Source organism: Oculatella sp. LEGE 06141 (assembly GCF_015207605.1).
Lineage (GTDB): Bacteria > Cyanobacteriota > Cyanobacteriia > Elainellales > Elainellaceae > Oculatella.
This window is the reverse complement of sequence record NZ_JADEWO010000010.1, coordinates 57672-115342: the sequence shown is the minus strand read 5'-3', so window position 1 is coordinate 115342 and position 57671 is coordinate 57672. Positions and strand designations below refer to the sequence as shown.

The window sequence follows — 57671 nt, the reverse complement described above, 5'->3', positions numbered from 1 at the left end:
CGCTTTTGGCGAGCCGATCGCGCCCGATCGCATCGCGCTGGTGGATTGGGGTTAGGGTTGGCAATTGCTCAGGCGATCGCACAACAGCACAACGGTGAAATCACAGTTAACAGTCGGGTGGGCGAGGGAAGCTGCTTCCGAGTGCGGTTGCCCCTGGCGAATGGCTAAGCCGCAATTTTTAAACTCCACGCCCTTAACCTTATGACAGCAACCCTGGTCGAATGGCTGAAACCCATCTGGCTCCCAATCTCCTGTTTGCCATCAACCCTATCTCACCGTTGGTCATCCCGTTGGTTATCGATGTTACTGCTTCAGTTTTAGTAGCAAACTCACATATCTCTACCAACAAACCGGGGTATAGTAAGAAGGCTTGTTGACGTCGCCTGATACTATTTCTATGGAACTGTCCTGCAAGGTCGAATATGCCTTAGTTGCTCTACTGGAACTTTCAACCTATTTTGAGCGGGGAGAACCGCTGCAAATCAAGCAGATTGCTGCTAACCAGGGCATTCCCGACCGATATCTAGAACAAGTCTTTGCATCTTTGCGCCATGCTGGTATTGTTCGCAGTCAGCGGGGGAATCGGGGCGGCTATCTGTTAGCACGAGAACCCTGGCAAATCACCTTGCTAGACGTGTTCAACTGTCTAGAAGTGGGTAGCGACTCAAAGCAGGGACGACAACCCGAAGGAGTCGATCGCGGAATAGTACGCGAGGTGTGGAAAGAAGCACAGCAAAAAGCAAGGACAGTGCTTCAGCAGCATACGATTCAAGATTTGCGACAACAACGAGAGGCACGTCAACGGTTAAGCAGTATGTATTACATCTAACGACATCTAGAGACAAGCGTGCCGTTAGATAGCACAGCACACTGTCGGGGAATACTACTGGTACATGTCTTCTGGTAAATGTCTTCAAGCCATGGCTTGACCACGATGGAGTTTGGGAGCCTGACGGACCGTCGTCTACAGCAATTCCCCTATCCATTGAAGGCGGATACCGTAAAACATCGATGAAGTTTAAATATCCAATAAAGTCCGGAGCAGTGGTCGATCGGCTAGAAGAGATAATATCAGGATGAAGTAACGTCGCAACAGTGCCACTTTCATCCGTTCTTCTTCGATCTTCCAACCGATTTATGTAGTTTTTTATCGCTCAAACGGACGTTTGAGTTTTGTAGAAACTTTACATCTATCTGTAGGAAGACAGGTTATATAAGTTATATAAGCTACATAAGTTCAGTGGTCAACACAGTGTGCTAACGCAGTCTGTGCCAACAATCTACCAATCCATCTATCTCTGGTGCCTAACTCGTAGCAGCCTCGCTTCACAAACTTCTGTTGTCAATTTTATGAATACAGCACACACCGCATCAAAACTGAATTGGCTGGTTTCGTTTCCACGGACGATTAAACAAACCTTTGATGAATGGGTTCGCAATGAGATTGTTGATGATGACCCCTATGATCAAATGCTGCAAGACCTGTCTGATCAAAATTTAGAAGGTTCAAGCGCCTATCGAGACAGTTCGCAGGCAGCATAGGTCGTTCCTCAATCGACTTTGCAGCAACACAGACTCAATCCTATAAAACAGACGCTTAAGTTGAACTAAAGGTTCCCTTCATAATTGAAGACTTTGCTGAATTGCAAGTTGAAATGGTTAAGATGCATGTTGGGTCTGGCTTTCAACTGCTAAGGCAAAGTCTGGAGCCACTCCCACGCGCTTCTAGCCGTGGGAGTCAGGACTCAGGCAGGAACGGTACACCTAAAGACTGTCTGATATTCCTCACTCCTATGGGGGCATCGAGATGGTTAGGGAATGGATATCCTATCCATTGCTAGGGCGTGTTTTAAATCCCGGAAGTCCCAACTCTATAGACTTTTGAACGATTCTAAGTCCCCCATGGGGGACTTAGGGGGCAAAAAGCACAATGTAACCGAGCAATCAGGAGTTTTAAATCACGCCCTAGGATTACAGGTACTAAGATCCATACAGGTATCAGAGTTTATACAGGGCTTTGACCATAAAACGGCAGGGCATTTGTCCAGTTGGGGCGGGTACCCTTTTGCCAGTCGTGCAGCGCCAGTGCCAGCAGTGCGGTAACAGACTCACCCAGGCTGCCTGAGACTTGAATAAGACGAATGGGTTTATCCCAATTTGCAAGGGTCTGTTGCCACTTCTCGTGGTTTAGAACGCTATCTGGAAACCGTTCGCTCAATTTCTGGTGATCAACAGAGTAGATGGCCGTATAAAGTTCTCCCCGTTGGGCAGGCATCTGCACAGCGATGTCGATGGCGTTGGAGTGGTCAGTTTGCGCTGTCCGGAGGGCGGCTTCTAGCGCAATGGTTTCGACTGTCCACGAGGGGTGGTGCGGTTGCAGAGACGCTGACCAGGCGATCGCAGCCAGCGTAGAAATGGCATAGAGGGGAATATTTAACTGCTGGGCTAAGGTGCGGGCGGTAACGACTCCTAAACGAGTGCCCGTGAATCCCCCTGGCCCTTTAGCCACCGCAATCCAGGCTAGATCTGTCCAGCGGTAAGGCTGGATGAATTCATTGAGATACAAATGTAGATCGGTTGAGAGCGATCGCCCCAAGTCCCAAACTTGATGACGGTCTTCTCCCTGTAAGTTGCTGAGTGCCAGCCCCAACTCTGGACTGGCGGTATGGAGAGCGAGGGCGAACTGGGAAGCGCCTGAAGGAGAGGGATGGCTCAAGAATTGCTGCTGACTTCAAGATTGGGCAAGAGGCGATCGCCGTGTTGCTGGCGACTTTCCCGCATGGCGTTAACAAACTGCTCGAACAAATAGTCGGCATCGTGGGGGCCAGGACTGGCTTCTGGGTGGTACTGCACCGAGAAAATGGGCAACGTTTTGTGGCGCAACCCGGCAATGGTGCGATCGTTAAGGTTGAGATGGGTGATTTCTACCTCTGTTTTGGCGAGAGAGTCAGCATCGATGGCAAAGCCGTGGTTTTGGCTGGTAATTTCAACCCGCTGCTTCAGTCCGGCGGGTTGGTTCAAGCCGCGATGCCCAAATTTAAGCTTAAACGTATCGGCACCCAGGGATAACCCCAAAATTTGATGCCCCATGCAAATGCCAAAAATGGGTCTTTGACTCGCCAACAGCGCTTTAGTGGTTTCAATGCCGTCGAGTACGGTTGCTGGGTCGCCGGGGCCGTTCGATAGAAAAATGCCGTCTGGATTGTACTTCAGGATCTCATCAGCAGGGGTATTTACGGGAACTACGATAACCCGGCAACCGTAGCTAGCAAGGCGACGTAAGATGTTGCGTTTGATGCCAAAGTCGATGGCAACGACCGTGAACGATGCTTCTGGTGTCGTGAGGGTTGGTCGAAACTCCCAGCTAACATCGGTTGGATCAGCCCACTCGTACACATTTTGGGTGCTAACCTCCTGCACCAGGTTTAACCCCGCCATGCTAGGCGCTTCCTGTACGCGCAGCAGTAAATCTGCTGGGTCGAGTATTTCTGTGGAAATAGCGCCGTTCATCGCGCCGCTAGAGCGGAGTTTGCGGGTAAGGGCACGGGTATCTACGCCGTAGATGCCAGGAATGTTATGCTGCTTCAAATAATCGGGTAATGATTGGGTTGAGCGCCAGTTGCTGGGTCGATGGCAAATGTTACGGGCGATCGCGCCTCTAACCTGCGGCTCAATCGACTCTTCATCCTCGGGATTGACACCCGTGTTTCCCAACTCTGGATAGGTGAAGGTAATAATTTGACCGCGATAACTCGGGTCAGTTAGCACTTCCTGATAACCGGTCATTCCGGTGTTGAACACCACTTCACCAATGACCGTACCGGAGGCACCAAATGACCAACCTCGATATACTGTTCCGTCTGCCAAAACGAGTAGAGCAGGTTGAGCAGCAGTCTGCATAGTATTCCTCAGGGCGATTTAGGTTAAGCGCTATTATCCTACGACTAGATTGGGAATAGTAGTGAAAGAATCACAGCCTTTATCATCATATCGAGATAATTAGATTTCCGCTGAGCGGTGCTTCGGCGGCAAAACAGGAAGCAAAACCTATGGTAATGGTGTTTTGTTCGTTGAATTGTCTTAGAACATTCTGGCTATGCCACTTTTTTTTCGATTGAGTACGACGGTTCTGTTACTGTCTGGTATCTTAGCCAGCCTTAGCGCCTGCGATCATCAGTTCCTTAGCCTTTTTAGAGCGGACTCAACAGAAACGGCGGCCTCAGTTGATGAGGCGATCGCGCCTGCCAGCGAGACTACGGCTCCACGTTCCGAATCTCCGACGGCTGCATCCCCACCCCAGGCAACCCACGAGTCGAGCCGTTTCTATCAGGATGCGATCGCCAAAGCCTCTAGCGCGTTTACGTTTGGGCAATCGGCTCAGTCGCAAGACGACTGGCAACTGGTGGTCAGTCGCTGGCAACAGGCGATCGATTTAATGGCTGCCGTACCGAGCGCTAGCCCCAACCATGCAGTGGCGCAGCGTAAGCTGGTAGAGTATCGACGCAACTTAACCTATGCTCAACAACAGGCTAACCGTCCGTTGATGGCATCGGATGGGGTCGTTACTGTGCGATCGCAACCCCAACCAGCCACCGCTGAACCAGACCGCTTCACCTCAGGAAAGACCCAGTCGGCACCGATCGTATCTTCGCAAGCGGCACAGGCGGGCAGCAACCTGGTTTACGTTGCGCCTATCGTGCGACGAGCTGGCGGCACGCCAGTAATTCGAGTCACGTTCAACGGTAGCCAACCGTTTGACATGATTGTAGACAGTGGCGCTAGCGGTACTCTGATTACTCAGCGCATGGCCTCGGCGTTGGGCGTAGTTCCTGTTGCGGAAGCCACGATGGATACCGCCAGCGCCAAAGATGTGACCTTTCCTCTGGGGTACGTCAACTCGATTGAAGTCAATGGCGCGATCGCGCAAAACGTATTAGTGGCGATCGCCGGGGCTGATATGCAAACGGGATTGCTAGGGCACAACTTCTTTGGCCATTACGATGTCACCATTCGCAAAGATACGGTAGAGTTTCGCGAGCGCTAACCTACAGCTTGCTTTGGCTTACTTTAAAAAGTTGACCAATTGTTCTACCTTGCTCCAGGCCGCGCCACTCGCCAGGATGTCTTTAGCCAGTTCGACTCCTTTGACGTACGGTGTTGGGGACGATACCGAACTCGATGGCACAGCACCGCCAACCTTGAGCGCCAGTGCTGTGTTCAGCGCGATCACGTCCTGTTGTGCCTGGGTGCCGCCCCCCTGAAGGATAGTGCGTAAAATAGCGGCATTGTCGATCGCAGCCTCACTGCCGCGAAGGGCACTGGTGGGTGCGTGTTGCAATCCTACCTCCTCTGGGTTTAGCGTCACGCGCTCAACCTGCCCATTGGAGAGTACGGCCAAATCGGTCTGGTCGGCCAGTCCTGCTTCATCTAACTTTTCACGCCCGTGGAGGACGATCGCTTCGGGTCTGCCGAGATGATTTAACGCCTGAGCGACTGTTTCAACCAGGTTAGGATTGAACACACCAATCACCTGCCCTGTCAGGTCTAGGGGATTGACCAGTGGCCCCAACAAGTTAAATACCGTTCTCACTTTGAGGGTTTTCCGCAGAGGCGCGACATATTTCATCGCCGGATGCCAGCCCGGGGCAAACAGAAAAGTAATGCCTACCTCGTGCAAAGCCGCCTTAATCTTTTCGGGATTGGCACCCAGGTTAATACCCAGCGCTTCAAGCACATCAGCGGAACCCACTTTGCTAGAGGCCGCACGATTGCCATGTTTAGCCACAGGAATACCGGCGGCAGCAGCAACAAAGGCAACCGTTGTAGAAATATTGAATGTGAGTGCCCCATCCCCACCCGTACCGCAGGTGTCAATCAGTGGCGAAGGGATGGACGAATCGGCCAAACGGCTGCTGAGCGATTGGGATTGCAACACCTGCGCCATGCCCGCCAATTCGGTAGCAGACACGCCCTTGGCCTGAATAGCTGCTAAAATTGCCCCCGACAGAACCGGTGGAATAGCTTCCGTTAGCCAGCCTTGCATTAACTCGGCGGCCTGTTCTGTTGAGAGCGATTGCCCATCCAGGAGTTGCTGAAGCAGACTAGACCAGTCTGCCGTAACAGCCGTAGAGGAGCCTGATGAAACGGTTGCTGCCGTAGGGGAATGGGTCATGATTTCGCTTGGTGAATAGCTTGGCAAGGGGCAACGGCGACACGTTGAACCCAACAACAGATATTGTGTCATTTTTGCGCGATCGCTCTCTAGATAGAGGCAAACCTTAACGGCTCCCTTACATTCCCTCTAGTTGAGTTAATCTGGCGTTGAACAATCGGGGTGGCCTGAACCTAGTAAAGGGTGAGCATTAACTGCTTACGGAAGTGGCGAGTCAACGGATGATCGTCTCCCAACAGGTTGAAGATCGTCACCATTGCTTTTCGTGCGGCTTCATTGCGGTATTTGCGATCGCGGCTGACAATTTCCAGAAACTGCTGCAAGGCAAATTCGTAATCGCCCCGTAGCGTCATCTGAGTTGCGTCGAAATAAAGCGTGTCTAGCTCGGTTTCGGGTACCAGACTCTGGTCTTGCTTAAACCGAATCAGTTCTCGCAGGGCGCTGGCTTCAGCAAAGTGCTGCTTGTCGTCTTCCTGGATGGGAGCCAGCAACCGCTCTGCCGCCTCTGGCTGATCGTGATTCAACATAAACTTAGCAGCGGCGATCGCCAATCCTCGATCGTGCGGATACTGCTGTAGTAGACGTTCAAACTGCTGCTGTGCGGTTGCCGTTTCACCAGTGGCGATCGATTGTTGAATAGCGTCTAACCCCGTTTCCAGTGCAGATTTCAGGTTGAGTTGTGCCAGCAGTTGCCGCAGTTGGGGTTCGGGTAAAACTCCTACAAACCCCGGATGCATTTGCCCCTGGGACACAATACGCACGTCTGGAACGCCTTCAATTTGGTAAGCGTTCGCTAAATCCGGGCTGTGGTCAATGTCTACTTTTGCCAGAACAAAATCATATTCTTGAGCCAGCTTTTCCAGGATGGGCTTGAGCATCTGGCAAGGCCCACACCACTGAGCAAAGAAATCGACAATCACTGGCTTTTCGTATGATCGTTCAACTACGTCAGCCGTAAAGTTGCCGCTAGTTACGTTTACTGAGGTTCCCATCTAGGATCACTTCCTTTGAGCATTGCAAACAGTCGAGGTCATTCTCGGACGGTTCAAGTGTTCACCATTGGTGCAAGCGCAATGGTGCAAGCGTGACGGTGCAAGCGCGATGAATGGCCGCTACTACAACAATCGATGAAAAAAGGCGGGTCATCCCCACGCATGTTGCTCACATACCCGGTTGATAAACCCGCCACCTGTTGAATTGCGAGAAACGAAAGCCAACCGAACTTAGTGAAGCAGGTAGAGCAAGAAGAACAGAATAATCCAGATGACATCAACAAAGTGCCAGTACAGTTCTGCGGCTTCTACCCCAAAATGGTGCTGACTCGAATAGTGGCCTTTTTTGAACGATCGCAGCAGTACAGCGCCGATTAGCCCCACTCCACAAAGAACGTGCAGTCCGTGAAACCCAGTCAGCACATAAAAGGTGCTGGCGAATAGATTGGACTTTAAGCCAAACTCTAAATTGCTGTACTCATAAACCTGACCCGCCAAAAAGATGATTCCCATTAGCGCTGAAAGACCAAACCAGAGGCGCAGACCCGCGACGTTGTTCTGTTTGACAGCCGTGTCGCCCCGGTGAATCACAAAACTACTCGAAATTAGAATGAGTGTGTTGATTCCAGGTAGCAACAGCTCTAATTCAGGACTGCCTTCTGGTGGCCAGACGGGTTGCACCACCCGAAACGTAAGATACGCCACAAACAGTCCGGCAAAGATCATACTCTCTGCGGCCAGAAAGACAAGTATGCCAAACAGACGGTGGTCGGGATGCTCCTCGTGGTGGGCAGCCGCCTCGCCATCGTGGTGATAATTTAGATCCGTTTTGGCGGGATCGATTGTTGAACCTTGCATAATTTAGACGCCTTAAAAACTGCCACGAATGGTCTATCAGGGAGAAAACAAACGTGAAGGGTTGGGCTAATGATAGCTAACTCCCAGCCCGAGACTCACTAGGAGGCATGAAACCGCCAGGAGGCGCTTCCATGTTGGTCTCCTCGTCTTCAATTTCCTCCCCCGGAAACCGGATGCCAGAGCCGTAGTCATAAGGCCCATAATTCAAAACCGGCAAAAGGTCAAAGTTTTCAATCGGTGGTGGTGAAGAGGTTTGCCATTCAAAGGTTAGCCCTCGCCACGGATTATCTCCGGCTGGTTTTCCAGCAATCCAACTCCATCCAGCATTAATTAAGAACGGAATCGTTGAAATAGCTAGCGTAAATGCCCCAATAGTACAGAGAATATTCAACGGCTGAAATTCAGGATTGTAGACGGCAATCCGCCGATTCATCCCGATTAAACCCAATTCATGCATGGGCATGAAGGTAAGGTTCATGCCCATGTAGGTTAATACAAAGTGAAGAATACCCAGCCGTTCGTTCATCATCCGTCCGGTCATTTTGGGGAACCAGTGATACAGGGCACCATAAATGCCAAACACACTGCCTCCAAACAGGACATAGTGCAGGTGCGCCACGATGAAATAGGTATCGTGAACGTGAATATCAAACGGGACGGCTGCCACCATGACACCACTGATGCCACCAATCACGAACACAGAAATCATGCCAAGACCAAACAGCATGGCGCTGTTGAGGGCGATTTTGCCGCCCCATACCGTTGCTAACCAGCCAAAGATTTTAATCCCTGTTGGTACGGCAATGATCATAGTAAAAATCATGAAAAACATGCGTAACCAGGCAGGCGTGCCGCTGGTGAACATGTGGTGTGCCCACACAATGAGGCCAATAAAGCTGATGGCTACGCTGGAGTAGGCGATCGCCCGATAGCCAAAAATGGGTTTACGCGCATGAACTGGCAAAATTTCGGAAAGTGCCCCAAACAGCGGCAGAATCATGATGTAAACCGCTGGATGCGAGTAAAACCAGAACATGTGCTGGTAGACGATCGGATCGCCACCCCCCGTCGGATTAAAGAAGGCCGTTCCAGCCAGCAGGTCAAAGGCCAGCAAAATAAGCGCCCCTGCCAACACGGGAGTTCCAATCAAGATCAACCCAGAGGCCGACAACATTGACCAGCAAAACAGCGGCATGTCGTTGAGCCCCATACTGGGTACCCGCATTTTCAGGATGGTGACTAGAAAATTAATCGCCCCCAAAATGGACGAGGTTCCCAAGACCAGCAGGCTGAAAATCCAGATTCCTTCACCCACCTTGCCACTGACCAGGCTCAACGGCGGATAGGATGTCCACCCTGCTTGAGGCGCATCAATTAAAAGACTACCCGCCAGGACTAAACCGGCTGGAGGAATCATCCAAAAGGCCAGCGCATTAAGCTTGGGAAACGCCATGTCTCGCGCCCCGATCATCAGCGGAATCAGATAATTTGCTAAGCCTGATCCGGCTGGAATGATCCACAGGAAGATCATGATCGTGCCGTGTAGCGTCAGCAAATTGTTGTACATCTCGGGATTGACAAAATCGGACTCTGGGGTTGCCAGTTCAGTCCGCATGGCCGTCGCGAAGACACCACCGATGAGGTAAAAGAAAAAGGAGGTGACCAGGTATTGAATCCCAATCACCTTGTGGTCTGAGTTAAATGAGAAGTAGTCACGCCACTTCCGCGTGGATGGCACGCTGTAGGAGGATTGAGTGGCGCTGGCTTGCATTTCTGCTTGAGTCATAACATGCTCTTGCGATGGTCGCTACAGTGCGGAGACTGTCGGTACAAAGACTATTTGGGCAAAGACTACCAGCCTTGCGCTGGTACAGGCACCAATCGGTAGATCAGGCAGCGGGAGAGAGTGCGTTAACCACCTGTGCGGTGCGATCGCTGCTCACCGCAGGGTGGGAGTGAAGCTGTTGCAACACAGTACGGTCAACATCGCTGATCCCCATCTCCTCAACGAAGGGCTTGAGGAAGTCTCCGTCTGTGCGGTCTGCCGAGTTAACCGCTACGGTTTGGGTAGAATCGTCGATCGCCGCAATCTGCTCTTGAATCCAATTGGAAAAGTCCTCTTCAGATTCAACAAACATTTTGGTGTTCATTGCTCCGTGGTAGGGGCCGCACAACTCGGCGCAGACGACAGGATATTCACCCACTTTGCGCGGTGCAAACCGCAACTCGACATCTCGTCCTGGAATTGCGTCTTGCTTCAGGCGCAGATCGGGCAACCAAAAAGCGTGTAAAACATCCTGTGCCTTAATGTTGAGCTGCACCTCCTGATTCACCGGGACATGGAGTTCGCCAGAGGTGATGCCGCTGTCAGGGTAGGTAAAGATCCAGGCATACTGAAGCCCCATCACATCCACATTGACATCCGCCATTTTTCCCTCATCTTCAGGAAACGCGCCAATGCCAACGGCGAGATGGACATGGTTGTGAGCTGGCTTTGCTTTGCTGGCATCAATTAGCGGGGTTGCCAGTTCTTCCCCAGGCAGCATGGCAATTTGGGTGACACCAGGGTCATTTGCCGCCTGGGGATCAAACCCGCCCATTTGTTTATAAATATCGAAGCTGTAAACTCCAATCACCAGCACGATGACGGCTGGAATGGCTGTCCATACAATCTCTAGCGGAATGTTGCCATGGATCGGAGGGCCGTCAGTGTTATCTCCTTGGCGGCGGCGGAACCGGATAACCGAAAAGACCAGGACACCCTGTACCAATAGGAAAATGCCCATCGAAACAGTCATCATGGCATCGAATAGCCCATCTACCAGGTCTGCTTCGTTGGAAGCAGCGGGAGGCAGTAGTCCGTGGTTTTTTCCATACCACAGGCTGATCAGCGTGAGGGCAATACCAGCCAGCAAGGTGAGAATATTACTTGGAATTTTCACAGCGCGTTAAGGGTCGTCTGTAACATTTTGTTCCGCAAACAGAATAACTTGACTGGCAAAGAAACGGTTGAGCTTCCTCCGTCAAGGGATTGGAACTGAGCTGATGCCTCGACGCGGTTCCACTAGCGCTAATCTACAGCCACTATCCCACCGCAGATTAGGTACGGTTAGGTACGGGGTGATGGGACGAGATAGCCGTTTGATTTTGGGAAATTCATCGTTAGCTTTTACTTCATTTGCGAATTAAATGAGGCTTCAGCAAGGTTATAAATGCTAACCTTCCATTTCAATTCAATCCATCTACTAAGTTAGAGCAAGGTTCGAACTTTTGACAGGATTCAAACCCGAATTACTGGTTATCTTTAGGCTTTTCTTTTGTTTTTCTTTGGGATCTGAGAAGGCTGAAGTATCGGCAAATACTAGAATGGTTGAGAATGTGATGTTTGTGAACGTTTGTTAATTATTGCTAAAGAAATGCTCAAAGCCGACCACTAATGGCTAGCCATTCATTTCTTAACAACAATCCAAAAAAATCTCTAAAGCTTGGCCAGTTCTGAGCTGGCATCACTACAGTAATAACTAGAGCCGATATCAGGTTCTACTAAAGTTATTAATCAGGATTGAATTAACTTTGGTGTGCAACTGTTTCAACGTATCAAGGTTCGACCTATCCAGGAGGGGCAGCTCATGACAGATTCTGTTTTGCATCCAGAAGCGGCAGCCTCTTCCCATTCATCGCTGGTGACAGGGGCTATTTCACCCGGCGATCGCGTCCGTCGTTTGATCTGGAAGCTGGCGATCGCCACTCTGCTGTTGATGGCGATCGGCAGCGCTACACGCGTTATGGATGCTGGCTTAGCCTGTCCCGACTGGCCGCTTTGCTATGGCACGCTGTTTCCCAGGCAGCAAATGAACCTGCAAGTGTTTTTGGAGTGGTTTCATCGGTTAGATGCTGCCCTGATTGGTCTGATGTCGATCGGACTGTGCGCTCTAACCTGGTGGCATCGTCGCGAGTTGCCAGGGTGGCTTCCCTGGTTGTCTACCTTTGCCCTGGGGCTGATTGTGTTTCAAGGCGTGCTAGGCGGGTTGACGGTGACAGAGATGCTGCGATTTGACATTGTGACAGCCCATTTGGGAACAGCCCTGCTGTTTTTTACCACCCTGCTCGTTATGGGCGTTGCGCTGTTACCCTATGAGGGCGGTACTGGAAATGCAAGCAAGCTATCCTGGCTGGGTCTTACGGCAGCCATCCTGGTTTATCTGCAAAGCTTATCGGGTGGGCTGGTTGGCTCACGCTGGGCGCTGCATCAGTGTTTGTCGTCCTCACAGCTTTGCAGTGTCATGAATAGCCATCTGTGGGGCATTGCGCCTGCTACTCTCTCGATTTTGGTGTTAATGCTTGCCACCAAGCGTACCCCAGCGCTGCATTCTGCCCTGAGACAGTTAATTTCTGCGGCGGGTCTTTTGCTATTACTCCAAATTACGCTTGGCATTGCGACCTTTCACCTTCACCTACAAGTAGAGCCGCTGACGGTGGCGCATCAGTTGATTGGCGCATCTCTGCTGGGAACGCTGGTGTGTTTTACGGTTCTGTCCTGGCGCGATCGCTCCCTCTCAGCCACGTGAATCATCAGGGCGAAACGGATTCAGCTTCCTTTTTTTGCCCCTTCCTCTTTTTTTGCCTTGAGTCCCCCCATGCCTGACGAACTTCAGGAATAAAAAAACGAATGAATGAGACAACCTGGACCAATGCTTCCCGCCACCACCAGACTATTTGGCAGGTGCTTCAGAGTTATTGGCAACTGACCAAGCCTCGCATCATTATTTTGTTGTTGATTACAACGGCTGGCAGTATGTGGATTGCTGCGGAAGGGCAGGTCGATCCCTTTTTACTGCTGGTAACCGTGTTGAGTGGGGCACTGGCTGCTGCGTCGGCCAACACAATTAACTGTCTTTACGATCGCGACATTGATTACGAAATGGAACGCACCCGGCACCGTCCGTTGCCGTCGGGTCGGATTCAGCCACGAGATGCGTTGCTGTTTGCGATCGTCCTGGCTATTACATCGTTCACCCTGCTAACAGTTTTTGCCAACCTGCTGAGCGCGTTGCTTGCTATGTCTGGCATCGCCACCTATGTGGTGGTGTACACCCATTGGCTAAAGCGACACAGCACTCAAAATATTGTGATTGGTGGTGCGGCAGGAGCCATTCCGCCGCTGGTTGGCTGGGCGGCAGTGACGGGCGAACTGAGCTGGGCCGCCTGGATCTTCTTCGCCATTGTCTTTTTCTGGACACCGCCTCATTTTTGGGCGCTAGCCATGATGATTCGTGAAGATTATGCCAAGGTGGGCGTGCCCATGCTGCCTGTTGTGAAGGGTGAAGTATCCACCGCCCGCCAAATTTGGGTCTACACGCTGCTGCTGATCCCGATTACGTTGCTGTTGGTGTATCCATTGCATGTGTTGGGAGCGGTTTACATGGCTGTGGCATTGCTGCTGGGCGGTGTGTTTGTTGCCAAAGCCTGGGCATTGCTGCGATCGCCCCAGGATTTGCAGATTGCGAAATCGCTGTTCAAGTATTCCATTCTTTACATGATGCTGTTATGTGCGGGAATGGCTGTGGACAGCCTACCGATGACGCACCAGGCCATGAATACGTTGGCCGCCAGCCTTGAGACGTTGGTGAGTACCGTTTCAACAACTGGATTTTAGCCGTTGGTGAAGGGTAGGCGAACGGCAACGGATGGGTAGCGATCCGTTGCCAGAGGGCAATCGGTAGTGCGCGGCATTTGTTTTGAGTTTCAAATGGACGTTGGTTCCATTCTTCAAAACGATCGCCTCACTACTAAAATTAAAAGTGATTGCCCATCCTAACCATAAAGAGCGCTATGGCTCCTGCTGTTTTAATTGAAACGCTGCAAAAACGATACGGCACCGTTGAAGCCGTTAAGAAGGTTTCTCTCAGGGTTGAATCGGGAGAAATTTTTGGTCTCTTGGGGCCAAACGGAGCCGGAAAGACAACGACGCTTCGCTGTCTGTGTACGCTAGCCACTCCAGATGCGGGCACCATTGAAGTCTCTGGGGTGTCGGTTCTCGACAACCCTCGCGTTGCGCGGCAGCTTTTGGGCTATGTTGCTCAAGAGGTGGCTCTGGATAAGGTGTTAACCGGACGGGAACTGCTGGAACTTCAGGCCGCGTTGTATCACTTGCCGCGTGCGATCGCCAAAGAGCGCATTGAGCAAATGATTGCGCTGCTCGGTTTAACTGAGTGGGCCGATCAGCGCACTGGAACCTATTCGGGCGGCATTCGCAAGCGGCTAGATCTGGCCGCAGGACTGTTGCACAAACCTGATGTGCTGGTGCTGGATGAACCAACGGTTGGGCTGGACATTGAAAGCCGCACGGCGATCTGGCAATTTTTGCGGCAGTTGCGCGATGGTGGCACCACCGTATTGATGACCAGCCATTATTTAGAAGAAGTCGATGCGCTGGCCGATCGCGTTGCCATTATCGATCAGGGTGTCGTCATTGCGACAGGAACTCCGTCTGAGTTAAAAGACCGGGTGGGGGGCGATCGCGTTACGCTCCGCATTCGGGAATTTACCCCACCGCAGGAAGCGGAAAGCGCCAAAACAATGCTGAATGATCTGCCGTTTGTGCAGGAGGTCATCATCAACGAAGCCCAAGGCAATTCATTGAACTTGGTTGTTGATCCCCAGAGCGACGCATTGATCACGATTCAGCAAGCGCTCAAGGAAGCGGGTATCCCCACCTTTGGCATTTCTCAGGCCCGTCCTAGTTTGGATGATGTTTACCTGGCAGCAACGGGTAAAACGCTGTTAGATGCCGACCTGGCGGCGGCGGGAATGCGCGATCCCAAAAAAGAACGAAAGCAAAATATGCGTTAAAACGGAGCCGGGTAGAGCGCGGTAAATCCGGTCTGGATGGTAACGTGCGAGGGTGCGGCAAATAAATTAGCAAAGGGTAGGCTGATCGTTAAGACCATAGCCCACCCTGACCGGGATATCCTGCAGTCGTCCCTACATTTCTCAGGCTTGAGAAAGAGTGGTGCAGGGCTATACCTTGAACTGGCTCACTTCTGCTTGCAGGTTTTGTGCCACCTTGCGTAATTCCTCAAACGATGCAGATACCTGGCTGGCTTCTACAGAGGTATCGTTGGCGATCGCAGCAATGTCTTTCATCGTTTCAGTCACCGTTTCAGACATCTGAGACTGCACCACGGTTGACTGCACAATTGATGCAACCACTTCATTGATTTGACGGCTCACGGCTGTGATCTTGTTCAGGCTTTGACGAGACTCACTCACTAGCTGAGTCCCAGTTTCGACTCGCTGGCTACCTGCCGCCATCGTGGTGACCACTTCCCTGGTTTCGGTTTGAATATTGGTAATGAGTGTGCGAATCTCTTGCGCGGCCTGTGCCGATTGCCCTGCCAGCTTCCGCACTTCCAGGGCAATGGTGGCAAAACCCTTGCCGTATTCCCCGGCCCTGGCAGCCTCAACCGAAGAGTTGAGCGACAGGATATTAGTTTGTGCCGCAAATCGGTTAATCAGTTCTACAACCTTGGAGATCTGCTCAGACGATTCGCTCAAGTGCTGCGCCTTCTCTACCGTTTCGGACACGACCGCTTGAATCGCTTGAATCTCCTGCACCGTGCGATCCATTGCCGCATCCCCTTCATTCACTACTTGCTCTGCCTGGTACACAGCAGCTTCTGCTTTTTGAGCATCGAACGCTACGTTTTGTACAACCTGCTGCAATTGCTCAATTTGGTGGAGCGCTTTTTTAATGCCTTCCGCCTGCCGTGCCGCTTCTTCACGCAGATCGTGTACCGAGATCTCATTGGTTTCTGTAGAGGCGACAACCTGCTCTGCGGCAGTTTGCACTTGAAGAATAATCTTCCTCAAGCTCTCAACCGTAGAGTTATAGGAGCTGGCGATCGTACCAATTTCATCGGCTGTGACCTGTGCCCGAATGGTCAAGTCTCCTTCACTGATGGGGTTAATTTCCTGAACCAGTCGGATCACTCGCTGTTGTAGCTTTTCCTTGAGCTGTCGCTGCTCTTCGGCCAGTTTCTCTGTGGTTTCCAGCAGCTCAACTCGATAAAGAGACAGGCCAATCTCGATCGCTAGCTGTTGCAGGAAGTTAACCTCATACTCCTGCCAGTCGTGAGGCTCTGCATAATGAGCCGTTAACACACCAAACAGGCGATCGCCACAGAATAGCGGTGCCAACAAGCTAGATTTTGCGGTTCGATATTCAAGTTGTTTTCGCAGCACCGGAGGGAATCCAGGAGCAGCCACATCGCTGATGGGGACAACCTGCCGCTGTGTCAAACGTTTGAGCAATGATTCCGGGATTTGAAAGTCCTTCAGTTTGCTGTTTGATGTGCGGGGCAAATCAGGTGCAATGGCTTCTGAGATAATACTGCCGTTCCAGTCTGCGTCAAACTGATAAAGCATGACGTAATCCAGATCAAATAGCTCGCGTGTGCCCTGAACCGCCTGCTTGAAAATGGTATTTAGATCAGGAGTACGCAGGGCGTTAGACCCTTTTGCCAGCGCTAGCAACCGTTCCCGTTCCGACTCAAGCGTTTGGGTTGTAATATAAGTTTGAATTTGGTTTGCCATGCGGTTGATGTTGCTACCCAGCACAGCAATTTCGTCACGGCCTCTAACATTTACCCGTGCATCCAGTTCACCCTGACCAATTTGGTCTACTGTTTTAGCGGCGGCAATCAATGGACGGGTGGCACGGTTAGCAATGACAGCAGCGATCGCACCGAGCAACAAAGCCGTAATCAGTGTTCCAACCGACAGCGTTAAAATCAACATGCGCTGCGGTGCAAACACCGTTGCAGTCGGCTCGTAAATTAGAACCCCCCAGTCGAGATACAACCCTTCTACACGAGCGATCGGGGCATAGCTCAGCAGATATTCCTGGTTGTCTTTTTGAGAAACGTCAATGGTGGTTGTGGCAACCCCAGTATTCCGCAACGCCGCATACTTCGGGAAGATACTCAGCATTTCGGTACCCAGGTCTTCACCGCTGGATACAACCACCCGATTTTCTTTGAGAAATACTGAACCGCCTGCCTGCACTGGATTACCGTCGATCGTTACAGCATTCCCCTGAGCTTTGATTCGGGTTGGGGCAACTTCTTGCTGGGTGCCGGCCTCGGTGGTTTCAAAGTAAGCCGCACTGTGATCCACAATTTGGTATTGGGGCAACCCTCTGACGCTGCCGCTCCCACCTTTATGCAGCAAATTGATTAAATTTTCCCGGATCAATTCAGAAAAACTCTCAACTGATGTCTGGCTGTAAATAATTGATGACAGTTGGGATGCGTCATCCAAAGCGGGTGCTGCAACAAAAAAGGACGGGGTTTGGCTGATGAGCGATTCCTGCAACAGAATGGCGGCTGGACGTAATGTGCCTCTCGTTTGCAAAAAGTAAGCTGCGTTTACCACTTCAAATGGTTTTGCATTTGGCGTATTTAAGCCATCAGGAATCTCGGTTTTGGTGGTTCTAAGCGGTGTGTTGTTTTGTTCCAGGTAAACAAATTTGCCGTCAGGTGTTGCTACTCCAATTTGTTCATATGACAAATCCCGCTTTGTGAAGCTGTCAAAGTAAGTAATCAAATCCTCTGCGGATGTGGCCTCACGGGTAGCAGAGCGGACAATGATCGGTGAACTTGCAATGGTTTCAGCGTCGTGCAAGCGATTTTGAATCAGCGCACTCAACTGTATCCCAATGTTGACTGCTAGCTTTTGGCGATCTTCTAGTGTTTCTCTAACAATAATTTCATTCGCCGAATAGGTTGCAATTCCACCGACAACCAGTACTGGTACTACTCCAAGCGTGATAGCCAGTGCTGTTACTTTGGTCTTAACGCTAATCGATCGCCATGCATCAATGAATCGATCTCTGACGGACGGCGCTTCTGTGGATTGTTCCACTCCCTCCAAATTAAACGCTTCAACCAATTGCGGTTCTTGAGTGTGCCTAAATACTGCAACGCCATTGTTACTAGTGGATTCAGGGTTGGGTTCCAAACGGTTTCGAGGCATAAATTTCGAGGCATGAATGTAATTGAAATGCGATAGGGTAAATCGTTAACCCTAGTTCAAAGCCATGACAAATTGTGGGTCGATCAGGTTAGACAGATCCGGGAGCGTTTCAATTTGGTTCTGGTCTTGCAAAAACTCGGCCAGCGCAGTTAACGGTTTGAGCAAATAGAGATCGCTTTCAGGATTGCCCAACATTTCCTGATTGGTTGCGAGATCCGGTAAGTTAACTCCTTCGAGCTGAGTTGCTAAGTCCTGTGGAGTCATCTCAAGACGTTTGGCCGCGATCGCCAATGCTTCGCCTTCATTCGACTGCAAAAAATCTAAGGCGCTAAAGATACTGCGAACAAAACCCTGAACGGCTTCTGGATGCGTTTGGATAAAGTCAGTGCTAAAGGCATACACATCGGCGATCGCCGTTGGCATCTTGGACGAGTCATAGATGATGCGTCCGTTTTTCTGAACAGCCAGAGCGCTATCAATATAAGGAGGGTAAGAATAGGCAATTTCAACGTTTCCAGCTTCAAAGGCCGCTGCCCCCGCTTCAGGAGTGGTATCAACAATAGTGACATCCTGTTCTCTCATTCCCACTTCTGCCAAAATTTGTAGCAGAAAGAAGTGACCCACCCCCCCTCGTTGAACCGCAATTCGCTTCCCTTTAAAGTCCTCAATACTGGAAATACTTCCCTGCGCCAGTATGGCATCTGCTCCCGATGACGTATCCATAACCGCCACAATTCGGTAGTCTGTTCCTTGCGCTGCCAGTGCAACAACTTCCGAAGTCACCGGAGCAACAGCCTGTAATTGCCCCACTGAGAAGGCCGGAAAACTTTCCGCAACGGTGCCAAATGTTCTCACGGTCAGGTTGAGTCCTTCATCCCGGAAAAAGTTTTTTTCCTCAGCAATGTAGAGTGCTGTATTACCAATCCAGGATGTTACCGCAATAGTGGCAGGGGTTAGGTTTGTGGAATTGGTCGCAGACGAACTTTGAGGTAGTTTGCTACAAGCGTGCAACCCCGCCGTTCCTACTGCCCCAGCCATAAACCAGAGAGCCTGACGACGAGTCCAACGATGGTGAGATGGAAAGTAACTCATTGGTTTTTCTCAAAATTCAATACAACACAGTTGAATCACGCAAGTGCATAGCGCCAGCCTGCCTATTCCAGCGGCTAGTTGAGGAACCGTTTCTTCTCGCTCTGCAAATGTTGCATCTCCATCTCAACAAGGCTATTTTCCAAAGCAATCTAGCTGCTTCAGCTCTTTTGACAAGTCACTCAACATTGTGGGAATACATCGAAACTGTTAAGTAGACTATCTCCCTGAGCAAAATAGTCCTTTGAGGATTGAGATTCACCTGAAATTTGGAAAGCAAATGATGTGCTGCATCAGCTCCTGATGGCCAACTGATTGGAAACTCTGATGAGCCGTTCGAGTTGCATTCAGCCCCGTTAAAGCATCCTACGATCTACAGATAACAGACCTTCGCTGAACGTCACTGAATTAAGGCTGGTGGACGGTGCCTATCCTATGGGATGCTAGGCATTCGGCCATCCACATGCTTATGTCAGCGCCATTTAAGCGTTAGATGTTTCGTTAAAGGGGGGCTGACTCGTAAACACCGCTGAGCTGATGGCACAAGAGCACGATTCCAACGCTACTTGTAGCACCTTTAATGACAAGGATTAACTAACAGTTTGAGCCAACAAAAGATACCTATGCCAAGAACAATGAATAATACTCAAAGACACTGATGCGGTAGATACATTACTTTGGGCACACAGTTATTTGTGTCCAAAGATGCCGTTTACACAACGCCGGGTAGATACAAGCTTTATATAGCTAATACTGCTTTATTACGAACTACACCCTGCTCGACGCTAGAATCATGAAGCTTAGAAGCTGTATGAGTTCTTCGCTTGAGCTAAATAAAGCTTTACTGCTGTATACCTTATCCTACTTTTATGTCGAATCTGGCAACTAGATGACCCACAAATTAACTAAAACTTTATATTGTTTAACCCGTATTAAAAAAGAATTGAGCAGGTTTAACGAGGTATCTAATTATACCTCTTTGATTTCAATGATCTGTATGAAGACGGCTATGAACGGTTGCCCCAATCTATCTGGAGCGATCGCTCACCAGCACGCTGAGGCGGGAGCAACCATACTATTCCTGCTCCATCACAGATCAAATGGGCTTTTTGCCTGAGCCTACTCGCAGCGATCGCAGGGATTAGAAACGGGCGATCGCCGCTGGGAACGCTAACCCTGCTCAACCATTTGCCAGGGTCTGGACGGTATTTACATGATGAGCAAAGCAGGTAATGACCCGTGCGAAACCGTCACGGATCAATACCTGCTTCAATGACGCGACACAACGATTTTGGCTGGCAGCTACCCGTTGGTTTGCAGGGCATTGACAAACTGAGGGTCAATTACATTGGACAAATCCGGCGTGGATTCAATTTGTCCTTGAGCTTCAAGAAACTCAGCCATGTCATTCATCGAATTCAACATGTAAAGCTCGTTGCTGGAATTACCTAGCATCTCTACATTCGCTGCTAAGTCAGGGATTTGAATGCCCTGTAGCTGCCCATCCAGTTCTTCAGGCGTAATTCCCAACTGTTTCGCCATGATGGCTAACCCTTCATCGCGGTTACTCTCCAAAAATTCCAGTCCTTTGATGTTTCCTTCTACAAAGGCGGCAACCGCTTGCGGGCTGGACTGAATAAACTGGTTGCTGAATACATAGAAGTCGGCGATCGCCGTTGGCATTTCTTTGGTGCTGTAAATTGTGCGCCCATCCTTTTGCGCCTCGTTCGCCTGATCGCTGTAGGGTGAGTACGAGTAGGCAATCTCAATGCTTCCCGTTTGGTAAGCAGCAGCGGCAGCATCAGGAGGCGTATTCACTAATTCAACATCCTTTTCACTTAACCCGGCTTCTGCTAATACTTGCAGCACAAAGAAGTGACCAATACCGCCTAACTCAACCCCAATTTTCTTCCCTCTAAAATCCGCAATGCTCTGAATGCTGTTGCGGGCTAAAAGTACATCTGCCCCCAAGGAAGTGTCTGCTACCATGACAACGCGGTGATCGGCACCGTTGGCCGCTAACGAAACCACTTCAGAGGTGACAGGTGCAATTGCGCTGAGTTGCCCTGCTGTAAACGCTGGAAAGGCTTGTGCTACCGTTTGAAAAACCCTGATATCGAGAGTTAGCCCTAATTCTTGAAAGAAGCCTTTTTCTTGAGCAATGTAGAGCGGCGTATTGCCAATCCAGGTGGTAATGCCGATGGAGGCGGACATATTGCCGGGGGTGCCTGGGGAGGCTGCCGTTGAAGCTGTTTCAGCCGTCTGAGCGCAGCTATGCAACCCTATGCCAGCGATCGTTCCACCTAGCATCCATAGAGCCTGTCGGCGCGTCCAGCGGGGGGTGTTTGGGAAGTTCATTGGTAGCTCTCTCGGATATCGTTTGAAACTCATACGTTACAGCTTTTGTAGTAAGTTACAGCTCCAAGGCTAAGGTTTCGCTTTGGTTGCAAGCCTACTGCCCTGGTAGACGAGAGTACACCCTTGGGAAAAGTTGACACGCACAACCACACTGTGCCGCATCGTCAAAATATCATTCCAATTAGGAGTCTATCTCATAAAGAAATACAGTCAAGTAACTGATTCGTCGATCAATAGCAGAACTCATGACGGATGTACTGCCGCCCGAATTGCTGCTAGTGTTAAAAATAATACATGTAGTCCTGCTACCCATTCACAGGAAATCCCATCAGGAAAGTATTGGTAGTAGGTTGCCAAATAAGTACGTCCACTAACAGTAATAGGGCTTAAGATTGGATTCAATCTCGAATTTGTAGTGCTGCGATCGCCCGACATGATCAAAGGGGCATTGATCTGTTTTCAGTTAGGTATCGCAGTCGAATTCGAGCGTTTGGATAATTGAAGTCTGGCTTCACTGCCCTCATCCATCTGCCCTCATCACTCGTTGCAGTCTACTCTGATGGACTGATGAACAAATTCATTCTCTGCGCCACTATCGAAGCATGTTTTGCAGAGAGGGCTGAATGAAACTAGAGGGTGTCATTTTAGATATTGATGGAACGCTGGTTCTCAGCAACGATGCCCATGCTCAAGCCTGGGTCGAGGCGTTTGCTGCGTCTGGATATGATGTGCCGTTTGAGCGGGTGCGACCGCTGATTGGCATGGGCGGCGATCAGGTTATTCCTAAACTGGTGCCCGGATTAAACAAAGACGAAGGCGATGGCAAAGCCGTTTCAGAGCGGCGCAAGGAATTAGTTTTGCAAAAGTTTGGGCCGCACTTTGTGCCTACCAATGGAGCGCGAGATCTGGTCTTGAAACTGCAAGAGGCTGGGCTGCATTTGATTGTGGCGAGTTCGGCCACCAATCAAGAGCTAGAGCTATTACTTAAGGTGGCTAAGGTGGATAATTTGCTCCACGAAACTACGACCTCTAGTGATGCGGCGGCATCGAAACCTGAACCCGACATCGTAGTCGCAGCTCTAAACAAAAGCAATATGGCTGCTGAGAACGTTGTAATGTTGGGGGATGCTCCCTACGATATTGAGGCGGCAGCTAGGGCTGGTGTTCAGGTCATTGCACTGCGGTGCGGTGGATTTGATGACGAGCGGTTGGCAGGGGCGATCGCCATCTACAACGATCCTGCCGATTTGCTACAGCACTACGACCAATCGCCTCTGGCTCAAACCGCCTGAGACCGGGGCAGGTCAATCGAGGGGATCAAACCAGACGACTGACCTTTCCTGCACAATCCTGCACAACTGTTCATCCGCCCAACAGATGAGCCATCTCTAAAAACAAGACGCAAGACTTAAGCAGTCTTGAAAAACCGAATGATCTCACGCACATGGTCGAGAAACTGTCCGTCGGTGGTGAGTTGAGAAATGGCCTGTTGGGCTTCACGCGAGAGGCGACCGTGTTCTGCGTGGTTTGTGGCTCGAAAGGTTTCGTGAGCTGCGGCCAGATCGGTCAAGTCATGGCGCATTGCTTCTAGCTGACGCTGTTGCATCGCTACCCAAGAGGTTGGATTTTCAGCGTTGAGCTGTTCTTCCACTTGTTTAACGGTGGTTTCTAGCAAAACTACCCGTTCGCGCAGCTCAACTACATCCTGGCGCGGATATTGGAACTGCTGTCGAATCATGGCAATGCGAGCCGCAAAATAGTTGTAAGCTCTGACGGCTGGACGCAACCCAGTGAGCAACAAAGCGGCTGCCGAACTGATGTAGCCCACAGGGCTAACTCCCGCCCATGCCAGTCCATACAGACTCGCCGCCGATACCAGATGCAGAGCCAGCACGATTCGCAGCGATCGCCGTGCCACCATTTCAATATATTGAACTTTCGTTTCCTCGATTGGAATACCAGCCTCGGTTGATAATCCCGCCTCTGCTAACGCCTGCTTTGCGTCGAAGTAGATCGTCCAGGGAACAGTAACCACCACCATCAGCCAGCCAAAGCTTGCCGCACCCACCACCCAGTCCAAGAAATTGCCTGTTGGAATCTGTAACCACTGCAACACCGCAAACACCAGCAGCAACACGCACGCCAACACCACGCTGAACAGAGAATAACTGATTAACATAACCGCACCAACGCTTTATCCTTAAATTTGATTTGATGGCCAATACCTGCGCCAAAGCACCCGACCGCAAGCAGCTTACAGTCGGCATTGAACGTCCAAGCGTTTAACTGGGGTCGCCAGGTCTAATGTCACGATTATGTTTCCTGAAATCGCTACAACAGTAGAGCCTGTGCCAGTTGCAGAGGTTTCATAGTGCTGAATGCTGCTGTTCCATTCTGGCGATCGCATCAAATGCGCTAGTCTAGAGACAAAACCGTATTTTGATAGTGGCATCTCACAATTCGTCTGAATTGGCTGCTCAAATCGGCTCAATTAGAGATTAAGTAAGAAACACGATTACTGAGAGTTACTGAGAGGACGTTTTCAGATGAGTCAGACGATAACCCCACCTCCAGCCGATCTGAACGAGTCCCAGCTTCAATCCGCTGAAGGGTCAGTGGCGATCGCGCCTGCTCCCGGTTTGTGGTCGGGTGAATTTCTGCAAGAAACCCTGGCTCTCACTCGTCGATTGTTTATTCAGCTTCAGCGTCGCCCTTCCACCTTGGTTGCTGGCATCGTCCAGCCGTTGATGTGGCTGGTGTTGTTTGGAGCGCTGTTCCAAAACGTACCGCAGGGCTTGTTTGGTGAGAGTGCCAACTATGGTCAATTTTTGGGCGCAGGTATCATTGTCTTCACCGCGTTTGGTGGGGCGCTCAATGCTGGTTTGCCAGTCATGTTCGACCGTGAGTTTGGGTTTTTAAACCGGCTGCTGGTCGCGCCGTTAGCGTCTCGGTTCTCGATTGTGCTGGCCTCTGCCATTTTTATTGCAACGCTGAGCATGGTGCAAACGGCGGCCATTATTTCCCTGAGTGCGTTCTTAGGGGCAGGATTACCCAATTTGTTGGGGTTGGGGTTAGTGGTAGCGATCGTACTCATGCTGGTACTGGGTGTAACGGCGCTCAGTTTGGGGTTGGCGTTTGCCCTTCCCGGCCACATTGAGCTAATCGCCGTTATTTTTGTCATTAACCTGCCGTTGTTGTTTGCCAGCACCGCTCTGGCTCCGCTGGAATTTATGCCGCAGTGGTTGCAGGTGGTCGCCAGTTTGAACCCGCTAAGCTATGCAATCGAACCCATTCGCTATCTCTACATTCATGGTGATTGGTCATTCGGTAGCGTGGTGATGCAGGCTCCCTTTGCCAACATTAGCCTGGGAACCGCGTTGCTGGTGTTGTTGGTGTTCGATGCGATCGCCCTATTCAGCATTCGGTCGTTGTTGCGTCGCTCGTTTACCTGAATCGCAACGGCAGGCTGGGAGCAATTTCAGTTCTGCTTCCGTCTTAGGAAAAGCGTCTAATCCTTACAGAAATTGCATTGAGAATGCTTATGAAAACCACCATCCAACCGTTACTAATTGCCGCTGCTTTGATGATTGCTGGGTTAGCTGTACCCTTGCTGGGTACAGCGGCAGGTGCCCAAACGACTCTTGATCCCCTGGAAGGCTTGCAGGGCGATCGCAGCTCCGACCCGTTTTCAACCCGGGGAAGCAATCAAATGAACAGCATGTTTGATTTAATTCACCAGGCCAACTTTGGTGGGCTTCGTACCGGGCCAGAGTTTACTCAGGAGCAGCAGCGCCAAATTGGTGATGCCGCCGCAGATTTTCGCCAACGGCAGCGCAACGAATACTTGCAGCAAAACAGACCGCAAACGGTTCAACCCGATTTTGTTCGGCCAGTTTACACTCCCAACCCTAACTAACCTGAATTGAACTGAGGCGTTAATTTGAAGATATCTTGAAGTCCGCGTTAAGCGGACTTTGTTTTAGATCGATACGCTGTTGTTGCACGAAAGGCCGATGCTGCACTCAGACACTATTGCCGAGATTTTGACATTCTGGTTTGGCGATCCCCAGTCGGAAGAGCGGAGCTACAACCACCGTCGCAAACTTTGGTTTGGCAAAAATCCAGAGTTCGATCAAACGATTCGCGATCGCTTCCTGGAAACCTACACTCAAGCTGCTGCCGCCGAGTTCAACGATTGGACGGAAACGCCGTCCGGCTGTCTGGCGCTCATTTTGTTGCTCGATCAGTTTCCACGCAATCTGTTTCGGGGAACGCCCCAGGCTTTTGCAACCGATCCGCATGCGTTGGCAACGGCACAGGATGCGATCGCCAGACGCGTTGATCAGGCGCTAGAACCGCTGCAACGGATATTTGTTTATCTGCCGTTTGAACACAGCGAAAACCTGGAACACCAGCAGCAATCGGTGGCGCTGGCGCAACAGTTGCAGGCTGTGGCACCAGAACTGACCGACATCCTCGACTATGCCTACCGCCACCAGGCGGTAATTGAACGATTTGGGCGCTTCCCACACCGCAATTCAATCTTGGGACGAGACTCTACGCCCGCAGAAATTGAGTTCCTGAAACAGCCCGGATCGTCCTTTTAGCAGAAATTTGAAAGCGCAGGATGACCGATTTCGATTCCGCTGCTCCACTAGAGTGGCTTCCAGCATCAACCCCTCTATTGCTTGATGACCATGAGGTGCATCTATGGCGAGCCAATTTAGATGCGACAACCGACTACCTGAAGCTGGCGCAGACCCTTTCAGACGACGAGCAGCGCCGTGCTGAACGGTTTCGCTTCGAGCATTTACAGCGTCATTTTGTCGTGGGTCGTGGGGGGTTGCGATCGCTCCTGGGGGCTTATCTCAACTTGCCGCCCGAGACACTAGAGTTTTGCTATGGAACGCACGGCAAACCAGCGTTAACCCCCGCATGTAATCCCATCAATCTTCAGTTCAATGTCAGCCATTCCCAGGGATTAGCGCTGTACGCCGTAACGCGCGATCGCCCAGTTGGAGTGGACTTAGAGTACATTCGGGCGATCGACCATTTAGACCAATTGACGCAACGCTTCTTCTCAGCTCAGGAACACGCCAGCATTGGCACGCTGCCGCCCGACCAGCAACAAACTGCGTTCTTTCGTCACTGGGTGTGCAAAGAAGCCTACCTCAAAGCCACCGGCACCGGATTAGGGCAGTTGTCCCACATCGAAATTTCGTTTGCCTCTGGCAAGGCCGTCTTACGGGATGAAACCATGCCCCGAACCGCATCCCGCTGGTCGATTTTAGAATTTATGCTGACCGACGAATATACCGCCGCCCTTGCTGTTAACGGCACCCACTGGCGGTTAAGGTGCTGGCAATTCTCTTAGTTTTATTGTGGCAAGGCTTGTTATCCCAGAAGAGAGCAGATAGAGTTTTACCAGTGAGCCACGTGGGGATATAAGAATCAAAGGGAAAGAAGGTTCAAACCCGGTTCGTTCCAGGGAAATGGGCAGAATCCCATTCACAAAAGAGTTGCAAAAGAGTCCAACTGAACTGCTCTTGGTTGCAATTGGTTGAGACAGTGAACGAACCGCCCAACTGCGATCGCCCTCTTACATTAGGTGAGGCATGATGATGGTGGGCAACGTTTAGAAGACGGTTTAAAAGGGCTGATTGTCACTTGCACCGATCCCTAAATCCCTGACTTTGGGGCGTTTTGAAACAGAGATGGCTTGAAATTCTCCGTCCTGGGAGCATTAGGGAACGAATGCAGTCCATTTGCTACTTTTCAAACGTCTTCTTAGAGAAAGTCAGTTTGTTTGGGAACCATAAGCGTGTTTAGCATGTTACTCCCTGATCAAACATTGTCAAACCATCCTCGTAATGGCTAGTCGCTAAGGGTGACGAGCTGTGCGTTTATAGAGTTGAGATTCAGGTTTGGGCTATTTTGGATTTTAGAAGCGCCTTCTCTAAATAGATCCCTATGTCAGCTTCCCCCTCACATCTGCCTGATCGAAATTCTGCCCCTGCGATGTCGTCTATCCCTGGTGACTCTGTGCTGAGGGCGCAGGCCGAAACGGTTGTTCAGACAGACAACGTGATCGAGATCCCAACGCACCGGATGGAAGCAGAGTCAACACTGATCATGAGTGATGTCATTGATATTACACTTCATACGCAAGATAAGCCGGAAACACGGCCTGATGCAGGAAACGAACCGACGGTGTCGTCTGGCGACCATCGCATCGTTCCAGCGGCGACCAGCGCTTTATCGCAAGGCTCCTTTTCATCCTTTCTGGCTCCCCTGACTCAAGATACCTTTAAGCAGGTTGTAACAGACGTTGAGTCGAAGCTGCGCGTGGTGAACCAAACGCTGTCGATGCTCGACAACGTGCTGGGATCGCAGAGCTTTGATGCAATTTTAGATGAAATGTTGCGATCGATTACCCTCAAAACCGGGGAGTTGCTCAATGCCGATCGCACCACTATCTTTCTGCTCGATGAAGACCGCGACGAACTCTGGTCGATTGTTGCCAAGGACGAAAACGGAAAAAACCTGGAAATGCGGTTCCCAAAAACTGTGGGGATCGCAGGTGAAGTAGCTACCACCAAACAGGTGGTCAATATTCCCTTCGATTTTTATAACGACTCTCGCTCCAAAGCCGCGCAAGAGTTTGACAAAAAGAACCACTACCGTACCTACACCATGCTGGCCATGCCCCTGGTGAATGAGAAGCAGGAACTGGTGGCTGTGGTGCAATTGATTAATAAGCTAAAACCCATTTACAATCCCCATGCCGCGTTAGACGAAAAAATTGATCTTCATGGCTTCACCACCGAGGATGAGACGCTGTTTAAGCAGTTTGAACCCTCCATTCGCTTAATTCTGGAATCGTCTCGCTCTTTCTATAAGGCAACCCAGCAGCAACGAGCCGCCTCGGCCTTGATGAAGGCAACCAAAGCCCTGAGCCAGAGCAGCCTCGATTTAGAGGAAACGTTGAGCAAGGTGATGGAAGAGGCAAAAGAGTTGATGAAGGCCGATCGCAGCACCCTATGGCTGTTGGATCGCGATCGCCAGCAGCTCTGGACAAAGCTTCCCATTAACGGCACGCTGCAAGAAATTCGAATTCCAATGGGGGCAGGGTTTGCGGGGCAGGTGGCAACCTCGGGGGAAGCCGTACTGATTCCATTTGATTTATACGATCAGCCGAATGCGGATACGGCGAAAGAAACCGACAAACGCACGGGCTATCGGACGTGCAGCATGTTGTGTATGCCCGTGTTTAATGCCGATGGTGAGTTAATTGGCGTGACCCAGCTCATCAACAAAAAGCGGCAGGGAGATCATGCTCCTTACAATCCGGAAAACTACCCCAACGCGCCCGACTGCTGGAAGGCCAGTTTCAACTGGAGCGACCAGGAGTTTATGAAAGCGTTTAACATTCAAGCGGGTGTGGCGCTGCAAAATGCCAAACTGTTTGCCACGGTGAAGCAGCAGGAACAGATGCAGCGAGACATTTTGCGATCGCTTTCCAATGCCGTTCTCTCCACCAATAAAGAAGGCGTCATCATTGCCGCGAACGAAAGCGCTAAAGCCGTGTTGGGCATTGACAACCACGAACGGTTGGAGGGCAAGCGAATTACAGAGGTCGTCAATATCAAGGAAGGCGATTTTTCGAGCTGGTTTGGCAACGCCCTCAAGGGAACCGACGATCGCTCTCGTCAGCAGTATTATCCCGACCAGACCTTACTGCCAACCGTGGGTGGCGATCAGCATAGCGTTCACCTGTCGATTAACTCGATCGCAGATGTGCAAGACAGCAGCAACGTTTACGGCGCGCTGGTGGTGATGGATGATATCAGCCAGGAAAAGCGGCTGAAAAGCACCATGTATCGCTACATGACGCAGGAATTGGCAGAGCAGCTCATTAATAGCGATGATGTGAACTTGGGCGGTAAGCGCCTCGAAGTGTCGGTGCTGTTTTCAGATATCCGCAGCTACACCAACCTGACCGAAAACATGGAGGCCGAGGATGTGGTTGACATGTTGAATGATTATTTTGAGGTCATGGTGGATGCCGTGTTTGCCCACAAGGGCACGCTCGACAAATACATTGGCGATGCCATTATGGCTGTGTTTGGCTCGCCGCTGCCTTTAGCCGACCACAGTTGGATGGCAGTCAAAACAGCGATCGAAATGCGGCATCGGCTCGATCGGTTTAACCGCTCCCGGCCAGAGCATCACCAGATCAAGATCGGCATTGGCATCAACTCAGACTATGTAATTAGTGGCAACATCGGTTCCAGTAAGCGGATGGAATTTACCGCGATTGGGGATGGGGTTAACTTAGGCGCTCGGTTAGAAGGAGCCAGCAAATTTTACGGTTGCGATATTATCCTGAGCGAGTACACCTATCACCCCTGTAGCGATCGCATTTGGGCCAGAGAGCTAGACCGGATTCGCGTCAAAGGCAAGACTAAACCTGTGGGCATTTACGAACTGGTCGGGTTGCAGTCTGAACCGATTCCGGAGCAGAAACAGCGAACGATCGATTTGTATCATCAAGGGCGAGAGTATTACCTCAACCGCAAATTTACCAAGGCATTAACTGCGTTTGGCACCCTCTTAGAGGATGTCGATCATCACGACAAAGCCGCCAGCCTGCACCTTAAGCGCTGCCAGTACTGGCTGAGCAACCCTCCCAGCGATCAGGATTGGGACGATGGCGTTTGGACGTTAACCGAAAAATAGAGCGCTAGTGCCCTTACCGTTGCAGCAACACCAGATCGGGCACTTGAAACAGCGACTGATAGGCCAGGACGGCTCCTCCGATCGCCGCTGAATCTTCGCCGAATTCTGAGATTTCAAACCGAGACTTGGCGTTGCTAAAAAAGCCGTACACTCCCGTTCCGGGGACACAGTCGCGCAACATGGCATCTAGCGGCTCTTTGACGTAGGGCAACAGCACCGTGAGCTGACCACCCAACACCACCCGCTCTGGATTGAGGATGTTGACTAAACTGGTCAATCCCCAGCCCAAAAACTTAGCCCACTCCTGAACAACGGCATGGGCGATCGCATCCCCAGCCTGGAGTTTACTGACTAAGAGTGCCAGATCTGCCGCCTCACCGCTCTGCTGCTGATACCGCTTGAGCAGTCCGGCTTTTTCCACCAAGGGTCCCAGCTTACCCGGCTCATCCCCGTCGGTGCGATCGCCGTTGGGATCAACAATCAGTTCACAGACCTCGCTGGCAGTGCCATAAGCCCCTCGGTACACCCGGTTATCAATCACAATTCCGCCACCAACGCCCGTGTCTAGCAAAAGATAAAGCAGACTGCTGCATTCGATGGCGCTACCCAGATACACCTCTGCCAGAGCCGCTGCATTGGCATCATTATCAACAAACAGCGGCAGATCAATCAGGCTTTCTAAATGGCTACGCAGGTCAATCTCTTGCCAGTTTAATAGGGGCGCACGCACCACTACCCCGTCTAGATTGAGCGTACCCGGAACAGTAAGCCCCACACCGCGCAGACGGTCGGTGTTGAGCGGATTAGCCTGCTGCACCTGCTGAATGAGCGTTACCAGAGAACGAATCACCGTTTCAGGGGTGCGGTTGTCTCCTATCGACGTTTGAATACGGTTAACCACCTGGGCTGCCAGATTCAGTTCGACAACGGTTAGCGTTTCAGCCCCGATCGCCGCTCCAATAAAGAATGCGCCTTCAGGATTGAGAGCCAACCCCACGCCTGGACGACCACCGTTTTGTCCTGTGATTGTTTCGCCCCCTTCTCGAACCAATCCTTTGTCGATCAGTTCTGCTGTAATTACGGTAATGGTGGAACGAGTTAACCCTGTTTGACGCGCAATTTCTGCCCTGGGTAGGTGGGGGGTGCGCCGCAGCACGCTGAGAATTCGGGCATAGTTAATCTGTTTCAGCAGACTGGCATCGGTGACGGGCATTCGTCGGGTTCGGTTTGTTTTCATAACGAACTATTGCACCCCGGGTTTGTTCTAATTACAAACTATCATACATAGTTTGTTTTTGAAACAAACAATATAAGGTGGAAGCATGGGAAAACAAACGGAGTCTGTTATGCGATCGAATCAAACCTATCTCGACCACAGCCACCTGGAACGAAGTTACGTTCAATCGGCGGCATCCACGAAGCTCAGTATTTGGCCTAACTTGAAGCAAGTCTGGCAACGACTCAGCCATTGGTGGGACGGTAACAACGAGCCTGAGATTTACGAAATCTTCTGCCCATCCGGTGTCGTTTTTTGGGAAGTGAATGATCAGTTCAACAATGAACGCTACCAGTTTGATACAGAAGACCAGGTTCTTACCTGGTTGGAAAATCGGCATCGTCAACCGTCACGTTTAGAAGGTTGGGGTAACGACTGGACGGTGAATGGTTAACCAGGGCGATCGCACCGGATTCAGTACCCGTTTGGTGCGATCGTGGGTGATCAAATTACGTTCGGCAATAGGGGCGAAAGCGTTGAGGGGCATTGCACTGCAATGCCCCTTTAGTATTGGCTGGTTGATGTGGGTCGATTGATGCTGACCGCTGGATAGTCTTACCGCGCCATAGTCTTACCGTGCCATAGTCTTACCGGGGCGAGACGGGCGAGGGTAAGGATGGTGAAACCTCAACTGTCAGCGGTTGCGGTTCCTGGCCGAGCAGTTTCTCAAACAGGGTACGGTAGCGATAAGCCTGCAAATCCAGGTAAAACTCCTGCTCTGCTTTTTCCCGTGCCCGACGGGCTAATTTTTGGTGACGATCGCTATCCTCTAAGACCCAGGCAATGCCTCTTGCCAAATCATCCACTTCAAACGGTTTGGCTAAATATCCGTTTTGCTGATGTTCCACAATGTCCTTTAGCCCGGTGTCGTCAAAGGCAACCACGGGAGTTGCACAGGCGATCGCCTCTGACCCGGTTTGACCAAATGCCTCTTGAATCGACGGCACCACCATAACATCGGCTGCCGAGTAAACAACCGCCAGGGAAATATCGTCCTTGAGGCGACCGAGATAATGCGCTTTGAAGCCTAAATCGATTGGGGTTTCGGGTGCGGATGCACCAAACACGACCAGCTCAATTTTTTCGCGCCATTCGGTTTGTCCCAGTTTTTGTAGAGCTGGCTGGAGCAAATGAAAGCCTTTGCGGCGATCTTTGGTGGCTTCGATCGCGCCAAACAGCACCAATAACTTGTCTTGCGGGAAGTTGAGAATTTCGCGGGCTGCTTTTTTGTCGATCGGCTTGAATGCTTGTGTATCAAGACAAAACGGGATGACTTCAATCTGGTGATTCTTCAATAGCGAACTAGAACGGGCACAGTCGGCTAACCAGTGGGTGGGTGATACAAGGGTAAGGTTTACGTCTTTCCAGGCGTTTACTTTGCGAGTCCAGACCTTGCGTGATAGGTCATGCTCTTTGGTGCTACGCAGACTCGGACAAGCGCCACAGGATTGCATGTAGCGATCGCAGGTATCGCTGTAATGGCAGCCACCTGTGAATGCCCACATATCCATCAGTGTCCAGACAATGGGTTTGTTGAACTTGGCGATCGTCTCAATTTGCAGATAACCATCGCTAACCCAGTGCAGGTTGATGACATCGGGATTAATATGAGCCACCTTTGGCGCTAGACCATCTGGAAACCACTGGAGGGAAAACTTACCCGAAGCAACGGCTGGGTTGCTGTGGCGATAGGGCTTGAGGGGTCTGCTATTCAGGTCTGCTCTCAGCCTGGCGACTCCTTTTTCTAGAAACGTTTTGGGAGCCATGACGGTTGGATCAGGACTCGATTTACCGCGAACCAGCATTTGCGAGTTAACGCCAATGTGTCGTAACCCTTGATGAACCCGATAGGCCGCACGAGCCGCACCACCATCAATATCAAATGTGCTGAGATGTAACACTTTCATAGAGGCTCTCACTAACCAAAAGTACGTTTAATTTTTTGCCGGACTCGCGTCTGTAGCGTTGCATGGAATAAGGTATTTTGCGAAAACTGGTCGGCTTTAACCTGCCGCACAATAAAGGGCGGGTGCTGGAGCGGAAACTGAACGGCTTCGGTGGGAATGTTGGCGTACAGGCTTTGTTTGCTGGTTGCTTTGGTGTGAGATGCCTCGACCCCAAACCCAATATTGGAGATTAAGTTGACGTTGGGCAACGCCGTGAGGCCGCTATTGACCCAGCAGGCAAACATCCAGCGGTATGCCCAACTGTTGATGTGACCGTCGTGGGTGGCTTGAAAGATTTTCGTCCAATATTTGACTGCACGTGGGTCGATCAGGATGTCATTGAGATAGTGGTTTTCTGACATGGCAGGCCACAGTTTCATCTCAAAGTCGAAGTGTTTCCAGGCTCGCCGCCAGCTTGCCCAGCCCCAGCAGTGGCAATAGCGGGAAAAGTAGTAGCTGTAGGGGGTGTGCTTTTGCCCAAACTGGATGTTTTGCCCCGAAATCGCCATGATACGTTCATCGTCGGCGTAACGATCGAGCAACTCTTGGCAAAATTGAAAAAAACTGGGATGGGGCACGCAGTCATCTTCCAGGATGATTGCAGTTTCCACCTGAGCAAAAACCCAATCTAAGCCGCTGGCTACCCGTTTGGCGCAACCCAAATTGAGATCGGAGTAATTCTTAAAGACCTGGCAATCCCAATCGACTTGCTCCACCACCGCACGGGCATTAGCGCATTTTTCGGCTTCATGGGGGCGATCGCTGCGAGGGCCGTCTGCAATGACAAACAGTTGTTGGGGCTGCATACTGCGAATCACATCAAACACCCGCTGGGTGGTATCCGGGCGATTGAACATGAGCAATACAATGGGCGTTCGCATGATCGCAATACTCTCTCTTGGTGCGGTTCGTAATGCTGGGGGCTTCTTACACAGGGCTGAAGCGGCAACCCTGAGCCGTCTTTAATAAACTCCACGCTGACGGATCATTATTCCTGTCCAGTTGCATGTCATCAGGGTGAAACCAGGGAGCGTTCAATGCTGTGGTCTGTCGGGGGGGCGATCGCCCTGGCATACCTTTTTGCGTCAACCGATCGCCTGTTCCTCTAAAACAACTTGCTCATAGCTACCCGACTTCACAATTCGACCGTGCTGCATTTGATAGACACAATCGCAATGTTGAACTGTTGAGAGTCGGTGCGCGATGATGATGACAGTTTTGGTACCGCTCAGTGACTTAATTGCTTCAGTGACAAGGCTTTCCGTCTCATTATCGAGCGCGGCGGTTGCTTCATCTAAAACCAAAATTTCTCGCTCGTGATACAGCGCTCTGGCAATGCCAACTCGCTGACGCTGGCCGCCCGAGAACCGGACACCCCGCTCGCCGACCATGGTTTTAACCCCATCTGGCAGTTGCTCAATTAAGTCATTAAGCTGTGCTGCATGAATCGCTTTATGTAAGCGTTCATAATCAATTTGATGATCTGGAACCCCAAAGGCGATATTGCGCTCCACCGTGTCATCCATCAAAAAGATAGATTGAGGAATATAACCGACCAGGTTCTGCCAGGCTCGCAGGTCATCGTAAACCGAGGTACCATCTACCTGAATATCGCCGCTATCGGGAATGAGTAATCCTAAAATCAGATCCACTAGCGTTGTTTTACCCGCTCCAGATTTACCAATTAGCGCGATCGATTCTCCCTTGCGGATTGTCATGGAGATACCGCGCAGAGCCGGATCTGAAGTGTTGGGATAGCTGTAGGTTAGTTGGTCTAAAACAATGTCTCGATGGAAGCGAATAGAGGAATGGCTAGACCGTGACCCGTTCGTAATTGATCCATTAGACCTGGGTTGCAACTCATGAGTTCTCAATGTTTCTTGCTCTTCCAGCTCTTTGAGGTCAACGTAGAGTTTGTTCAATGTATAGCTAGAGTTGCGAAGGACACTAACCGCAGACACCAGTTGGCTGACCGATGGCATCAGGCGAATCGATGCCATTGCAAAGATACCCAGCGTTGATGTGATGCTCTCGCCATCTTCATTGAGTAGGGCAATGGAAGTAAAGCCGACCAGGAAGGTGATTAAAAGAGCCTCAATGGAAATTCTAGGCAGCGTTTTGAAGGCGCTAAATTTCGTTGCCACCTCGGCGTGGCGTTTAGCTTGTTCATCTAGCTGTTCTTCAAAGTAGGCTTCGCAGCCAACCACACGGGTTTCTTTCAATCCGCCTAAACTGTGGTTGATAACGCGAATCATCTCGCTGCCCGCTTTGGAGGCTTCCATCCCCCATGCGGCAATTTTGTTTCTGGCGTAGTAATACGGCAAGAAAACAAGGAGCAAAATTCCAAGAATGGTAGCGGTGGCAGTTAAGTCAGTCTTTAGCAGCAGAATCAAGAGAAAACAAAGGACGGCAATGTTAGCGGCGACGTTTAAGAGAGGATTGACAACGCCATAGCAAAACCGCATTGTTTCGGAGGTAATCGTGTTAACTAGGTCGGCGCTGTTGCGATGAAGATGAAAGGTGTATGGAACACTTAAATAGGAATGCAGTAACCTAACACGCAGTTCACGCTGTTGATTGTAGCTGAACTTATGAATGAATTCTTGAACGTTGAAATATAGAAACGACTTAACGTAGAAGACGATGACGATAATCAACCCGATCAGCGAAATGAATTGATTGGTGGAGCTAAATCCAATCCATGTATAAATTTGAGACAGTAGCGAGTTGGTTTGAATCGTATCGGGAGCTGTAGCAAGGGCAATGAACGGGCCAACTAAGCCGATGCCAAATGTGTCCAGAGTGGACGTTAATAGAAACAAAGCCAGTAACACGAATAGCTTGTTCTTTTGATCGGCAAGGATGTAGAGGAACCGTGATAGATAACTTACCATGCTGCTAATAACTCTCTGTGGTTAGGTCAGAATCTGCTGTAACGTGTTCGAGCTACTGTTAGTTTATGGAGTGGAGCGGTCAAATCAGAACGTTCTTAAATGAATTCGCCTGCTTTTTATATCTTGAACCTGAATATGAAGTTAGTTTTACAAAGGCAAAGTAAAGTGGCTGAACGATAGTTTGAGCGTCGAGTCATATTGAATTGGTACGAATCGATTGATACGATCGCCCCACACGATTCAGTCCCAAAAAATGGGTCGAATGCCCTTGAGAGCCTGTGTGGGACGCGATCGCTCTAACCGTAAAATCATGTATATCGATGAGATTGGGGTCAAACATCGCGTTACACATGAGTCATTCTTGTGCAGAATTGAGCAGCTTAGATTAGGAAGAATAGAAGGATTCTTCTATGGCAGCGATCGCTATTGTGAGGTAACCCCTTGGCTAAGACAGATGATTGATGAATGCCCACGAATTGCTCTAGGGACGACCATTAATCCAGGACTGAGATTTAGGTTGAGCAATCAACTGCTTCAGTGCCAGCCAAACAAACGGAGGAATCGTTTTGGTATAGCGCTTCCACAGCCGCCGGGGTTCTTGAACGAGACGATAGAGCCACTCTAAGCCCATTTCCCTGACCCAGAAAGGTGCCCTTTTGTGAATACCAGCGTATACAGGAAACACACCGCCCAGTCCAATCATTACGGATTGAATTTTGCCTTTGTGCTGTCCCATCCAGTATTCCTGCTTAGGACAACCCAGAGAAACGGCCACAATTCCCGCCTGACTGTCATTCACCTTCTGGATTAATGCTTCATCTTCTTCGGGGGTCATGGGTCGAAACGGTAAGGGTTCCATCCCAGCAATTTGCAGATGTGGAAACTCTCGTTTCAACCGGACTCTCATTGCTTCTAAAATTTCAGTCTCCGAGCCAACAAAGAAGATGCTGACATTACGTTCAGGAGCTTGCTGACAGAGTGCAACAAGGATATCCATTCCCGCAACCCGGTTTTGCTTTCGCACTCCCAGGAGTTTCATCATCCAGACCAGGGGCATTCCATCAGGAGTGACCAAATCAGAATTTTCTAGAACAGTACACAACTCTTTCTGCCAGTGCGCTTCAATTAGCATGTGAACGTTTGCAACGCAAACTGTTTTGCTGAGGTGCTCGTTTGCCCATTTCAGAATATGTTCAATTTGTTCATTAAAGGGCAAAGCCGTAACAGGGGAACTCACAATTTTGACTGTAGGTAGAGACATTGCATGTATCCTTCAAGGGTTGAATAATTGATGTAAGAAGAATAGATTCTGCTCACTCAGTCTGTGTTGATACAACTTGTTTCATCATTGAAACAACTGAAACTGATTGGTTGCCCCTGATTCGTTTCTCAACTGCAATCTGCTGCCATTGGCCGATTGCCTTTGCCTTATCAATTACTACTTCAGGATGATTGCAAGATCCGCAGAACCTGAAAAATAATTGTCGTCAGTGAGAGTTTAATGCCGTTGAAGTGAGTGCGCGATCGCCCATCTATCAACTGGTTCAACTGTAAAGAGAGATCGTTGTTTATCTATCTGTCTTGTAATGAAATCTTGCAATGAAGTGATGTCTTACCTTTCATTGCTTAAGATGTTCATACAAAATAGTTTGGCAAAGGATAAACAAGATCTGGAGATTTGCCCGCTTCCACAGCAGCAGCAATAAAATCTCTGAGCAAGAATGATCAATGACCTAACCTATTTGCTGTCGCCCGATGAGGCAACCTCAGACCTTTGGACTGGTGGCTAGATGTTGAAATACCTGATTCAATGTGTAGCGATAAGTTAACAGCCTGGTACTGGGTTGCGTTCTACTGCTGAGGCACCAAACGGTTAAACCTGAAATGAACGGTTGTGGTCGGAAAGCTAAACTGGCTCAGCTTTCTGAAGGGTAGTGCAACGGGGTGGTAGTGCAAAAAATGTTCTGAATGACCTTAGCTTTAACTATTAGTCCTAACTATTAGTCCTAACTGTTAGTCCTAACTATAGGTCTGCTGTGGTAGAGAGAGGCGATCGGTTGAGAAAACTTAGGACTTGCCGAGAAGGTAGAACGCAGCTCCCGGCGGAACGGAGGATATCGTCCTCGATCTACGCCGTGAAACCGCGAGATTGCAAGATAGGTGCTTAACCAGGAACTTAAGCGGTCTAGAGCGCTGAAACCGCGCCTAGCCATGTTCTCTGAAGTAATTAACGGAACGGTGACGGTGAATGAATGTGTATCGGTATTCAAGGTTTTAACCCCTTGGAGCAGTGCTGAGAATCATCCAGACTGGTAAATACATCCGATTCTGTTGTGGCAACTGCACCCAAACGCTCGCCTAGCGGCAACTGTCTCAATCGACCTGTCTCAATCGAGACTCGTTAGAACAGAACAAAAAATTGATTATATAACGAAACATTGCACCAGCTTCATATCGATTCTAGGTAGAGCTACGGTTTTGCACCATATAGTGATCGATGTTAGTCAATTCCGCAAAATCTACATATAGGAAAGACGCAACTTCACGCAATTTTCTAGCTTCTGGCCTGGTTTTACGTAGAAATGTAAAGCGATCGTAAGCAAGCACATTGCACACCGAGTAGATTTAGCGACGGGTTAATGGGTTTTAGCGAGGGCAAGCCCAACTGGCACTGTAACGGAAAGACCAGTAGTTGCAATGTCGAAGAGGTTGCCCATCGCCAGTCACTCCACTCAGGCTTCCTTGGGGGCATACCCTACGTAAAGGGGCATTCGTCCATTCGAGGCTGGAACATCCCGTATCAAAAACTCCTGAGTTTCACCGTTGTGTGCTTCCCACACCTGAGTTTGATAGGGTTCGCCCTTATTGCGATAGATCAGGCTAACCGAGCTGTCTTCATTGATGAAGGCTGGGGCTGGCCCTACTCGTTCCCGATTTTTGTACAACAATCCCCCCAGCACTTCCGTTCGTCCACCGTCGTAGGTGCCAACGATGGTGCGATCTTTTTCAGTTTTGAGACCTAAAATCCAAACATCGCTGCCTTTGTTAACGATTTGAGGATTATGGTCGTAACTTTCAGGGTTGATTTGACGAATCCAAACCTGTTGGCGATCGAACACAAACGGAACGGCAGTTGTATCTTCAATGAAGACTTTACCTCCTGGCACGGTGTTGATGTAACTACCGCCACTGAGGATTAACGTCCGTGTTGAGCGATGGTCAATCCAGTAGGTGCATTCGTTGCCATAGTTGCTCTCGACCTGCACTGCCACCGCGTCGGTATCACCGTCTTCAATAATGAAAGCGGGTTCCTCAGGCACTTTGAAGACAACAGTTGCATTTAACCCAAGCAGACGATGCACGGCACCATGTACCTTGATGCTTTTTTCGGAGCGATAGTTCCCGGTTGGCAGATAAACCGTTTTGGCACCCGAATCAATGGCGGCCTGAATCGCGTCACTATCATCTTCATCATCATTGGGAATTGCGCCAAAGTCGGTAATGCTTGCCCACGCTGTGATATCTCCATAGGGAATCTCTGGCGCGTCTTCAATGGGGAGCCGCAACGACTGTTGTGGCCCCGGAAACAAGCTGGCAACGGAATGAGAGACAAATTCATCGACCTGAGCCTGTTGCAGCTTTTGGCGATCGCCCGATTGGTTGTCGATCGCCCATCCATAGCCCTCGGTTTGAATGTCTCTGGCAAACAAAACGCCTTCACCGTGGTTGAGAATGGCCGACGAATTGGGATCACCCCCGGTTAGCTCTGCCTCAACGAGCGTCATTAATGCCATCTCACCCCGGTTCTCAATAGCCGGAACCCGATTAAAACTTTTGAGATCGCGGATGGAAACCGTGTTCCATGAATTTTCAAAGCCAACTTGCCTTTGATTGGATAGTACGATGTGCTCAAAGGTCATGCTGTATTGATCGTGATTAATGAAAATGCCGCGATCGAAGCCATCGATCGCAACATTTTGCACTAACCCCGGCCCCGGCCATTCCTTATCCAGGCTTAATCCTGTGTGGCCTCGCTTTTCGGCATCGCTCGATCGAATCACCACATTGTAAATGCCGCCACTGTTGTTGGTATGGTAGCCAATGCCGATCGCACCGGGATTTCCTTGCCCCACATCCACCGTGAAGTTTCGCAAGCGCTGGTTGAAATTTTGCCCACCGTGGTCAAATTCAGTTTGCAACACCTTCTTGGGATTATTGGCATCCTGAAAGCCTGGAGCGTTATCTTTGAGCTTGATAATGACTCCGTCTCGGCTTTCTCCCCGCACGTCTTTTTTCTTGTCGCCCCACTCCAGCGTGTCGCTTACCAGATAGGTGCCGTTGGGCAGGTAAATCGATCGCAGTTCGCCTCCTTCATCTTCTTTGTTGCGCCCAAACACCTGTTGCAGCGCTTCTGTATCATCAGTAACGCCATCCCCTGTGGCTCCAACATCCTTGACATTGGTGTAGCCCGCATCCTCGGGCAACGGCATGTTTGGAGTATCAGGTAAGTCTACTGAGAACGCGACTAGCTCGGATGAACCGGCACCTGGGGCAGCAAGCTCCTGCGAATTCAGCCCGTTTAGTTTTCCATAGGCAAACAGGATGACGATCGCCGTCGCACACAGGATGAGCGAAAATTTGAGGTATTTCATTGTAAGTCCAAGGGTTACTGGAAAAGCCAAGACCGCTGCTGATGTTGAAGCGATCGCGTTTACATCTCTCCTCGTAAAACCGCCTGGTAGATGCCTTCTAAAATCCGCGTCTGTTTAGGACGATCGAAATGGGTGCGGACATGTTCCTGACCGTTGGTGCTTAAGAACCGCCACAGCTCGTTGTCCTGTAACACTCTGAGGCAATAATTGGCTAACTCCTCCACGTTTCGTTCAGCCGCCAGGAAGCCTGTTTCTCCCTGAATTACGCCTTCTGGAACGCCTGCGTGCAGCGTACTGACGACAGGCAGCCCCATTGCTTGTGCTTCTAAAACCACATTGGGCAACCCTTCCGAATCGCCCTGGGATGCAGTAACGCTCGGCGCGGCTAACAGACGGGCGCGGTTCATCCACTGCTGCACCACAGAAGATGGCTGCACGCCCAAAAATTGATAGCGGCGCAGCAGCTTGGCCGCAGAGGCTTCCAGGGACGATCGCAATGGGCCATCGCCAATCATGACCAGCTCTACGTCAGGCCGTTCGGCCTGTATCTTTGCCATCGCCTGAATCAGGTACTCACACCCTTTTTTCTCCATCAGCCGACCGACAAACAGCACCGTTGACTCGCGGGGCAGGGTTGGGTCGGGCGTAAAAGCAGCGGTGTTGATGCCGCTGTAGTGGACAATGATTTTGTTCGGTGGAAATCCCTGTTCTAGCAGCTTTTCTTTGATGAACTTGGAAACAGTGATGAACAGGCGTGCTTCGCGCTTCAACGTGTCCCGACGGCGCAGATAAATCCAGTGGTTGAGCGACGAATAGCGGGCATGTTCATCTTTGATGGTGGCATCGGCACCGCGAAAATGCACCAGTAGCGGCACTTTGAGCGATCGCGCCAGCGGCAGAGCGAGTGCTCCACTCAGGCCAAATTGAGCATGAATTAGCCCCGGATTTAGTTGTCGCACCTGTTGATAAAACTGAGGCGCAACACCCGACAGCTTAAACAGTCCTTCTGCTGCGTTTCCGGCCTTGCCGCCCCGATTGACTACAATGGTTCGTTCTGGCGGCAGGTCAAGCCCTGGCACCAACCGCGACCCCACGTAGTACGGCGTAAACTGCTGGATCTCTTCCCCTTGTGCGCGAATGAAGGTTTGGGAAGGCGGCAGCAGCAGGCTACTAAACAGGACGATGTTCATGTTAAGGACTCACCGAATAGGAATTGGTCGAACGTTTTTGCTGATCAATGATGTCTTGATACAACTGCGCTAATTTTTCGCCCTTGACCGTCCAGCTATAAACGTCGCTCACATGTTTACGGCAAGCCTGACTCATTTGATGCCACAGGTCAGTATCTTTGGCGAGATGCGACATGGCAGCGGCGATCGCCTGCACCGATTGCTCTGGATTGCGTGGCGGAATCTTGAACCCCGTGCCTTCAACCACCTGCACAGCCGGCCCCCCTAAATCCAGGCAAATCACCGGACGGCCTGCGGCCATCGCTTCCACACAAACGACCCCTCCCGACTCGTGCAGGCTGGGGTGAACCAGCGCCAGACATTGACCAATGGTTTCCAGGGTTTCGGGACGGGGCAGCTTCTCTAAAAAACGGACTTGAGTGGCAATGCCCAACTGCTCAGCCAGTGCTTGCAGCCGTTGCCGTTCTGGCCCTTCGCCCACAATCCAATACTCTGCCTCGGCGGGCAAGTCGGCCTGGGAAAAGGCTTTTAGCCCCAGATGAAAGCCCTTCCAGTGCAGCAGACGACCAATGCTGATAAAGCGAACGGGGGGGCGATCGCCATTGGCATAAACAGCCAGTTCATCAATTTGTGCCTGTGACAGACCGACCTGAGAGTACACCTGAACGGTCTTGGCTCCCAACTGGCGAATCCGACGAGCGGTATCTTCAGTCGTTGCGCGAGCCAGAACGCTGCGCTGTGCGGTAATGGGAACAAACGGATCGCGTTCTCCTAACCAGCGAGCCAGATCGCGCATTCGTTCGTAGGTTCTGCCGCGCCAGCTAAACTCTCGGCAAAAGGCTTCTGGAGCCGACTCCCCGCCGCCCACTGGCCCCCAAATAAACGGAATGGGTAATAGCGAGACAAAACTCGGCCCCCAATAGCGGACGTAGGTGACGTGGTGAGCTAAATCGAAATGGATCTCGCGGTGCAGATTTTGGCTGGCAGAATACGCCAGCACTTGCCAGAGATAATAATGAAGCTGAACGCCTCGCTGATCCCGCTTCCACCACCGTGCCCATGCGGGCAGGTCGAGATAGACAAACGTAAGTCCTGGAATGGGACGCAGACTAATTTCGGCTTCAATAGACGGACGATTATTGGAGCGAGTTAACACCCAGACATCGTGATACTTTGCAAGTTCGCGAACGACATCCCAACCAATTCCTGGTTCTGATCCTTCACCGGGACGACAAGCATATGCGGAAACGAGTACTTTTAAGCTCATAAGCTTTTACTTCTGTGGCTGAAGGACAAACTCAGTAACGTTTGCCAAAAATTCTGCGGCGGCCTCTGGAGTGTATTGAGCCATGATTTGCTCTGACTGTTGCCCCATACGGACGCTCAGGCTTGGCTCGTCTACGAAACGGCGAATAACAGTTGCTACAGCGGCAGCGTCGGTTGGATCGAAAACATAACCATTTTGATCGTCAATGACGAGTTCGGATGCCCCAGCAAACTTAGAACAGAGGATGGCTTTACCCAGAGCCATTGCCTCTAGGACAACCATACCCCAGGTATCTTCTAGCGTGGGTAAGACAAAGACATCGGCCTGTTTGAAGTAGGCTCCTAACTGGCTATAGTCTACCTGCCCCACCCATTGCACACAGTTGGTTAAGTCGTGCTGCTGGCAAAAGGCTTCCAGCTCTTGCTGCTGCGAGCCGCTGCCAACAATGAGTAACGTGTATTGGTCGCATCCCTGTTGCTTTAACTGGGCGCAGGCTTCTAACAGCAGGTGTAACCCCTTCCGTTTTTTGAGGCTGCCAACAAAGATAAAGATGGGTCGCTGGTGCGGCAATTGGGCGATCGCACTGGCTTCAGCCGATTGCAGCAGCGCCTGGGCAGAGGGCACTTCGTAGGGTTGCAAAAAGACTTCCGACTCCGGCGCGTTGAGTACGTCAATGAGATAGTCTTTTCCACCATGACTGTTGGTGATACAGGCATCCGCCGCCCATACCATCAGCCGCCGCAGCGCCAGCCGCAAGGGAGAGTTGCGGTAGTCTACATCGGGAGAACTGCCTTCGTAGGCAATTACCACGCGCCAGCGTCCGATCGGTTTGAACAGTAATGATAAAACCGTCCAAACGCCAAAGGAATTGGAAAAGATGACCTGCGGCTTGAACCGCAGCAACCGATTGACAATATTCAGCGGCAGATAGGTGAAGTTGGAACCGTATCCGGTGGCAGATTCAGAGAGCTGAATAATTTTACGTTCGCCTACAATTTCGACCTGGAACGAGTCTTCCAGGCCAGGGGCAAACCCATGCCAGCGGCTCGTAAAAATGGTGGTCTGCGGAAAGAGCTTAGAGAAGCTGGCCATTGGCGGTTGCCAATAGTAAAAGGCTGAGGTCAGTAACCACGCAACGCGAGGGTTCTTCATGACACTGTGCATAGGGGGGTTCCTCTTGATTGACCTAGGGTCTTAAGGTTTTTCTGATACATTTGCCAGGGGTGGTTCAGATGGGACAGCCACTTTACTGATAATGAAGCGGTGTTTGCCTGCGCTCGTCGGCTCAATTTTTTCGACCTCTTGAAGTTCAATCACCGTTTCCTGCCCCAGAATTTGCACCAGCTTGGTTTCAATTGTGGTGCGAAGCCTGGGTGAAAGAGGAGTCCAACATACGAGTCGCACCGTGACGCGATCGACTGATTCTTGAATCACTTGATATTGGGCAATTTCAGGAAAATCCTTAAAAAATCGACTAAAGGCCAGTCCATTTAAGACTTGCCCTGACGCACAAAGAAACACATCGCGGGTGCGGCCAATGATGGCTCCTACGGTAGCCGTTCCCTGGGGTGGCGTTGAGAGAGGGGCATCGGTTAAGTCACCAATTTTGTAGCGAATGAGCGGAAACCCGTGATTTCTTAGGTTTGTGACCACAATTTCATACATTCCGGTGGCCGTGGGCAGCGTCTCTAATAAAACACCTCGCTCGCAGACATGCATGGCGGAGTCTGGATAAGAGGCCGTCAGTAGACCCATTTCAATGGTTCCGTATTCGATCGCCACAGGGCAATTGCAGACCTGCTCAATTAAGTCTTTCTGGTACGGAAACAGCGGCTCTCCGCCCACTACCACCAGCTTCAAACTGTTGAGTGGCGGCTCTTTGGCGTTGGCTTTTGCCCATAAGTGAGCCACATTCGGCAAGGCATAGAGGAACCGCACCTGCTCTTTTTGGATACGACGATACCACCTTCGTAAATCGGCCTGATCGATCCGGTAAACCGAAAAAACAATTTTGTTGCGAATCTTCTCCAGGAATTTGTCTTTAATAAATTTAACTTTTCCTTTCCAATTCTCCTGAAAAAAGTGAGAAAAGCCCCAGAGGGTTGCTGTCTTATCCCAGACGCTCAGTCCCCAGAGGCTTTGATGATAGTATTTGTCGCGTTGGCTCTCGATGTAAGCGGCTGTCTCCCAGTAGCATTTCATGGGTGTACCCGTTGAGCCGCTGGTTTGGCTCCAAAATCCGGGCGGCGGCGGATCGGGCAAAAATCGTTCAAAATCAGCCTGCACCGTGGCTTTATCTAAAATAGGCACATTGGCCGAAATTTCAGCTAACGAGTTGAAGCTCAGGGGAAGCTGCTGTTCTTGCTGCAATTCGCGATAGTAAGGAACATGGGCACAGGCAAACTGCCAGAGATGGTTGAATCGCTCTAGTTGATGTTGCTGAATCTCCGATCGCGACAGTTGCTCGAAGCGCTGCCGTTCTGCGATCGCCGCGTCCACATCTTTGAACCGAGAGAACCGTTTTACTACTGCTCGTAAAAGCCACCACATTATCGTTGCTCCTCCAGCACAAACGACGCGACATTGCTCAAAAACTGAGCGGCCAACTCAGGCGTACATGGCTCAATCAACTTCTGTGATTGTTGTCCCATGCCTGCGATCAGGTTTGGGTTATGAATCAAGTGCTGCATTTTTTGAGCCAGCGCTTCCGGCTGTTGTGGATCGAAACAGTAGCCGTTTTCGCCATCCACCATTAACTCTGCTGCACCTGCATCCCTGGAACAGAGCAGCGGTTTGCCAAACGCCATCGCCTCTAAAATCACTACACCCCAGGTGTCTTCTAGCGTTGGCAGCACAAACACATCACTCTGGCGGTAATAGGCACCCAACTGGCTGTAATCTACCTGCCCCAACCATTGAACGCGATCGCCCAATTGATGTTCTTGGCAAAAGACTTCTAGCTCTGAGCGCTGCCATCCTTCACCCGCAATGAGTAAGGTGTAGCGATCGCACCCCCACTGTTGTAACAGCGCACAGGCTTCTAGCAACTGCCGCAATCCTTTACGGGGCACGATTCGTCCGACAAACAAAAAAATAGGACGGTGATGGTGAGATAGATCCAGCTCCGTTGCGGTCGTCAATCCTCCTAACGAGTTGGGAACCGCAAGCTGGTAGGGATGGGCAAAGACGCGATCGGCTGGAGCCTTTAGCACGTCAACCAAGTACGCTTTTCCGGCCTGACTGTTGCTAATGCAAGCATCTGCTGCCCGCACCATCCACCGCCGCACCGCTGTTCGCCAGGGCGAGTGGCGATAATCGACACTGGGGGAACTGCCTTCGTAGGCAATGACCACTCGCCACTGGCCTAACGGCTTAAGCAATAGGGATAGAATCGTCCAAATGCCGAAGGAGTTGGCAAAAATCAGTTGGGGGCGCAGGCGCAGCAAACGGCTGATGATCGTTAGCGGTAAGTAGGTGAAATTAGAGCCGTAGCCCGTCGCAGATCTGGTAATTGGAATAATTTTGGGCTTAGCAAATGTCTCGATCGCAAACCCATTTTCATAGCCCAGGGCGTAACCGTTCCAGTTAGGTGCAAACACCGTGAGTTGGGGGAAACACCGGGCAAACTCGCTTAGAGCCGGGTGCCAGTAGTATTTGGAGGAGGTTAACAACCAGGCAACGCGAGGGTTCATACTTTGCCTCCGGCCAGAGGCAGGCGTGAGTGCCGCGAGGGATGCTTTGCCACAACCGTTTTATTGGTCTGAAGGATGCTGCCCTGCGCCACCTGAGGCGGCTTCCCGGCCTGCAATACGGCACAGTTGCCGATCAGGGTTAAATTGCCAGCCAGGTTAACGGGTTGATGGCTGTTGAGGCAGACGGCAATTTCATCGGGCGCTTCTCCGGGTTGGGCGATCGCCAACCGAATAGCACCCGCCGGAGCCGGAAGCAGATCAACCTGAACAACAGGCACCTTTCCCTTGGCTGGATACAGCACCCAGGCAAACGTGGTTGAGGCTGAAACGGTGGTGGAGTAAACCGCTGTTGCGTTCGGCACAATGTGGTTGTATTCACGGCTCCACCAGCCCTGTACTGGATTCTGCTGTCCAGACACGACATTGATCGTCCAGGCAGACAAGGAGGCTGGAACAATTCGCAAATTACCCACATCCGGATCGGTCGTTACAACGGAATTCCCCTCCACCGCTACTGTGCAGGAGGGATGGAAGTGCCAGAGGGGTTCAATGGTGCGGGGGCGATCGGTTTCAATGTGGTCTACCACAACCCAGTAGCGATCGCGCACGTACACCACGGCTCGTGAGTGCTTTGCCTTGCCTTGCAGCCTGTTGAACGTGCCGTCGAAGGTGCCCCAGGCAAAATCAAAGGTAGGCGTAATGGCATAGTTGCCGCTCATGGGGGTGTCCCACTTCTCTGTATCTTTGCCCTGTCCTTTGCCGTCTATCAAAATGACGTTGTGGCTAGCAGAATTGCGAAAATACTGTCGTGCCTGATCGCGAATATAGCGGTAGCGGCCACTATCGACCAGCAGGTGTCTGCCGTGCGCTGCGATCGACAAATGCAGCTTGTCGTAATGAATGTGGTAGTTGATGCCTAATGGCCCCACATCAAAAAAAGACCAGTGTGCCTGGGTATCCCAACCGCTGCGCGATATAACTTGCCCTGCCCACGGAAAAACGGTAGATGGCTCTTTCTCTGGCTGGTTTCCGGCCTTGCCCCAACTGGCAATGTAAGTCCAGTCGGGTCGCTGGTAGCGAATGGCGGCGTTACGAATCAGGGGGCGGTTGTAGTCTTGGTCGGAATCATTATTTAGCACGCCGCGTCCCTTGGGGCACATGGAGTAGGCTAAATAGTTAAACATTTGCTCCAAGCGAGCGTTGAGCTTATCTGGAACTGGGTTTCCGGTCAATTCCAGTAATTCGGCTACATCTTTGAAGTCATGCAGCACAATGCGGTGATAGTGGCTGGTTAACTCTTTGTGCACCCCATCAGGATAGACCTGGCGATCGAGTTCTCGCAGCATGTGTTCCATTGAACTGTGTAGCCACTGAGAGGACTGCTTAAACTCTGACCAGCACAGCGCAATAGTAGCCAGTCCGTTCATCTCGCGGCACAGCCAGTTTGCCCCCCATGTGTGCAGATGGCGGAGGTAAAGCGCATGATCGAGCAAACTCGACAGCATTAAAATTCGCACGGCTGGGGTGAGTTCATCTGGAGACGAGAGGCTGTAAAACAGCGAAGCCCAATGCATTACCCGCATCGCCACCTCTCGCCCTCGCCATTGTGCCCACCACTGTTTTGGGGCGGAAAAACTGGAGGTAATCCAATCGAGCAAGTGATGGTTAATGCAATGCACATAGGCTGAGTTGCCTGTGCGTTGATAAGCCATCAGCAGGTTCAGCAAATGGTAATGACGGTTGAGGAACCAGGCCCACTCTCGATCGTTGTTTGAACCACAGTGCGCCCAATTGAGCTGCCCATTTGGGTGTCGTTCAACAGTGCCCTGGTGCTTTTGAAACGTGAACTGATCCTGAAGAATTTGCTGCGGCAGCATATAGGCGATCGCCCGATAGCGACTGCCCACCGCCTTAAGCCGTTGCGGAGTGTCGTGAGTTTCATAGTAATTCACTAGCGCTTCACAGGCTTTGACCCACTGGCGCTGGACCACCGCAGCCTTGACGGATTCCAGACCGGGACGATCTAAATCAAGCTGAGCAAACAGCCTGCGAATGCGGCGCGGATACGTTTCGTAAACGGTTGCCAACGATAGGATGACGGGAGATGCCGTCTGTGCCGTGTATGCCACTCGTTTCGTTTCAAAGAACGTGGCTAATACAAACGGCCAAACTACCGTTTTCTTTGCTTTATTGAGAATTCGTTCGGCATCAAAAACCGGTTCAGATGAAAACGTGATGGACTGAGGGCAAAGTTGCATTCGTAGTTAGTAACGGTGTTCAAGGGCATGACCCAATTCGCTAGCAGATGCCATTACATTGAGGGAACGTTCAGGTGTTGAAAAACCGTTGATGCAAAGCGTTCAGCTTGATTTTCATCGGCAAAGGCTTGCATTCTGGCGCGATCGCCTAGTGTGTCTGAATCCTTGAGCAAACACTGCGTCAATCCTTTAGCAATGTCTTCAGGACGGGTTGAATCTACGGTTAAACCCAACTTGTAACGACGAACGACCTCACCCATTAATCCGTAATCGGAACTTAACACTGGCTTTTGAGCCGCGGCAGCGTGCAGCAGAATGCCGCTCATGCCTACATGCTGCTGATACGGAGCCAGTACAATATCAGTCATTTGAAAATAGTTGGGGATGGCGGCATCCGCAACGAATTCGTATTGGTGAATAAACTGTACTGGCTTGTGCTGTGCGATCGTTGCCATCCGCGTATTCAACTCGGTTACTAGCTTTGATTCACCCACCAGCACCACACACAACTGCTGGCAAAGGACAGGGGGCAGCATTGAAATCGCGTCTAAAAGCTGAAAAACGCCTTTGCGGTGTGTTAGCGCTCCAAACAGCAAACAGACTTTGCGATTGGGTTCTATGCCCAACTCGGCTTTCAGGCGTTCTGCTTCAGCCAGTACGGGAGGGTGAATTTCTACTGGGTCGGGAAGGTACACCGCTTTAGAGCCAGGATACGCCACATCCATTTGCTGAACGGCGAACGGATCTAAGCAAAACAGGGTTTGAAGCTGGGGATGATAAAGGACGCGGCGAAGGGATGTTGTTTCTCGTTTCTGCTGTACCCAGGCTTTCAAGGACGGTTTCTGGGGCGTTGGTTTGGGGGATGATCCGAAGCTGTTGTAGTGAAACGTGGGTCTAAAATAAATTCCGGAAAAGGGACAGGGTGACCTCATCCCTAGCGAAATGGGCGGCTGAAACGTATCAAAATAGAGAATCAACGACTCGCTTGCCTTTAAAGCCGCAGAGTATTGACAGAACAAACTCCATTCCTGAAACGAGCGTTTAAGCCGATTCACTCCGGTGCTGCGATCGCGCAGTGCCGCCTCTTCTGCGGCTGTAATTGGCGTAAACTGAATCGACTGACTATCATCTGCGAGCGCCACAACATCTGCATGTTCATCCAAAAACAGTGGAGAGGTCACAATGTCGAGATGTCCTGGCAACTGCTGCGTTTGCCAATAGCGAATTAAGTATTTGATATAGCTGGGATGATGTCCACGGATAGATAGGTCAAACAGGAGAATGCGGAGATTGCTAGTGCAGCGATCGCGCGCTAACTCGGAAGTCGTTTTTAACATTACATCTCCGAAGCTCTAGACTGGAATGGCACGTTGTTTTCTATACTGAATTCAACCCTAAGTGGTCTGATGTAATTCCTGTAGGGTTAGCAGGGTTAGAGGACACGGAACAAACAAGACGGCAATCCTAAAGTTATTAACGATTGATTTCTGTCCATTCCGGTAAAAACGCGTGACTTTGACAAAACCTTAAATTGCGGCGGATGCAACTACGCAGCTTTTTCTAACTCAGTAAAGGATGTTTCAGTATTTTTGCTAGTGCTATATAACCGCTTCATTAACGCTTGAACGTTGCAAATGCAGGCGATCGCCTGGTTTTACCCCTGGCAAGCCACCCGGTTGACTCTGTTCTTGGATGCGTTAGATCACGGAGGAGTGGCGCTCGATTGAGTTGAGTTTTGCTATGAAGTGAGATAAACCCATAAAGTTCGGATGAAGCACTCGAAAAACTACTGAGATAATCCTGAAACGCCAGAAACGGCGGCGTATCTCTATACTAGGTTTGCGCGATCGCAGATCAAGATCCGGTGATTTCCCAGACAGGTTGCGGCTTTCATGCTTCCTTGAGTGTGCGCGATCGCCGCGTAGCCCCCTGTTGTAGTGTTCATCCCTGCTCAGTGATCTCATTCCAAACCCTTCACGGCTAGCACCTTGTTCAGACAGGTGGGAGAGTCTCTGCTATGAATGATGTCCCGACTCGTATTGCTTTCTTCCTAAGATCCATCGGTGGCGGTGGAGCAGAAGGAGCAATGATCAACTTAGCCCGTGGTTTTGCGGAGCGAGGCTATAAAGTAGATTTTGTCCTTGGTAGTGCTAGCAGCCCTCACCTCTGGCGGATTCCGCCTGAAGTTAAAATTGTTGATTTATCGGCTCCCAGCCTGCCTGCCAGTTTCAACGCACTCAAGCAATACCTGCGTCAAGAACAGCCCATTGCTCTGCTCTCTGCTCTGCATTATTCCAATGAAGTGGCTATTCTGGCGAAACGGTTTTCTGGAGTCTCTACACGCGTTCTGGTTTGCGAACAAAACACGCTGTCGCAACGGGCTAAACATGATGCTCGGCTGAGCGGGCGTTTGTCTCCCCTGGCGGCACGCCTATCCTATCCATTGGCTGATGTGATTGTTGCCATCTCTAACGGAGTTGCCGAAGATTTGATCGACGCGACCGGGATCTCGTCTGAGCGAATTGAAGTGATTTACAATCCGGCGATCGCCCCCGATATCGTCACTAGGTCAGAGGAAGCGATCGATCATCCCTGGTTTGGCCCCGGTCAGCCCCCTGTGATTCTGGGAGTCGGCAAAATGGAGCCGCAAAAAGACTTTCCCACACTGATTCGAGCTTTTGCTCAGGTGCGGCAAACCCGACCTGCGAAGCTTGTGATCTTAGGCTGGGGGCCTGAACGGGAACAACTGGAAGCGTTGGCTAAAGAACTGGGCGTTGAGCAAGATGTTTCATTGCCGGGATATGTCAAAAATCCCTATCCCTATATGGCAAAAGCTGCCGTATTTACGCTGTCCTCGGCCTGGGAAGGCTTTGGAAATGTAGTAGCCGAGGCGTTAGCGTTAGGAACGCCGGTCGTTTCCACCAACTGCCGCAGTGGGCCGTCTGAGATTTTGAACAACGGTGCATATGGCTACCTTACACCCGTTGGAGACAGTTCGGCGTTGGCCGAGTCGATCGGCAGTGTGTTATCGGGCAATGCGAAACCAATTGATCCAGACTGGCTGGAACAGTTCTCAATCAAGGCTGTTACTCAGCACTACTGTAATGCCTTGGGCATTGCTTAAAATCCGCTCATTTTTGGGGGAAGTCAATGAGCTTAAAGCGTCATCGAATTTTGTATGTTGAGTTGCCTGGAGTGGTTGGGGGCACGGTAACGGGTTTGTATGAGTTAGTTCGCCATCTGGATACTAGCCGCTATGAACCAATGGTGCTGTTTCACAAAGCCAATCACCCGTATCGCCAACCCTTTGACGACATTGGGGTAAAGGTGCTGAGTTTAGGGGAGCAAATCCAGCCTCCCAGAACGCCCAAAAGCGCGATCGCCAAGTTTCAGCACCGTGTAGAACGGGCATCGTGGGCGGCTTCTGTGGTGGCTCGCACCGCGAGTTTAATTAAGCGAGAAAAAATTGACCTGGTGCATCACAATGATAATTTGCCCAAAGATCGCTACACCGTGATGGCGGCAAAATTGGCGAACGTGCGTCAAATTTGTCATATTCGAACGCTAAAGGGGCTATCGTCTTTCGATCGGCGCTTGGCAGGAGGGGTAGATCAATTCATTTACATGTCCAAAGCGATTGAAACGGTGTACCGTGAGGCTGGCATTCCGGCCGCACAGGGTAAGGTTGTTTATGATGGATTCAATTCCACTGTTTATGAGCAATTCGATCCCAATGATGTGGCTGCATTGAGAGCCGAATTTGGCGTATCCGATGATGACTGGCTGATTAGCAATGTGGGTCGGTTGGATAATTGGAAAGGACAGGACTACTTTTTAGAAGCGATCGCCGAGGTTGTTAAGAGTCATCCCAACCTCAAAGCCTTGCTGGTAGGGGCACCCGAATCAACTCCGTGGAATCAAGCCTACTATCAAAAACTAAAACAACTGGTTGTTGATCTGGACTTAGCAAACCACGTCGTTTTTACGGGATACCGCAGTGATATTCCCCGTATCCTGGCTGCTTCCGACATCATGGTACACAGTGCCTCATTGCCAGAACCATTTGGACGAGTGGTGGTGGAGGGCATGTTGGCAGGCTGCCCGGTCATTGCAACCGCAGCGGGTGGGGTGCTGGATAGCGTAGATGATCATGAAACGGGACTGCTGGTACCTCCCAAAGATGCGATCGGGATGGCAAAGGCAATTATGTGGCTCTTGCAAGACCGAGAGCGATCGAAATTAATGGGGCAACGGGCGCGGCAGCGGGCGGAACAACGATTTTCGGTGAGCCAGCATATTGCTGCTGTTGAGGCAATCTACGAAACTCTTCTGGTTGTTTAATGACCTGAATTGAATTCAATGTGATCAGCCAAAGCTCGGAGAATGTCCGAGACGTTCGATTTTGGGCTGTCCAATTACAGAACCAATTGTTCCACTAACTTTGGTTGATAAAATGGGCAGCGGTTGCTCAGGGTATTGCCATCTGGCAGCGTATGTTTGTTAATTCACTTCGGAATTAAAGGGTTATTTATTGAATAAAAAAGCAGGGGGTTAATAAACGATGTCTACTGGGATTATTTACATTGCTACGGGTAAAAAGTATATTGATGAGGCATGTCAATCGGCGGCTAGTTTGAAGGCTCACATGCCGACTGCTTCTGTTACCTTGTTTGCAGATCAACCTATAGACTCTTCTTATTTTGATGATGTTGTTGTCATTGAAAATCCAGAATATGGGTTCATTGACAAAATTATGTATATGAATAAGTCGCCGTACGATCGCACCATTTTTATTGATACAGATACTCGTATTTGCGACGACATTTCTGACTTGTTTGTATTGCTCGATCGATTTGATATTGCGGTCTCGCATGAAGCGCAACGCGGCGAACGTCTCATTGAAGGCGTCCCAGAATGCTTTCCAGAACTGAACACTGGGGTTGTTCCGTTTCGCAAAACGCCTCAGGTCGAAGCGTTCTTTTTGGACTGGTTGGCTGCTTATAAACAGGGAATGCAGTCGAAGCAATCGCTCTATCAGCAATACAACGATCAGCCCTCTTTTCAGGAAGTGCTTTATCACAGCGATTTAAGGGTAGCCACCTTAACCCCTGAATACAACTGCCGCTGTCTTAGTTCAACGTTTGTTTCTCGTAAGGTTAAGATCCTGCATTTGCGCCATCCTGACTTGTCTAAGGTTGAGCAGGAGATCAATCGGAATCAGTTCAAGCGCATTTTTTACGATCCAGAAATTGGGTTATTACGCATCAGCCAATTTGAACGCAAACTGATCATATGGATGAAGCGGCTCAAACGAGGAGCCATGCGACTTTCTAACTCTGAATACGAATGGTAAGAGAAAAATCATGAAGAAACTGCTGAGGTGGGTCGGTCGCATTCCTGTTCGAATACTTCGTCTTTTGCCCATTAGTTCAGAAATCATTGGACCGCCAAAAGGGTATTACCGCTCTTCTCATACCTGGATCAATGCCTCTCAAACAACCAGAGAACCTGGGTGGTCTCATGAGATTTATCCCAAGCGCAACATTCGAGTTGTAGAGCCCAAAACGGTAGATTCGGAGATTCATTGGCGGTTTAAGGTAAACCCTCAGTTTGAATCGCCCCCTGCCTATCTGTTTACCATCCCCAAAGGCAGATTGTGGCAATTTAATACAGTGATCAGTCCCAACGACAGGCTCCTTGCGGATCTCTCCCATGAGTACAAAGTAGACGAACATCCCAAATATCATCCTGTTTTTGGCGAATGGAAGCTGCCCAAAATACAGGAATGTGATAAAACACTGGCCGTTTTATCGGTTGCTGGGGGCGGGACGTTTGCTCACTGGTTGTTGGATTTACTGCCCCGGCTGGACTTGATTCTGCGTAAATACGATTTTGATCAAATTGATCAATTTGTGGTGAACGGCGTAGATTTGCCGTTTCAAAAACAAACGTTGGATCTATTGGGTATTCCGTCTCACAAACTTTTGGTTAGCGATCGCAATTTTCATCTCAAGGCTACTCAGTTAATTGTTCCATCCCTATCGCGCCATGTGGTTGGATTAACCCGCTGGATGCCAAGCTGGGGCTGTGACTTCTTGCGCCAATCGTTTTTGACCAACGCCAAACTGGCTCAGCATCGCAACGGTGATGGCAATTTCGATCGCATTTACATCAGCCGGGCTAAAGCCACTCGTCGCAAAGTTGTGAATGAAGCAGACGTTTTGCATCTGCTGACGAAGCTTGGATTCCGCAGTGTAGCGCTAGAGTCGCTCTCTATTGCTGAACAAATTGATTTGTTCGCTTCAGCCAAATCAATTGTGGCACCGCATGGTGCGGGACTTGCAAATCTGGTATTTTCAAGTCCCGGCACAAAGGTTGTTGAATTTATTGCGCCCAACTATGTGAATGTTAATTTTTGGGCATTAAGCAATCAGGCCAATCTTGATTATCACTACCTGTTAGGTGAAGGGGAAAGACCTGAGGGTAATGACTACCGTCATTCGTACAGCGACAATATTACTGTAAACCTTGACCAGCTAGCCAATACATTGGATTTAGCAGGCATTAGTTAGCTAAAACCGTTTGAATCGGCACATAGATGTGAAATCGGTTTCTGTCAGCATGACTGCATTGGCTACACCTAATTGAGCAATTAACAAGTAGTACCGACTCTGCATTTTCTCTTTTGGTTTTCAATTTTAAGAACCTTGAATCGGTTGCATGGTTGATACACACAAATAAGCGGAAGTCCCCAAAGTTGAGAGGGTAGGTTTTGAATGCAGCACGTTTGCTACTATTCAAAACCTCTTAGAATCAGTGGCTCATCAGTTGGTTACGGCCATTATGTGAATTGAGCATACAATGACGCAATCCACTTCTGACGCGCATTTAAAGACCATTCAAGACGATTCTGAAACCGCTCACTTTGAGCTTTTAACGTTACTAGATTGCTGTAAAGGGTTGGCGATTCTTTGGATATTTCTAATTCACTGTAAAGGTGGATGGTTTGGCTGGCAAGGAGTGCATCTCTTTATCGTTTTAAGTGGCTTTGGGCTAACTTATTCTTGCTTGAAGAGACAGCAGACTGTTGATTGGAAGCAGTGGTACATAAAGCGGGCAACCAGGCTGCTGCCAACCTATTGGCTGGTTTGTTTGTTTGGTTTTTTGCTGTTCCTGGTGACACAAGCATCAGGCGTAGATGCAACTAAAACAAGTACCTTCAATCCGTGGATTCTGCTATTTTTCAATATCTCTCTGCTCAGAAACTTCTTCAACCCCATTTCTGAAAATTCACCCAATGTTTCTCTCTGGTTTGTTCCACTGATTGCACAGTTTTACCTCGTGTTCCCGTGGCTTTACTGTCGGCTGACGACAATTAAAACTCTGCGAGGATGGGTTTTAATTCCGCTGGGATTAGTGTTAAGTGAGTTTTTGTATCGAGCCGTTGCCATTTATTGGCTTGACGGAATGCCGGTTGCCTATTTGCACGGCTTTTTGAATCACTGGGTAATGGCTGTTGAACCATTGGATCGGTTAAAAGATACCTTGACCCTGCCGTTTCAGGAGGCCGCACCCTTTCAATTTCTGCCGTCGCGACTTGCCGAGTTTCTGTTGGGAATGATTGGAGCGATCGCACTAAAGTATTACAATCAGGCGTTTAGCCGATGTATTCTTAATCAGTGGTTAGGAGTCGTTGGTATCGGTATTTGGCTGGTTGGCAATGCGCTCCTATACGCAGGATTGTTGGGGTGGGTGTTTGCTGATTTTACGATCGCGATCGGTCTCACGATATGGATGCTCAATTTTGCCCACGCCCTGCGTCTTCATTCTCCCCAACTGTTTAGAATGCTGAGCCGCATGAGTCCCTGGTCGTATTACATCTTTCTGAGCCATTACCTCTTTATTTACTGGTTCGAAACCGTTGGGCTGGCATTCGCTAAATCTGCTGGCGTTTCCGATTTGCTTATTTTAGTTATTGGATTTAGTTTCATTACTGCCACAACTTGGATAAGCAGTTGGGGATTGATGAAATTCGATCAATCCAAATTATCCCAATTGATTATTCAAAACACAGTTGCCAGACTGTTACATTAAAGTTACGGTTGCTGTTAATAATCCCACCATTCAACAAGTACTAAGTTTGTTGTGAGCTGTTAGAGGGTAGTTTAAAAGTATCAAATGGGCTGTATTTGCTCCCTAAATCTCCCAATCCTGGAGAATTTTGGAGGCGATTCGCGTTACAATCAGCGCTTT

Annotated in this window: 47 protein-coding genes (1 of these 47 only partly in view); 19 read left to right on the top strand and 28 right to left on the bottom strand. The window is 50.3% G+C overall.

All coding sequences use genetic code 11. The features are described from left to right. The 3 genes from IQ268_RS09900 to IQ268_RS09890 form a co-directional block, all read left to right on the top strand. Positions 1–168: the end of a cell wall metabolism sensor histidine kinase WalK gene (locus tag IQ268_RS09900; protein WP_228035233.1), read on the top strand. It extends 1050 nt beyond the left edge of the window; 168 of the gene's 1218 nt are visible here — the last part of the coding sequence; its start codon lies beyond the left edge, outside the window; its stop codon occupies positions 166–168. A gap of 229 nt (positions 169–397) precedes the next feature. Then, positions 398–829 carry an Rrf2 family transcriptional regulator gene (locus IQ268_RS09895; RefSeq protein ID WP_193877991.1) on the top strand — a complete coding sequence of 144 codons (432 nt, stop codon included), beginning with the start codon at positions 398–400 and terminating at the stop codon, positions 827–829. A gap of 521 nt (positions 830–1350) precedes the next feature. Next, positions 1351–1542, top strand: coding sequence for a hypothetical protein (locus IQ268_RS09890; RefSeq protein WP_193877988.1), 192 nt, complete (start codon positions 1351–1353; stop codon positions 1540–1542). A 463-nt stretch (positions 1543–2005) separates the two neighbouring features. Here the strand turns inward: IQ268_RS09890 and tsaB are convergent, their stop codons facing one another. Both tsaB and carA read right to left on the bottom strand, forming a co-directional pair. After that, complete coding sequence (gene tsaB, locus IQ268_RS09885; RefSeq protein ID WP_193877986.1) at positions 2006–2716, bottom strand: tRNA (adenosine(37)-N6)-threonylcarbamoyltransferase complex dimerization subunit type 1 TsaB; 711 nt, start codon at positions 2714–2716, stop codon at positions 2006–2008. Beyond that, positions 2713–3900 (bottom strand): glutamine-hydrolyzing carbamoyl-phosphate synthase small subunit, encoded by a 1188-nt coding sequence (gene carA / locus IQ268_RS09880; protein ID WP_193877984.1) that lies wholly within the window; start codon positions 3898–3900, stop codon positions 2713–2715. Before carA ends, tsaB begins: the two co-directional genes overlap by 4 nt. 196 nt (positions 3901–4096) lie before the next feature. Between carA and IQ268_RS09875 the strand changes: the two genes are divergently transcribed. Further along, a complete protein-coding gene (locus IQ268_RS09875) occupies positions 4097–5044 on the top strand; it encodes a TIGR02281 family clan AA aspartic protease (RefSeq protein WP_193877977.1) in 948 nt (315 codons plus the stop codon). A gap of 18 nt (positions 5045–5062) precedes the next feature. Here IQ268_RS09875 and trpD read toward each other — a convergent pair whose 3' ends face one another. The 5 genes from trpD to IQ268_RS09850 all read right to left on the bottom strand — a co-directional run bounded on the left by trpD (position 5063) and on the right by IQ268_RS09850 (position 10964). Continuing rightward, positions 5063–6172: an anthranilate phosphoribosyltransferase gene (gene trpD, locus IQ268_RS09870; RefSeq protein WP_193877976.1), complete on the bottom strand. Its 1110-nt coding sequence runs from the start codon at positions 6170–6172 to the stop codon at positions 5063–5065. A gap of 173 nt (positions 6173–6345) precedes the next feature. Further along, positions 6346–7164, bottom strand: a complete 819-nt coding sequence (locus tag IQ268_RS09865; RefSeq protein WP_193877975.1) for a tetratricopeptide repeat protein — start codon at positions 7162–7164, stop codon at positions 6346–6348. A gap of 231 nt (positions 7165–7395) precedes the next feature. Further along, complete coding sequence (locus IQ268_RS09860; protein ID WP_193877974.1) at positions 7396–8022, bottom strand: heme-copper oxidase subunit III; 627 nt, start codon at positions 8020–8022, stop codon at positions 7396–7398. 76 nt (positions 8023–8098) lie between these two features. Then, a complete protein-coding gene (gene ctaD, locus IQ268_RS09855; RefSeq protein WP_193877973.1) occupies positions 8099–9808 on the bottom strand; it encodes a cytochrome c oxidase subunit I in 1710 nt (569 codons plus the stop codon). A gap of 103 nt (positions 9809–9911) precedes the next feature. After that, positions 9912–10964: a cytochrome c oxidase subunit II gene (locus tag IQ268_RS09850; protein ID WP_193877972.1), complete on the bottom strand. Its 1053-nt coding sequence runs from the start codon at positions 10962–10964 to the stop codon at positions 9912–9914. 687 nt (positions 10965–11651) lie between these two features. Here IQ268_RS09850 and IQ268_RS09845 point away from each other — a divergent pair. The 3 genes from IQ268_RS09845 (at position 11652) to IQ268_RS09835 (ending at position 14874) form a co-directional block, all read left to right on the top strand. Then, positions 11652–12590 (top strand): heme A synthase, encoded by a 939-nt coding sequence (locus IQ268_RS09845; RefSeq protein WP_193877971.1) that lies wholly within the window; start codon positions 11652–11654, stop codon positions 12588–12590. A 101-nt stretch (positions 12591–12691) separates the two neighbouring features. Continuing rightward, positions 12692–13678 (top strand): heme o synthase, encoded by a 987-nt coding sequence (locus IQ268_RS09840; RefSeq protein WP_193877969.1) that lies wholly within the window; start codon positions 12692–12694, stop codon positions 13676–13678. A 176-nt stretch (positions 13679–13854) separates the two neighbouring features. Further along, positions 13855–14874: an ATP-binding cassette domain-containing protein gene (locus IQ268_RS09835; protein WP_193877967.1), complete on the top strand. Its 1020-nt coding sequence runs from the start codon at positions 13855–13857 to the stop codon at positions 14872–14874. 168 nt (positions 14875–15042) lie between these two features. On the opposite strand, the gene IQ268_RS09830 is transcribed toward IQ268_RS09835, so the two are convergent. The 3 genes from IQ268_RS09830 to IQ268_RS09820 form a co-directional block, all read right to left on the bottom strand. Then, the gene (locus IQ268_RS09830; RefSeq protein WP_193877958.1) at positions 15043–18057 is read right to left on the bottom strand and encodes a methyl-accepting chemotaxis protein; all 3015 of its coding nucleotides are present in this window, start codon (positions 18055–18057) and stop codon (positions 15043–15045) included. Positions 18058–18108: 51 nt separating this feature from the next. After that, complete coding sequence (locus IQ268_RS09825) at positions 18109–19149, bottom strand: aliphatic sulfonate ABC transporter substrate-binding protein (RefSeq protein ID WP_193877956.1); 1041 nt, start codon at positions 19147–19149, stop codon at positions 18109–18111. Between the two features lie 1299 nt (positions 19150–20448). Next, positions 20449–21504: an ABC transporter substrate-binding protein gene (locus IQ268_RS09820; protein WP_193877954.1), complete on the bottom strand. Its 1056-nt coding sequence runs from the start codon at positions 21502–21504 to the stop codon at positions 20449–20451. Positions 21505–22127: 623 nt separating this feature from the next. On the opposite strand from IQ268_RS09820, the gene IQ268_RS09815 reads away from it, so the two are divergent. After that, positions 22128–22796, top strand: coding sequence for an HAD family hydrolase (locus tag IQ268_RS09815; protein ID WP_193877952.1), 669 nt, complete (start codon positions 22128–22130; stop codon positions 22794–22796). A gap of 116 nt (positions 22797–22912) precedes the next feature. On the opposite strand, the gene IQ268_RS09810 is transcribed toward IQ268_RS09815, so the two are convergent. Further along, positions 22913–23683 carry a hypothetical protein gene (locus IQ268_RS09810; protein WP_193877950.1) on the bottom strand — a complete coding sequence of 257 codons (771 nt, stop codon included), beginning with the start codon at positions 23681–23683 and terminating at the stop codon, positions 22913–22915. A 75-nt stretch (positions 23684–23758) separates the two neighbouring features. Then, positions 23759–23956: a hypothetical protein gene (locus IQ268_RS09805; protein WP_193877948.1), complete on the bottom strand. Its 198-nt coding sequence runs from the start codon at positions 23954–23956 to the stop codon at positions 23759–23761. Positions 23957–24050: 94 nt separating this feature from the next. Here IQ268_RS09805 and IQ268_RS09800 point away from each other — a divergent pair, with 94 nt between their 5' ends. From IQ268_RS09800 to IQ268_RS09780, 5 genes are all read left to right on the top strand, one after another. Next, positions 24051–24956, top strand: a complete 906-nt coding sequence (locus tag IQ268_RS09800; protein WP_193877946.1) for an ABC transporter permease — start codon at positions 24051–24053, stop codon at positions 24954–24956. A gap of 89 nt (positions 24957–25045) precedes the next feature. Further along, complete coding sequence (locus IQ268_RS09795; protein ID WP_193877944.1) at positions 25046–25420, top strand: hypothetical protein; 375 nt, start codon at positions 25046–25048, stop codon at positions 25418–25420. 97 nt (positions 25421–25517) lie between these two features. Then, complete coding sequence (locus IQ268_RS09790) at positions 25518–26111, top strand: DUF924 family protein (protein WP_193877942.1); 594 nt, start codon at positions 25518–25520, stop codon at positions 26109–26111. Between the two features lie 20 nt (positions 26112–26131). Then, positions 26132–26878: a 4'-phosphopantetheinyl transferase superfamily protein gene (locus tag IQ268_RS09785; protein ID WP_193877940.1), complete on the top strand. Its 747-nt coding sequence runs from the start codon at positions 26132–26134 to the stop codon at positions 26876–26878. Positions 26879–27636: 758 nt separating this feature from the next. Continuing rightward, positions 27637–30243 carry an adenylate/guanylate cyclase domain-containing protein gene (locus IQ268_RS09780; protein ID WP_193878061.1) on the top strand — a complete coding sequence of 869 codons (2607 nt, stop codon included), beginning with the start codon at positions 27637–27639 and terminating at the stop codon, positions 30241–30243. Between the two features lie 13 nt (positions 30244–30256). Here the strand turns inward: IQ268_RS09780 and IQ268_RS09775 are convergent, their stop codons facing one another. Then, positions 30257–31480: an ROK family transcriptional regulator gene (locus IQ268_RS09775; RefSeq protein WP_193877937.1), complete on the bottom strand. Its 1224-nt coding sequence runs from the start codon at positions 31478–31480 to the stop codon at positions 30257–30259. Between the two features lie 85 nt (positions 31481–31565). On the opposite strand from IQ268_RS09775, the gene IQ268_RS09770 reads away from it, so the two are divergent. Next, positions 31566–31913, top strand: coding sequence for a hypothetical protein (locus IQ268_RS09770; RefSeq protein ID WP_193877936.1), 348 nt, complete (start codon positions 31566–31568; stop codon positions 31911–31913). Here the strand turns inward: IQ268_RS09770 and IQ268_RS32825 are convergent. The 15 genes from IQ268_RS32825 to IQ268_RS09700 form a co-directional block, all read right to left on the bottom strand. Further along, complete coding sequence (locus IQ268_RS32825; RefSeq protein ID WP_255527166.1) at positions 31875–32006, bottom strand: hypothetical protein; 132 nt, start codon at positions 32004–32006, stop codon at positions 31875–31877. The genes IQ268_RS09770 and IQ268_RS32825 overlap by 39 nt on opposite strands. A gap of 100 nt (positions 32007–32106) precedes the next feature. Beyond that, positions 32107–33426: a glycosyltransferase family 4 protein gene (locus IQ268_RS09765; RefSeq protein WP_193877934.1), complete on the bottom strand. Its 1320-nt coding sequence runs from the start codon at positions 33424–33426 to the stop codon at positions 32107–32109. A gap of 11 nt (positions 33427–33437) precedes the next feature. Continuing rightward, the gene (locus IQ268_RS09760) at positions 33438–34346 is read right to left on the bottom strand and encodes a glycosyltransferase family 2 protein (RefSeq protein WP_193877932.1); all 909 of its coding nucleotides are present in this window, start codon (positions 34344–34346) and stop codon (positions 33438–33440) included. Between the two features lie 46 nt (positions 34347–34392). Next, positions 34393–34554, bottom strand: a complete 162-nt coding sequence (locus tag IQ268_RS09755; RefSeq protein ID WP_193877930.1) for a hypothetical protein — start codon at positions 34552–34554, stop codon at positions 34393–34395. Beyond that, positions 34551–36359 carry an ABC transporter ATP-binding protein gene (locus tag IQ268_RS09750; RefSeq protein ID WP_193877928.1) on the bottom strand — a complete coding sequence of 603 codons (1809 nt, stop codon included), beginning with the start codon at positions 36357–36359 and terminating at the stop codon, positions 34551–34553. The genes IQ268_RS09755 and IQ268_RS09750 overlap by 4 nt, the downstream gene beginning before the upstream one ends. Before the next feature lie 193 nt (positions 36360–36552). Next, complete coding sequence (locus IQ268_RS09745; protein ID WP_193877926.1) at positions 36553–36711, bottom strand: hypothetical protein; 159 nt, start codon at positions 36709–36711, stop codon at positions 36553–36555. 129 nt (positions 36712–36840) lie between these two features. Beyond that, positions 36841–37620 (bottom strand): WecB/TagA/CpsF family glycosyltransferase, encoded by a 780-nt coding sequence (locus tag IQ268_RS09740; protein ID WP_193877924.1) that lies wholly within the window; start codon positions 37618–37620, stop codon positions 36841–36843. A 1471-nt stretch (positions 37621–39091) separates the two neighbouring features. Continuing rightward, positions 39092–41011 (bottom strand): glycoside hydrolase family 55 protein, encoded by a 1920-nt coding sequence (locus IQ268_RS09735; protein WP_193877922.1) that lies wholly within the window; start codon positions 41009–41011, stop codon positions 39092–39094. A gap of 59 nt (positions 41012–41070) precedes the next feature. Further along, complete coding sequence (locus IQ268_RS09730; protein ID WP_193877920.1) at positions 41071–42201, bottom strand: glycosyltransferase; 1131 nt, start codon at positions 42199–42201, stop codon at positions 41071–41073. A gap of 1 nt (position 42202) precedes the next feature. Beyond that, positions 42203–43468: a glycosyltransferase family 4 protein gene (locus tag IQ268_RS09725; RefSeq protein WP_193877918.1), complete on the bottom strand. Its 1266-nt coding sequence runs from the start codon at positions 43466–43468 to the stop codon at positions 42203–42205. A 6-nt stretch (positions 43469–43474) separates the two neighbouring features. Continuing rightward, positions 43475–44620 (bottom strand): glycosyltransferase family 4 protein, encoded by a 1146-nt coding sequence (locus IQ268_RS09720; protein ID WP_193877916.1) that lies wholly within the window; start codon positions 44618–44620, stop codon positions 43475–43477. A gap of 42 nt (positions 44621–44662) precedes the next feature. Further along, positions 44663–46018, bottom strand: a complete 1356-nt coding sequence (locus tag IQ268_RS09715; protein ID WP_193877914.1) for a phenylacetate--CoA ligase family protein — start codon at positions 46016–46018, stop codon at positions 44663–44665. Next, positions 46018–47160 carry a glycosyltransferase family 4 protein gene (locus IQ268_RS09710; RefSeq protein WP_193877912.1) on the bottom strand — a complete coding sequence of 381 codons (1143 nt, stop codon included), beginning with the start codon at positions 47158–47160 and terminating at the stop codon, positions 46018–46020. The genes IQ268_RS09715 and IQ268_RS09710 overlap by 1 nt, the downstream gene beginning before the upstream one ends. Continuing rightward, positions 47157–49418 (bottom strand): alginate lyase family protein, encoded by a 2262-nt coding sequence (locus tag IQ268_RS09705; RefSeq protein ID WP_193877910.1) that lies wholly within the window; start codon positions 49416–49418, stop codon positions 47157–47159. The genes IQ268_RS09710 and IQ268_RS09705 overlap by 4 nt, the downstream gene beginning before the upstream one ends. Before the next feature lie 53 nt (positions 49419–49471). Next, a complete protein-coding gene (locus tag IQ268_RS09700) occupies positions 49472–50755 on the bottom strand; it encodes a glycosyltransferase family 4 protein (RefSeq protein ID WP_193877908.1) in 1284 nt (427 codons plus the stop codon). A 680-nt stretch (positions 50756–51435) separates the two neighbouring features. On the opposite strand from IQ268_RS09700, the gene IQ268_RS09695 reads away from it, so the two are divergent. The 5 genes from IQ268_RS09695 to IQ268_RS09675 all read left to right on the top strand — a co-directional run bounded on the left by IQ268_RS09695 (position 51436) and on the right by IQ268_RS09675 (position 57512). Continuing rightward, complete coding sequence (locus IQ268_RS09695; RefSeq protein ID WP_193877906.1) at positions 51436–52542, top strand: glycosyltransferase; 1107 nt, start codon at positions 51436–51438, stop codon at positions 52540–52542. Between the two features lie 26 nt (positions 52543–52568). Further along, a complete protein-coding gene (locus IQ268_RS09690; protein ID WP_193877904.1) occupies positions 52569–53759 on the top strand; it encodes a glycosyltransferase in 1191 nt (396 codons plus the stop codon). Positions 53760–53979: 220 nt separating this feature from the next. Then, positions 53980–54771: a hypothetical protein gene (locus tag IQ268_RS09685; RefSeq protein ID WP_193877902.1), complete on the top strand. Its 792-nt coding sequence runs from the start codon at positions 53980–53982 to the stop codon at positions 54769–54771. A 10-nt stretch (positions 54772–54781) separates the two neighbouring features. Continuing rightward, positions 54782–55990: a DUF563 domain-containing protein gene (locus IQ268_RS09680; protein ID WP_193877900.1), complete on the top strand. Its 1209-nt coding sequence runs from the start codon at positions 54782–54784 to the stop codon at positions 55988–55990. A gap of 289 nt (positions 55991–56279) precedes the next feature. Continuing rightward, positions 56280–57512 (top strand): acyltransferase, encoded by a 1233-nt coding sequence (locus IQ268_RS09675; protein ID WP_193877898.1) that lies wholly within the window; start codon positions 56280–56282, stop codon positions 57510–57512. The last annotated feature ends 159 nt before the right edge of the window (positions 57513–57671 follow it).

Coding starts and splice junctions, on each gene's coding strand:
- IQ268_RS09895 (WP_193877991.1), top strand. CDS start 398: ATGGAACTGTCCTGCAAGGTCGAATATGCCTTAGTTGCTCTACTGGAA.
- IQ268_RS09890 (WP_193877988.1), top strand. CDS start 1,351: ATGAATACAGCACACACCGCATCAAAACTGAATTGGCTGGTTTCGTTT.
- carA (WP_193877984.1), bottom strand. CDS start 3,900: ATGCAGACTGCTGCTCAACCTGCTCTACTCGTTTTGGCAGACGGAACA.
- IQ268_RS09875 (WP_193877977.1), top strand. CDS start 4,097: ATGCCACTTTTTTTTCGATTGAGTACGACGGTTCTGTTACTGTCTGGT.
- trpD (WP_193877976.1), bottom strand. CDS start 6,172: ATGACCCATTCCCCTACGGCAGCAACCGTTTCATCAGGCTCCTCTACG.
- IQ268_RS09865 (WP_193877975.1), bottom strand. CDS start 7,164: ATGGGAACCTCAGTAAACGTAACTAGCGGCAACTTTACGGCTGACGTA.
- IQ268_RS09860 (WP_193877974.1), bottom strand. CDS start 8,022: ATGCAAGGTTCAACAATCGATCCCGCCAAAACGGATCTAAATTATCAC.
- ctaD (WP_193877973.1), bottom strand. CDS start 9,808: ATGACTCAAGCAGAAATGCAAGCCAGCGCCACTCAATCCTCCTACAGC.
- IQ268_RS09845 (WP_193877971.1), top strand. CDS start 11,652: ATGACAGATTCTGTTTTGCATCCAGAAGCGGCAGCCTCTTCCCATTCA.
- IQ268_RS09840 (WP_193877969.1), top strand. CDS start 12,692: ATGAATGAGACAACCTGGACCAATGCTTCCCGCCACCACCAGACTATT.
- IQ268_RS09835 (WP_193877967.1), top strand. CDS start 13,855: ATGGCTCCTGCTGTTTTAATTGAAACGCTGCAAAAACGATACGGCACC.
- IQ268_RS09830 (WP_193877958.1), bottom strand. CDS start 18,057: ATGCCTCGAAACCGTTTGGAACCCAACCCTGAATCCACTAGTAACAAT.
- IQ268_RS09825 (WP_193877956.1), bottom strand. CDS start 19,149: ATGAGTTACTTTCCATCTCACCATCGTTGGACTCGTCGTCAGGCTCTC.
- IQ268_RS09820 (WP_193877954.1), bottom strand. CDS start 21,504: ATGAACTTCCCAAACACCCCCCGCTGGACGCGCCGACAGGCTCTATGG.
- IQ268_RS09815 (WP_193877952.1), top strand. CDS start 22,128: ATGAAACTAGAGGGTGTCATTTTAGATATTGATGGAACGCTGGTTCTC.
- IQ268_RS09810 (WP_193877950.1), bottom strand. CDS start 23,683: ATGTTAATCAGTTATTCTCTGTTCAGCGTGGTGTTGGCGTGCGTGTTG.
- IQ268_RS09805 (WP_193877948.1), bottom strand. CDS start 23,956: ATGCCACTATCAAAATACGGTTTTGTCTCTAGACTAGCGCATTTGATG.
- IQ268_RS09800 (WP_193877946.1), top strand. CDS start 24,051: ATGAGTCAGACGATAACCCCACCTCCAGCCGATCTGAACGAGTCCCAG.
- IQ268_RS09795 (WP_193877944.1), top strand. CDS start 25,046: ATGAAAACCACCATCCAACCGTTACTAATTGCCGCTGCTTTGATGATT.
- IQ268_RS09790 (WP_193877942.1), top strand. CDS start 25,518: ATGCTGCACTCAGACACTATTGCCGAGATTTTGACATTCTGGTTTGGC.
- IQ268_RS09785 (WP_193877940.1), top strand. CDS start 26,132: ATGACCGATTTCGATTCCGCTGCTCCACTAGAGTGGCTTCCAGCATCA.
- IQ268_RS09780 (WP_193878061.1), top strand. CDS start 27,637: ATGAGTGATGTCATTGATATTACACTTCATACGCAAGATAAGCCGGAA.
- IQ268_RS09775 (WP_193877937.1), bottom strand. CDS start 31,480: ATGAAAACAAACCGAACCCGACGAATGCCCGTCACCGATGCCAGTCTG.
- IQ268_RS09770 (WP_193877936.1), top strand. CDS start 31,566: ATGGGAAAACAAACGGAGTCTGTTATGCGATCGAATCAAACCTATCTC.
- IQ268_RS32825 (WP_255527166.1), bottom strand. CDS start 32,006: ATGCCCCTCAACGCTTTCGCCCCTATTGCCGAACGTAATTTGATCACC.
- IQ268_RS09765 (WP_193877934.1), bottom strand. CDS start 33,426: ATGAAAGTGTTACATCTCAGCACATTTGATATTGATGGTGGTGCGGCT.
- IQ268_RS09760 (WP_193877932.1), bottom strand. CDS start 34,346: ATGCGAACGCCCATTGTATTGCTCATGTTCAATCGCCCGGATACCACC.
- IQ268_RS09750 (WP_193877928.1), bottom strand. CDS start 36,359: ATGGTAAGTTATCTATCACGGTTCCTCTACATCCTTGCCGATCAAAAG.
- IQ268_RS09745 (WP_193877926.1), bottom strand. CDS start 36,711: ATGTGTAACGCGATGTTTGACCCCAATCTCATCGATATACATGATTTT.
- IQ268_RS09740 (WP_193877924.1), bottom strand. CDS start 37,620: ATGTCTCTACCTACAGTCAAAATTGTGAGTTCCCCTGTTACGGCTTTG.
- IQ268_RS09735 (WP_193877922.1), bottom strand. CDS start 41,011: ATGAAATACCTCAAATTTTCGCTCATCCTGTGTGCGACGGCGATCGTC.
- IQ268_RS09730 (WP_193877920.1), bottom strand. CDS start 42,201: ATGAACATCGTCCTGTTTAGTAGCCTGCTGCTGCCGCCTTCCCAAACC.
- IQ268_RS09725 (WP_193877918.1), bottom strand. CDS start 43,468: ATGAGCTTAAAAGTACTCGTTTCCGCATATGCTTGTCGTCCCGGTGAA.
- IQ268_RS09720 (WP_193877916.1), bottom strand. CDS start 44,620: ATGAAGAACCCTCGCGTTGCGTGGTTACTGACCTCAGCCTTTTACTAT.
- IQ268_RS09715 (WP_193877914.1), bottom strand. CDS start 46,018: ATGTGGTGGCTTTTACGAGCAGTAGTAAAACGGTTCTCTCGGTTCAAA.
- IQ268_RS09710 (WP_193877912.1), bottom strand. CDS start 47,160: ATGAACCCTCGCGTTGCCTGGTTGTTAACCTCCTCCAAATACTACTGG.
- IQ268_RS09705 (WP_193877910.1), bottom strand. CDS start 49,418: ATGCAACTTTGCCCTCAGTCCATCACGTTTTCATCTGAACCGGTTTTT.
- IQ268_RS09700 (WP_193877908.1), bottom strand. CDS start 50,755: ATGTTAAAAACGACTTCCGAGTTAGCGCGCGATCGCTGCACTAGCAAT.
- IQ268_RS09695 (WP_193877906.1), top strand. CDS start 51,436: ATGAATGATGTCCCGACTCGTATTGCTTTCTTCCTAAGATCCATCGGT.
- IQ268_RS09690 (WP_193877904.1), top strand. CDS start 52,569: ATGAGCTTAAAGCGTCATCGAATTTTGTATGTTGAGTTGCCTGGAGTG.
- IQ268_RS09685 (WP_193877902.1), top strand. CDS start 53,980: ATGTCTACTGGGATTATTTACATTGCTACGGGTAAAAAGTATATTGAT.
- IQ268_RS09680 (WP_193877900.1), top strand. CDS start 54,782: ATGAAGAAACTGCTGAGGTGGGTCGGTCGCATTCCTGTTCGAATACTT.
- IQ268_RS09675 (WP_193877898.1), top strand. CDS start 56,280: ATGACGCAATCCACTTCTGACGCGCATTTAAAGACCATTCAAGACGAT.